We start from the raw sequence: 57,671 nt of genomic DNA on the forward strand, positions 1-57,671 counted from the left end.
CAAGTACAGCAAGCTGTTTTCTTCTAAGTACCATGGTTGTTTCTCCGGTTTTTATATTTTATTGAGGTGCAGGAATTACAACGTCATTGTTGTGAAACTTTTTTGAAAATACAGACCGTCAGCCTTTTGCTACCGTGAAACATTTTATTCACAAATAAAGTGAATATACGGTAGCACAGACGACTAATCAATTATCTTCAAAGCCTTTAATCATTCCTGTTAACTTCACACCAATTAACTTTTAGTTTTAAACTTCCAGCGTTTATAACCCTATAAATATAAGGCCTGTAGGGCAATACAGCATGTAATCCTTAAATACACTCACCTTCTAGGGAAAACATAAATCACGCATAAAACCAACATGCTTTACATTTGATTTACATCCTATATTTAAATGCTACCGGTGGCAACCGTTTTTACTAAATTATCATTTTTTGTTTAGTTAATACCGTACAGCCCTTTAGAACCGAGGAGCACAAGTCATTTAGCTAGAAAAGTAGTCAGAAAACAGACTTTCTATTTAATTTCATGTAGTTAGTTTAATTTTAACAATAAAACCACTGCGTAAACAGACTGTTAATATTGTGGCACTTTTTCGTTGACACGATAACAAATGCACCTCATTATGCTACCGGTAGCATTTATAGTTTTAACATTGTTTTAAGGTCATATTATGATTAAACGTATTGCCAAAGTGGTTTCAATGGCCACTGTATTACTTGTCTCCCCACTTGTTGGTGCGCAGCCTTCAGTATTGGATAACACTAAACCATGGTCGGAACGAATGATTGAATCTGAAATGGTGCGTTTTCCAGAAGCGTGGCAAATTGATTGGGATGAATCGGCGCAGTGGGATTATGTCCACGGCCTCAACCTTTTGGCAGTGTCGAAGGTATACCTGCATACGAAAAACCAACGCTATTTAGACTATATACTTGGCTACTACGACATGCTCGTGAATGACGATGGGACTATTAGTACTTACGATATTGATAAATATAATATTGATATGATAAACCCAGGAAAGGTATTGTTTTTTTTATACGAAGAAACGGGGCAAACTAAATATAAAAAAGCAGCTGATTTATTAAGAAAGCAACTTGATAGCCACCCAAGAACGAACGAAGGCGGTTTTTGGCACAAAAAACGTTATCCAGAGCAAATGTGGTTAGATGGGCTCTACATGGGCGCTCCTTTTTATGCTGAATATATCGTTCGATATGGTGACATGGCAGAACTAGACGATGTGTTTCTTCAGTTTGAACTTATAGAAGCTAACCTATACGACGAAAAAACTGGCTTACCTCGTCATGGTTGGGACGCATCGAAAGCCCAGAAGTGGGCAGATGAAACTACCGGTTTATCCGCACATCATTGGTCACGGGCGCTAGGTTGGTATGCCATGGCAATGGTTGACGTGTTAGAAATTGTGCCAGCAAAGCACCCTAAATCAGCATGGCTAAGAGCAAAATTCCAAACCTTCATTGATGCCACTCTAGCTTATCAAGACAATACGGGCACCTGGTATCAAGTTACCGATTTAGCAGAGCGAGAAGGGAATTATCTAGAAGCCTCTGGGACGTCGATGATCACCTACGCTATCGCAAAAGGTGTGGCGTTGAAACTGTTACCAGAGCATTACCGAGACCATGCGGAAAAAGGATTTGCAGGACTTATTGATCAGATGATTTCCGTAAACCCATCCGATAATGTCATCAGCTTAAACCAAGTTTGCGCAGTTGCAGGACTTGGCGGCAAACCTTATCGAGATGGCTCTTTTGATTATTACCTTAGTGAGCCTATTCGCGCTAATGATGCAAAAGGCGTAGGTCCGTTTATTCTGGCTGCGTTATACCTAGGCAAGTAATTCTAATCATTGAGTAGTGTTGCACCACGGAGTTTTTATGACATTAAATAAACACCGCCGTCATCTTTTAAAAGCAGGGCTGGCCGCTACGTTATCCCCTGTTATCCCATTTTCTGCAGGTTGCTCTATGTCAGCTACAAGTACGCCCTCAAGCACGACAAGAAGCCAAGCACAGTGGGATAAAGAGGCACAGTTAATCCGAGACCGTGTAGCCCGGCCCACCTTTGCCAATAATACCGTGTTCATTGAGCAGTTTGGCGCCTTACCCAATGCACTAGATAGCGATAGCCTGCCCGCGCTCAATGCGGCTATCGCACATCTCGTATCTATAGGGGGGGGTAAGGTCGTGGTGCCCAAAGGGGAGTTTTTTTGTAAAGGGCCCATTCACTTAAAATCTAATATTAATCTGCATATTGAAGAGGGAGCCACGCTTCACTTTTCTACTGATAGTCAACACTACAAGCCCTATGTACACACCCGCTGGGAAGGCATGGAATTAATGGGCTACTCTCCTTTGATTTATGCTTTCAAGCAGAAGAATATTGCCATTACGGGTCAAGGCACCTTAGATGGCGGGGCTTCTGCCGATAATTGGTGGCCTTGGAAAGGAAAGTGGAAAACTTCTGAATGGGGCGATCATGCCGTTGAGAATCAAAAGTATACCAGAGATACACTCCAAGTTATGGTTGAAGATGGCACGCCTGTTTCTGAGCGAGTATTTGAAGAAAACTATCTTCGCCCTCCTTTTATTCAACCTTACCTGTGTGAAAACGTACTCATTGAGGGAGTCACCATACTGCGCTCTCCCTTTTGGTTAGTTAATCCCGTGTTATGCAAAAATGTGACGGTAAGCAATATTCACTGCCACAGTTTTGGTCCTAATTCAGATGGGTGTGATCCAGAAAGCTGTACCGATGTTCTCATACAATCTTGTGTTTTTGACACTGGTGATGATTGTATTGCCATCAAATCGGGACGAAATGCAGACGGCCGACGGCTAAATCAACCGAGTGAAAACATCATTATAGAAGATTGCGAAATGAAAGCCGGTCACGGCGGGATAGTCATAGGGAGTGAAATCTCCGGCGGGGTTCGCAACCTTTATGCACAGCGCTGCGTGATGAGTAGCCCTAACTTAGACAGAGGTATACGAATTAAAACCAACAGTATACGAGGCGGTCATCTTAAAAATCTGAATTATCGGCATATCTCAATTGGTGATGTAAAAGACGCAATAGTAGTGAACTTCTTTTATGAAGAGGGAGATGCTGGAAATTTCCCACCGAAACTAGAGGGAATTACGGTAGAGCATATGACGGTAAAACGAGCAGACCGAGCCTTTATGCTAAGAGGCTATGATCATACCCCAATTACAGGGTTGTCCCTGCACGACATCTCTATTGCCTCTGTTGAAAAGCCATCTGTTATTGAGAATGTGGAGGCAATACAGACATCTAATATTGTCATTGCAGGAAAAAAAGTGGGATTGCGTGATGCTTAAACGGCTGCGCGTAATAATCGAAAGTAAACGTCAGGAGCGGATTCAGTTAGCATTTTATATAGCTAGCGCTTTCTCACAGAAGCGCTTGGCCCTGTTTTTTTTATGTTTTATGAGTTACGCAGAAGCGACGCAGCAACCCAAAGCAAATGCGCTTGTTAGCCAAGTCACACTGGATTCCCCTCTTCCACAATACACACGGGTGGCTGATGCAATTAACGCTATTCCTGCCCAGCATTCTGGGACGTGGGTCATTGAGGTCCAACCTGGCATTTACCAAGAGTCGATAATCATTCAAACGCCTAACGTTCACGTAAGAGGCGTAGATAAAAAGACGACTAAATTTGTCTTTTCTCGGTACGCTGGTCAGGTAATACACCCAGATACCGATGAGGTTTTTGGCACTGGAAGAACAGCCACCGTTGAGATAACCGCATCAAACGTTCATCTTTCAAACCTGAGCATATTGAATAGCTTTGATTATCCCGCCAATGAAATTCGCTCACAAGAGGATCCTAATCGCGTATCTGGGACCCAAGCGGTCGCGTTAAAAACAGCAGTAACAGCAGATAAAACGTTTTTAGATAATATCGAGCTTTGGGGCTACCAAGATACACTTTATCTCAAAGGAAATAGAGCCTACATAAAAGGTGGCTTAGTGGCAGGCCATATCGATTTTATCTTCGGTGGTGGCACCGCTTTTTTCGACAGCGTAGATATAGTCTCACGAAAACGAAATACAGGTAACGGCATTACAGGGTATATAACGGCGCCAAGCACTCTCAACACACGACCATTTGGTTTTGTATTTTCTAATTGCAACTTAGCCCGTGAAGCCGGTGTTCCGAACCAATCTGTTGCCCTTGGCCGCCCTTGGCACCCCACGACGACTTTCTCTGATGGAAGGTATGCATCGCCTTACGCTATAGGGCATTCTCTTTTTATCAATACCTATATGGACACCCACATTTCGCTGGAGGGTTGGACTAGCATGACGGGTAAAACTAAAAATGGGGGTATAAAATATTTTAATCCACTTACCGATGCTCGGTTTGCAGAATTTAAAAGCCATGGCCCTGGCGCATTTCAAAACGAGGCGCGCCCTACCCTGAGTGACGTGGAAATGCTTTTTTATAGTAAAGCATCAGTTTTACAAGGCTGGCATCCTATGTAAGCGCAGCATCTACTACTTGTGGCTAATTCAGCGAATCTTAAATTGCGTAAATGCTTGGTATCAATTATCTTTTAGATACTCCAAGAAAAACATTATCTCTATGTCCATTCGCATTCGGTACACCCTAGCGCTGCTTCTTATTGCCTGTCTTGTCACCGCATCTGTTTTCACAATGCGAGCATTGCTAAACGATCAGCGTCTTGATGCAGAAATTATTAATATCGCAGGGCAGCAACGAATGCTCTCCCAACGCATTGCCCTGCTAGTAGAGAAGATAAATGGATGTGGCGAAGACAGCGCTTCGGCTACTGCCATGCTTGAAACAGCTATTAGTACCTTTTCAAGCAATCATAGAAAACTTACTTCTTTACCTTCTTTACCAAGTTCAATATCTAATATGTATTTCGGTACTACCCAGCTTGATACCAAGGTTAACCAATACATCACTCAAGCAAGAGCACTTGTTAAGTCGTCTCAGTGCTCACCATCAGTTGGTATTCCTATAGAACAGGTTACGGGGCTTTTGAAGCAGCTTAATACTGTGGTTTATCTTTTTGAAAAAGAGGCGAAAAGTAATGTTGATGCGGTCTCGTCTCTTGAGTTCTATTTGTGGTTAGCCACATTGTTTCTGCTTGGGGTTGAAGCTTTTTTCATTTTCGCACCTATGGATAGAAAAATAAAAAGAACGATACAGCACCTTTATGAAGCATCGGATAAAGCCGAAGTAGAAGCGCAAAAAGCACACGAAGCCAATAGAGCTAAGTCTGAGTTTCTCTCAAGTATGAGTCACGAATTACGCACGCCAATGAATGGACTGTTCGGCATGATTGAGTTGGCGATGGACAACCCAAACAAGAGCGAAAACTATTTAAGAAAGGCCAAAGCCGCTGGACGACAATTGCTTACCCTTATCAATGACATTCTTGATTTATCAAAAATTGAAGCAGGAAAAATTGTAGTTGAAAAAAGCCCTGTCGACTTGCTTCAACTGCTTGATGAGGTCGTATCTATACAGCGTATATATTGCCAAAACAAAGGCTTAACTTTCCATTATAATAAACAGCAAACGCTGGCGCCGGTTATTCAAGGTGACATTACGCGAATCGCACAAATATTACACAACCTTTTGAGTAACGCCATTAAGTTTACCGAGTCGGGTAGCGTAACCTTGTCGGTCAGCCAAACTACTATGACAAATGGCAATACCTTATTGTTCTCGGTTAAAGATACCGGTATTGGTATTGATTCTAAAAAGTTATCTTCTGTCTTTCAAAAATTTGAGCAAGCAGACCAGTCAACCACCCGTCACTATGGCGGTACCGGACTGGGGCTGAGTATTGCTAAAGAATTAGCACAGTTAATGGACGGTGATATTTTAGCCACCTCAACGTTAGGGGTGGGCAGTGAATTTACGCTAACTCTTCCCGTTGTTGAAGAGTCTCTGCCAGCAATAGAGATTAAAACCGACGCTACATTACAATGCGCCATTGTAGATGACTTACTGACAAGCAGAGAATACCTAGAGCATGTGGTTGCCGCGATGTCACTTATTCCTACGTCTTACTCAAGCGCCAAGGACTTTCTAGAAGATACGCCCAACAAATACGATGTTATTATTCTCGATTTAGCGATGCCAGAGATGAGCGGCGTTGATTTATTGCGCGAATTGGTAAAATTAGATATTTCACCATTTCCAAAAATTATTTTGATTTCGGCTGAACTCGAACAGTTAGATTGTGAGCAAGCCATAAAAGACGTTATATGGCGGTCTCACGCTAAACCCATTATACGCAAAGATTTAGAGCTTGACTTACAAAGCCTTGTGTCAAGAGCGAGTAAACCAGAGGGCTTCCCTGTTAAGGCAACGCCTAGGTTGCGTATTCTGATTGCAGAAGATAATGATATTAACGCCGAAATTGTTAAGGCTATGCTTGAAGGCGAAGGCTATAAAATTATTCATGTAAAAGATGGAGAACAAGCCGTTGCTGCCTGTGCTAAGCACTTGTTCGATTTCATATTAATGGACTGCAACATGCCTGTAATGGATGGCATCATGGCCTCAAGTATCATTCGAAATGAGTTAAAGATACACACCCCTATTGCCGCTCTTACGGCTAACGCCTTCCCTGAAGACAAAGAAGAGTGTTTAAAGGCCGGTATGAATGACTTTCTTACCAAACCTTTAGATAAAGAGCTGCTACTTTCGAGCATTAAGCAGTTTACTCAAAAATGGTAACCAGCACCTAAACGAGAAATGGGCTCCCCTCTAAAATAAGCCCAGTTACTCGTAGCGTTTTTCTTCGCTAATATACCCTGGTGCAATAGCAAGATTATCGGTATTTTCCAGCGTTTCTTGATTTCGCAACCACAGTTGGTATTCACCCGTTCGCAGACTGGCATGTTTAGTACAATCTACATTCCACCGGCGAAGTAGATACCCTGCCATAGCGGCCCGTACTTCAAGCTGAAGTACTCCTTCTTCCATACCATAATCGAGCTCAATGGCAGTAGGATGGTTTATATTTTTCGGGTGCGGCACTACTTCTAAGGCTATTTTTCGCTGCCATGCCTCATCGGCCAGGCTCTGTTCGCTCAACGCAGGGTCGGCCTTTAGGGTAACTTTACTAATACGGGTTAGCACGAAATCCCTGAAGCTTCCGGTTTTTCTATCAAACGCACGCACGTGCCAACGCTGGCCATTATCTACAATGCTATGGGGCACCAATTCTCGCGCGCCCGAACCACTTGAAAGCGATGTATAAATAACACTCACCGCTTTGTTACTAACGATGGCTTGTACTAATTTTGCCACCACATAAATGTCAGGCACATTTAACGACGATGCACTTTCTACTGGAAAATGAATATCACCTATAGCATCGAAACCGTCTGATATATCGTTCGCCAACTTCACCAAGGTTCTACGAGGATCGTGCTCGAACAAAGGTACAAAAGTATCGGTTTGAAAGTAACGCTTATCTCTTGCGTCATAGGTAAGATTATTTGGCGCTAGCACTTTATACAAACTGAAATCGCGAGAGCCCGCAGACAAGCCCACTTCAAAGCGGCCAATAAGATCTTGGCGATAAATCGCCCCTTTAAACAACAAACAAAAATCGATATAAGCCAACCGCTGGCGCTGAGCAAAGCTGACAGTATCAAGACTTGCGTTTTCTGAAGGAGAAGCATCGTTAAGGCCGAATTTTCGCCCTTCATTACCTAGCATTTGGGTGGCAGACATAACATTTCCATATAACTGTATTTTTAACCAGTGTGGTTTATTTCAAGCTGGTTGTAAATAGAAATTTTATCGTATGCGCTGCTGGTAGCCTGAACGAGAAGCTTGAGATGATTTCGCGAGTTTAAAATATAAAAAACCCAGCAGATGCTGGGTTTTTATTAAAACGCTTTGTAAAAAGCCTTTTTCACTTTATCGCAAGGATATCTCGATTAGCGACGAGCCTTAACGCGCGATACCATCATACCGAAGCAAGCAAGTAGTGCTAAAACACCTGTGCTTGGCGCTGGTACTGAGGTCGCTTCAACAGAAAACTCTGTTGAAGCAGTTGATACCGGCGTTCCTACAAATGAACCAAACTCACTCACACTAGCTGTAAGCCCGAAAAGCGCATCTGAAACGCTGCTTAAAGCGGTAAATTCAAGCGAGAAAAGTTCGAAAGACGTTAGTCCTGCTTGAAGGGTAAAAACACTAGGGGTAAAGGCAGCCGATTGTATAGAGTATACGCCGAAGCCTACAGGCAAAAGAGCGCTTAAAGCCCCTGCCCCTAATTTATCACCAAACATAATTGAACCATCATTGTATGAAAGGCTTGTAGCATCTGCCATCAATGACATGACAAAACCACCAATAAATGGTTGTGCCAGATTACTACCTTGTAATTCGACGATATCAATCCAAACATTGGCGGTTATGGTATCACCCACGTTATACGATGCTTGATCAGTGCTGATGTTAATAATCGCTGCTTGAGCACTAAAACCAACTAGCGCAAATAAACCGATAATAAATTTTTTCATTTTTTAATTCCTACTTATTCTACTGCACAACCAGCGCGGGTACACATGGCCATCAAGGCATTAAGGTCAAAGAAGTTAACCATGCCATCGTTGTTAAAATCATTCGCCAAATCGCTCGCACCACCTGATAAGAACAAGCCATAGAACGCCATAATGTCGTTGTAATCTACGTCGTTGTCGCCATCAAAATCACCAGGTTGAACTGCATCTGGGAAGTTAAGTACTACCAAAACTGGGTCGTGGTCTGAAGAGCGGTATGCATCAGCGCCGTAATAATCAGTGATTTGCGCGTCAGTTTTGTACTCTTCGTTGTAGTCAAATACACGTGGCTCATCTGAGTTAATGTGCCACACCGTCGCATCAACTACATATTGAGTTAAGCTAGGGCTTGATAGTGCGTGATCTAGGTAACCTAGCTCACCATCAAAGGTATATGAGTATGCCGAGTCGCCACCAAAAGAGTTAACTAGGTTGGTATATCCTGCACTTTCAAGGGCCAAAATAGGCTCTTCTGCTGCATACGCGTTTAAGTCACCCATAATTAATAAGCGGTCAGATAAGGTATCGCTATTGTTTTCTACAATGGCAACCAAACCGTTTGCAGCATCGGTACGCAATGCGTTCCAACAGCCTTGACCATCACCTGAATCGGCGTTATCACCGGTAGCGCTAGAGCAGCTTCCTTTCGATTTAAAGTGGTTTACGGCAAGAGTGAATGCTTCACCGTTGGCGTTCACTGTAAATGATTGAAGAAGCGGCTGGCGGTTACCGAAGTCAAACGGTGATTCAGAAGACGTTACTGCATTACCAAATGGCGTTACTACCGCAGGCTTATAAATCATGCCTACGGCAATTTCGTCAGTACCTAATGCTTCACTAATTGACACATAGCTATAAACATCGCCGCCCATTTCAGCATTCACCGCAGCGGTTAGCGTTGCAATGGCAGAATCTTCACCGTGCCCGTCATTTTCAACTTCTACAAGTCCAACAACATCTGCATCCATTGCTGCTAATGCTGCTACAATTTTCGCTTCTTGGCGTACCAATTCGAACTCATTGGTGGCACCACGAGATGTTGGGAAGTCTGGTCCGTTGAAATAGTTAAGTACGTTAAAGCTTGCCACTTTTACATCGCCGGTTAAACCGATTAATGGGTAAGCTGTTCGTGCATTAGTGCGCACTAACTCTAGGTCGGTTACAGGCAATAATTGGTACTCGCCAAATGAGTAATGCATTACACCTGTTAGGTTTTCAACTGTATCGCCTAGGCGAAGTGGATTGGAGTGAGTTAACCCACCTACAGGGAATGGAATACCATCTAAGTTTTGGCTGTTAGATGCATCATCAACTAACAGTGTATTGAGGGCATTTTGTTCCGCTAACGCTATAGCTTCAGCTGTGCCCGCAGGATATTGGTTGGTAGGGATCATTACGCGTTCAGAACCCACGTTAAACTGACCATAACGACCAAGGTTGTACACATCATTCACTAACAAAGACTGTGTAAAGGTAATTTGCATCCCTTCATAGGCTTCAAGGTTAGTATCAGCATTAAATGGCATGCTAAGTTCGGTGTATAACACACTGCCGCCCGCACTTAGCACTTCGACGTCACCCGATAATACAAACTCAGTCAAGTCGTTATACTCAACCACATCACCTTGTATGCGCACTACATCACCTACCGCAGGGTAAGTTTCAAGCGAGGTTGCATACACAAACACACCTTCAGATGTTACATCGTTACCATCAGAATCAGCCGCTTCTTCCTGAACGAAGAAACCAGATAAGTCTTCAGCTACTTTGGTCACAACCGCTTCAATAATCACAGTTGTGTCAGCTAATGGTGAAGCATCACCTTCGCCCTGTAGTTCACTGATAAGAACCAATTCAACCGTTGGGTCTACTGGGTCTACTGGGTCTGTAGGGTCAGTTGGGTCGGTTGGGTCGGTTGGATCTGTAGGGTCTGTAGGATCTACAACACTGCCGTTGTGAGCACCAAAATAGTCATAGGTATTTTGGCTGTAGCTATCCCACTCACTGTCTGCATCGAAAGCTGCGTTACGTGTCGCATTACCTTCCGTAATTGAAGCTTTACGTACTAGGGTTACATCTTTACCCCAGTTAGTTTTTACCCCAAACGTACCCACAGCATCAATGGTTACATCGCCGTAACTCAGCTCAATGTAATCATCACCATTAAAGTTCATCACAAAGCTACTTATTGTTGAGCCAGCGGTCAGCGCGTCATCAGCACTAGCATGACTGAAGGTAGCTACTGCACCAGAGGCTAACATACCGGTGAGCTCTAATACCTTTTCATCATCTACACTGGTATCGCCGTTTGAAAGCAGTTTAAGCTTATAATTGCTTAAATCTACGGTCTCAGTAGAACCGTTGTAAATCTCAATAGCTTTATTGAAGCTGCTGCCTTCAATATATTCTGAAATAAATACTGCATGACCTGAGCCTGTACTTCCGTCGGTTGTATCACCGTCTGAGCCGCCTGTATCACCACCGTCTGAACCATCTGTGTCACCGCCATCTGAATCGCCAGCATCTGAGCCATCACAACTTTCATTGAAGATTAGTGAAGCAAGCTCAGGCTTATCAATAAACGGGTTACGGTTACCTTGGAATTCGAAAACCTTACTGTTTCGTTCTTCCTCGAATTCATCTACTGGATCGCTTTCATGCCACTGCAACAATACGCAAAGTTTACCGTGTGCGGCTTCATCTGTGCTGGTTAAACGGTCAACCAACACCAAATCATCTTCCGACTCGCTGGTATCGCTGCCATCGTAACGTACGTCCATATAGAACATAGCACGCGCTACATCACCCTTCACTGAATCACGAGGTTCAAAAGAGTCACTATCAATGCTGTTTTCTGGCGCTTCAGATAGTGCACCATCACTGAAATCAAAGTCTAAATTACCGCGAGAACCATTCACCGAAATATCGGTTGGTCGAAGATGATGAATATCGGTATAAGCAGCAAGACTATTACTAGAGAAACCATGGCTGTTAGCCCAAACGTGTTCTCTATTCCAGTTATCTTGGTTGCTACTTTGCGTACCGCTACCGTTACTAAATTTAGCTAACGATGTCCCCATGTAAAACAATACAACATTATCTGGGTTGGCAGGGTCTTGGTCAGTATCGGTAAGGGCTGTCCACGCTTCTGAATAAGAAAGCTGATGGTGGTCTAGCGAGATAATATTCTGTGCCAGCGCTTTGAGTGTTTCAGCGCTTTCATTGTTCGTTATTGCGGTATCAAGCTGTGCATAATAATCAGCTTCAACGTATTCGCTGGGTAATTTAACCGCCGTTAAGTCAGGGCAGTTGAAGCAAGTTTCAGTTAAAGTACGAAGTGTGTCCTCAGATACTTCACCATCATCGCCGCCTTCATCGCCACCACCGTCTTCGCCAGTTGAGCCTGATAAAACAACACTGTTTACCAGGTGAGATTCTGTCCCAGCATTGTTCTTCATTGCTAGTTTTATTTGAACCGTGCTTGCATCAGGAATAGCAGAATTAACGGTTACACTAGTGTAATCATCTATAAGGGTGTGAATATCTGATCCCAGCGCATTGGTGACTAAGACAAACTCTCCGCCATCAATTGAGTACATCACATCGACATAATCTAAGTCTTCTTGCGTACCACTTTCTGATACTTCGACATCAAGCTGCAAATCCGTTAAGCCGTTTACAACAATAACCTCAGACAACCATACGGTATCGCCATCTACGTCGCGAGCACTTAGCTGGCCATTATCGACTTTAAACCAATCTGATGTTGCAGATAAATCAGCATCTGAAACATCAATACTCCAGCGTGATACGCCATCCATATCGATAGTAACACTGTCGCCCCCAACGGCTCCCTTACCGTCTAATGCGGCTGCGTCGAAGTTCTCTTCCCAAATTACATCTGATAAAGCGTTAAAAGAAAGTGGCAGAGTTAACACACTACCTAATATTAATTTTACGCACAAAGCTGACTTACTCAGCTTCGCTCGCCCTTGTTTACCCAGTTCCGCCATGTTGTTATCGTCCACTTTTTTTAGGAACGTATAAAATTATATACTTGCGTATACACAGCAAGAACTTGTGCAAAATAATATCATTTTTTTATTTAGCAATGAAAATCATAAACTTACGCTGTTTAAATAAGTTTATTTTTTGTTTAACTCAAGTGTACTTTGGTACAGGTAAAACTAAGTGTGCAAATTTTGTGTAAAAAAAGGGGTTGTCACAAAAATGACGCTTAATCCGCTTCTTTATGACATTTTGAAGTATAAAATAAAAAAGAGGCTGCCGGATGGCAGCCTCTTGCGTCGAATTACAGTAATACTGTTGATTTGTAAAGATATTACTTAAATCTTATATTTACTCGCCGTATTTGGCTAAGAATTTATTAAAGTCTTCTTGGTATGTCGCTTTTAAACGCAAACACTGTTTCGATTCATCCAACATAATGTCGAAACTACGGGCCATGCCTTCATGCTTATCTTTGATTGGCTCGTAAAATGCTTTTGCCATGTCTAAGTTTTCAGCACTACAGGTAGTAGACACAAATTCAGGCATACGCGATACATGGTAATCTGGCATCTTCGCAATCAACGCATCTAGATTTGAGTTTAACCATTTATACAATACGGTTTTAAGCTCTAAGTTGCGCGAGACTCTTACCAACATATAAAGTGTATTCGCCGGAGTAATGTCGTCGGTTAATGCTAAATCTAGCATTTTGTTTACCGTGGCTTCATCGGTGTAGCGCATTGAATAAAGCAAGGTGCGTTTAACATTAGGAAGTTGTGCTTTTTTAAATGCAGCTACCAATGTTTCGTATAGCTCTTCTTCACTATGCTTCGTGGTTACTCCTATTGCGGTACCGGCAATGCCTGCTGGAACGGCACTGCTATCTTTAATGTACTGCTTAGCAATCGATTCACTTTGCTTAATCAAGGTTTCGTTGTTTGCTCTATTTCCAAGCAGGCTGTAAAGCTGGTTACGTAGGCTAATAACGCTTTCCGATTCATCGCTAGTTTGCTGAAGCGTAAGTTCGTTTAGCAAAGGCAAGTACTCTTGATTCAACAATGCAGCATAATTTGCTTTATTGTCGTCGTTAACTAAGTAATCAAACTCAGCCAAAACACCTACCGCAGCACGTTTAACAACAGGGTCGTTATCTTTCGCCAAGGCATTTAATACTGGCATTATGCTATCAATGTTAACTTTACCCGCGTTAAGCAATGCTTGCATATTATAAAGCACGTTTTTCTTTTCGCGGTTGTTAAGTACATCCAAATCGCCAAGCAAGTTATCAAGTTGCTTACTTGTAATTGCCCAGCGGAAATAGCCTGTGGCGTTATCGTTAGGGAAAACCCAGTCAGCTTCAGCAAGTTGAGGCAATTGAGTTTTGGCTTTATCAATAAACACCACTTCCTGCTTTATTGCACCGTTTACTTTATAAGTAAGTTTAAGCGGCACGGCCCAAGTTTGTGCATCTACGGTTGCGCCCGCGTAATGGAAACGTTCCTGCGTAATAGTACCTTTATCGTCTATAGAGATAAGTGGGTAAGCAGGTTGTTCTAAGTAAGCTTTCATCATGGCGCTTAGATTAATGTCTGATACACCATCAAGCGCAGCCCACAAATCATCAGCAACCGTATTGCCCCACGCATGGGTGTTCATATAGTTACGCACACCTTCACGAAACTTTTCAGTACCAATTAACGACTCTATCATCTGCAAAATAGACTCGCCTTTTGAGTAGTTCAGCCCCAAGCCATCCATAACATCGGGTTGAATACGCACTACTTTTTTAACCGGTTTAACCGTAGGGCTAGCGTCGGCACCAAACGCAGACTCTTGCACAATACGATCGGCAAAATTAAGCTCTGGATAGAGTTCCATCATGGTGTAGCTTGCCGCCCACGAGGCAAATGCTTCGTTTAACCATAAATCATCCCACCATGCCATGGTCACTAAGTTACCAAACCATTGGTGTGCCAGTTCATGTGCAATAACGTTAAGCGGCCCTTTGCGTTCGGTTAAACCCGGCTCGTCTGCTAGCAATAACAAACTGTCGCGGTAAGTAATTAGCCCTACGTTTTCCATCGCACCATGAGTGAAGTTAGGTACAGCGACAAAATCGAGCTTTTTGTAAGGGTATTTAATATCGAAAAAGTCTTCTAGCGTGGCTAAAATTTCAGGGGTGTGCTTCACCACAAACTTAGTTTTGTCTGCATAGCCTTTAGGTACATAGATTTTACCTGGTACCGACAAACCTTTTAGTTCAACACTATCAAACGGCCCTACGGTATAAGCAATTAAGTAGGTTGGCATAGGTTTGGTTTTTTCAAACTTAACGGTTTGCATGCCTTCGCTTACATCATGACTTTCAACCGGCGTATTCGAGACCACCACTTGTTTTTCGGGCGCCGTAATGGTCATTTGGTAAGGTATTTTAAATGCAGGTTCGTCGAAACTAGGAAATGCTTTACGTGCATGCATATCTTCAAACTGCGTAAAGATGTAATTTGTTTCTTCAAAACGAGACAAATACATGCCATCAGATGACGTATTCACCTTGCCTTCGAAGTCGATGACTAGGGTGTATTTGCCCGGCGCAATGTCAGCATCAGCCATGCCCCAATTAATATTGTAATCACCTTGTTCAACATTAAGTGCTATTACGCGCTCATTTTGACGAAGTTCGGCATGAGTAACGGTAAGGTCTTGCTGATAAAAGCCCACTTTTTTCGTGACTGAATTAACCGTAATGTTAATGCGGGTAGAACCAGAGTAGTTTGGTGCATCAGGATCTAGGGTTAAATGAATGTCTTGAAAGGTTGGCGTAATGGAAGATGGTAAACGGTATTCCACATCTTTTGCTAACACTTGAGTCGTTAGCAGCGCCAAAACACAACTAAACAACGTTATGATTCGTCTCATATCTTATAATTCCATGTAGAGAGGGGGCCTCTTAAAGAGAGTATTCCCTTTGAAAGAGAGTATTACCCGTAAAAAGGAGCATTGCCCTAAGTATAATCGCGAAGGAGCATAATCAGCTTTAGCGCGTCACGCAACGTAGGCAGTCGCAAATGATATTTGAAATTGTTACGAAAAATGTCCAGCGCAACAGATAGTTCGTTCAACTTATTAAATTCCTCTTACACTTTATATCCCCCGTTTTCTTATGTCTGAATCACAACTTGTCCCCTATTTGAGCAGTTACCTTCAACAAAAAACATAAACTGTATTCACGGTTTTACCGATTATTAAGCCACTCAATCGCTGCTAGTCTTTCATTGGCAAGTTAAACACAACTAAAAAATGAATTAACAAACGAATGCGACCAGAGGAATATGAACATGGCTTATAACGGCTACACCACTTTTACCGCAAAGCAAGACGGTGCAATACTCACCATAACTTTCGATTTCGGCCCTGTTAATGTACAAGGTCAAGAGATGTTAGAAGACTTAATGGGTCTTGCCATGCGCCTTGAGCGCGACCGCACCGTTAAGGTGGTGGTATTTCAATCAGCTAACCCTGAAATTTGGGTATGTCACTATGACACCAACCTGCTAAAAGACATGTCTACCGAAGCGGTAGCACGTGGCGATGTAAAATTGCTCGACCTTCAAGTGGTATTAGAACGTATTAGCAAACTACCTCAAGCCACGATCGCTAAACTTGAAGGCTTTGCCCGAGGTGGCGGTCATGAATTTGCACTGGCCTGCGATATGCGATTCGCCGCGCGCGGTAAATACAAGTTTATGCAAATGGAAGTCGGCATGGGCATATTGCCTTGCGGCGGTGGCGCGTCTCGTATGGCTCGTCAAACCGGTCTAGGCCGTGCCCTTGAAATCATTCTAAGTGCTCGCGATTTCAGCGCCGACGAAGCCGAAGCTTACGGCACCATCAATAAAGCGCTGGAGCCTGACGAAATTGGTCCTTATGTCGATGCCCTTGCTAAACGCATTGCCCTGTTTCCTGCAGAATCGATTAATGCCTGTAAACAAGCGGTATACGAATCTATCGACAAGCCCATAGATGAAGCGTTACGTGCAGAAGCTTACTGGTTATATCAAGCCACCAGTAAAACCCCCGCAGTTAAACGTTTTAACGAAGCAGACATTAAAGGCATGGAATACGACATGGAAAATCAACGCAATTGGAATGATCTAGTCGTCGCCGTACAAGATATTAAATAACACTATCCAATTAAATTGACGCATCGAAAAATTTTAGGAGCACATTATGTTAGGTGAAGTTCACTCATTGCAATCTGACTTTCCAGAATACAAAGATACCATTGAGAAACTGGTAGAAAGTGACAGTACGTTTGCCAGCGAAAACAAACAGTACAACGCTTTAGATGAAGAAATTCGCAAACTTGAGCTAAAGGGCGCCCCAACCACCGACGAAACATTGCATCAAATGAAGCATGATCGTGCCGTGTTAAAAGATACGCTGTACGAAAAATTACAGGCCGCGATATAATTTTCTACCGTTAAAGGAGTTAATATCGCCTCCTTTAGATAGTGGTGAAGCGTTAACCTCTCGAACGCTTCACCACTACTTCATATGTACTTTCCCACCAATAATTTTAAACGCAGGCGCGCCTCTTATTGTGGCTTCCCGAGCAAAGGGTTGCTCGCACCCAGGGCATATACAGGGTGTAGTGGTATAATCTTCAACAATACGCTCTTTAAAGCACTTAACCAGTGCGCCTTTGCCGCCTTTTCGGTATTTGAAAATGGGCGTTTTGCATTTCGCACACGTTATTTGTACCGTTCGAACTGGCCCTTTCTTGTTCGGTTTTGCCATACCCCAACTTTATTAATCAATTTGCTTACCACAAAGATGAATCTAAACATTTGTAGATGTAACAAGAAACCTTTCTACATCCGTTAATCTTAGATAATACACCAACATACCAATCACGTTTGTTCAGTCTTAGCCTGCCATAAATGGAAGTTCGCGAAAACTTCACCTATTATGATAATAAGCAACCTATGCTTATACTTGTCTTCAGTCATTTATATGAAGTATTCAGTTTAGCGATAGTTAACATGGACTTGCCGTACCTTTAGCTTGATTCTTTACTTATTTTGTCGATTAAGGAAGAGGCACACTAACGTTCAGTACAGAAGGTTTAAGATTTTTCGTAAACTTTCACTGATAATACCTAGAACTTATACTATTCTGAGTTCGAAGAATGAATTCATATTATCGCACCTAGCAGGATACATGCTGGATTCGACGACACAGATGCAGCGGCACTATCGACTAACGCCTTACGATAGAGCAAATGCCTCCTGCAATAGCAGTATCTTTAGATTTAGTATTTTAAGGAATAATGAAAATGAAAGCGAAAGCGGTCCTATTACTTAGTTTAATGTTTGCACTTCCTGTAAGTGCAGCAAACGTAATTATCGTTAGTGCAAAAAATGGGTCGGGTATCGATGCCGAAGCAGTCAAAAGAATCTACCTTGGTAAAATGAAAGCATTTCCTGACGGTAGCAAAGCACTTCCTTTAACATTTGAACAAGGTAATGATATTCGTGGTGCCTTTAACACGGGCGTTTTAGGTAAATCTGAGAGCCAATATTCTGCGTTTTGGTCTAAATTAGTTTTTACTGGCCAAGGAACACCGCCAGAAGAGGTATCTACACAAGAAGAAATGCTGCAACTTGTTGCTGATAATCCCAATACTATTGGCTTTGTGGATGAAAGTTTAGCGAACGACTCTGTCACGGTAGTCGGTAGCTTCTAACCAAAAAACTAACGCAACAAGAGCGCTTTTAATGATGACATTGAAAGCGCTTTTTTATTCCCAAATAAGTAAAACGTCCTTCCTACGCTTCACTTATTCCGCTAGCATTTATCGCCAACCCTTTGTTCTTTGGGCTAGCGCAAGAGTCTCTTTGCGTTACGGAACAGGAAATCATTATTTTTTGCGAGTGCCTGTCTTTATCATCTATCAAATCAAGAAGAAGTTGGGCAGCTTCTTTTCCAATAATGTAGGGTTCTTGTTTTACTACCGTAACAGGGACTTTAAAAAACTCTGTCATGGGAATATCATCAAAACCTAACAAAGAAACATCGTCAGGAACACTCACTCCCTCTTGGTTTAAATGCGCTAAAAGCTCAGTCGTGATGGCAAGATGCTGAGTAAAAAACGCGGTAGGCGCAGCATCTGATTGAAGAATTGCCTTTGGCGAGTTTTCAAACCCTGTTTCTCGTTGCCAATACTGCACTAACTCTTCGTTAAATTGAATACCATGCTTTTTAAGCGCATCGGTATAACCTAAATAGCGCTCATTCCTCGATTTAACGTTCTGGAATTCCTGCGTCACAAAGCAAATTCGCTCATGCCCCAATTTGATTAAATAGTCTGTGGCATCAAAAGCGGCTTTGCGGTAATCAGATAAAACAAGGTTCTTCTCGCTGCCGTCATGCTCTAATTGCACGTGGACTATCGGCAGCCCCTTATGAATATACTCTTCAATAAGGCCATTGTTTTTACCCGATGACGCTATGATTATCCCGTCTACTTGCAACTGAAATAATGCCTCTAGCGACTTAGCTTCAACCTCGGGATCAAAGTCAGTGTTGTAAATAAGCGCGTTGTAATTTGCTTTTTTACAGAAGTCGTCCACACCGCGAATGGTCCGGCTGGTATCAAAACCGGTAATATCCCGAACGATAACCCCTATTGTCTTGGTTTTAGTGGTTTTTAAACCTTGAGCAAAGCGGTTAGGCGTGTAGTTTAATTCTTTAATAGCAGCCCGAACCCGAAGCTCGGTTTCTTTCGACATATAGTCGAACCGCCCATTAATGTACTGAGATACCGTACTGTTCGACACTTTGGCTAGGCGCGCCACATCCGCCAATTTCACTTTTTGCATAGCTTTTTTTAAAGGAGCCTGAGGTTCATTAAACCATTGTTAACAACTTGTTGACATTATGCATTTGTATGCTAGGTTTAGTCAACTAAAACGTTTTACTAAAACGTTTTATGTTTTCATCCTAAGCAGAGGGAAGACTGGTGAAGATTGAAGAAATTAAAGTATTTGTGTGCAGTCCGGGACGTAATTTCGTTACCGTGAAAGTCATTACAGATAGCGGAATTTACGGTATTGGCGATGCTACGTTAAATGGTAGAGAAATGGCGGTGGTCACATGCCTTGAAGAGCATATTGCACCTTGTCTGATTGGCCGCGACGCCCACGACATTGAAGACATTTGGCAATACCTTTACAAAGGGGTGTATTGGCGTAAAGGCCCCGTAAATATGGCCGCCATTGCGGCCATTGATATGGCATTGTGGGACATAAAAGGTAAAGCTGCCAATATGCCAGTTTATCAATTGCTGGGCGGGAAAAGCCGTACGACAGTCACTTTGTATGCACATGCGAGTGGCGACACTATTGAAGACACCATTGATAAAGCGCAAGCCCATATTGATGCTGGGTTTAAAGCCGTGCGTTTGCAAACTGCCATCCCCGGATTAGGGGTTACTTATGGTGTTCTTGGCGATAAAAAAGACTACTTTGAATTACAAGGCAACCGCCCTCTCCCCCCTGAAGAACCTTGGTCTACTCTAAAATACTTTAATATGGTGGAAGACCTTTTCAAGCTAGCCCGCGATCGCTTAGGCAACGACGTTCATTTACTTCATGATGTGCATAGCCGCCTAACCCCTATTGAATCTGCCCGATTGGGCAAATTATTAGAACCTTACAACCTGTTATTTCTTGAAGATGCTTCCGTAGCTGAAAATCAAGAGAACTATAAGGTGATCAGGCATCACACCACTACCCCATTAGCCATTGGCGAAACCTTCAACACCATTTGGGAATGCAAAAACCTCATTCAAGAGCAACTCATAGATTATATCCGTGCAGCAGCTACTCATGCGGGCGGTATAACCGGCCTTCGCCGCATTGCCGATTTTGCCAATATTTATAATGTAAAAACCGCGCCTCATGGAGCACCTGACTTATCTCCAGTTTGCTTTGCTGCACATATGCATTTAAATATTTGGGCACCAAACTTTGGTATTCAGGAGTTCGTTGGTTTTGGTAATGAACAACTTAACGAAATCTTCCCCCATCGCTATGAAGTTAAAGACGGTACGGTTGCCGTTTTAGACGCACCCGGCTTAGGCGTAGATTTCGATGAATCAGCATCGCAAAAATACCCTTACAAACGCTCTTACTTACCGGTAAGCCGATTAGAAGACGGCACCCTGTGGAACTGGTGAAGCTATTTTGCGCTGTAACAACAAATTCGATAAAGGAAAGAACATGAGTAACCCTATCAAGGTATTAATTCAAGGCACTGGATTTGCAGGCCAAGGGCATGCAGAAGCCTTTAGATATGCTGGTGCAGACGTTGTTGGCATAGTGGGCAGAACTCCAAGCGTTGTGGAAAGTGTAGCCAAAGAACTTTCAATCCCCTATTTCAGTACCGACTGGCAACAAGCGCTTAAAGACTGCAAGCCAGACATCGTCTCTATTGCCACACCCGGCGGCGCCCACGAAACGCCCATAATTCAAGCTATTGAATTTGGCTGTCATGTATTTAGTGACAAACCACTTTCTACCACTGGTAATTCTGCTAAGAAACTGTATGAATTGGCCAAAGAAAAAGGGGTGAAAACCGCTTTTGCTTCAAGCTTTCGCTACATGCCTCATGTTATTCACGCCAAACGTTTAGTGGAAAAAGGGATGATTGGTGAGCCACTAGAAGTAGAGTGCATTTCACACTTTAACTTAGAGCGTGACATTCCTTTTGGCTGGTCTCACCGCAAAGAGGACGGTGGCGGGCGCTTAAACAACAACTTTACCCATAAGCTTTCAATTGTCACCTCAATTGTGGGTGAAGAAATCTTATCTATGATGGGGGAAGTACGAGATGATTTGGGTAAAGCCCCTATTGTTGAAGGCGTACACAATTTCAAAAAGCGACGCGACTTTATACCAAGTGATATCAACGACCCAACCCTCAAATGGGGTGAATCGAATGTAGAATGGTCATATACCGTACTTGCACAGCTAAAAAGTGAACTTGCAGCAAAGCCTGTCTCAGTATTGTTTAAACATGGCGGTTTACAACCCCGTTTTACCGACGACCATATCGTTGTTTATGGCAGCAAGAGTGCCATCTTTATAAAAGGTCATTATGCCAGCGGCCCCCTTTATTACTATGACGAAAACAACCAGTGGACAGAATTGCCGTTACCGCAAGACATCATAGACAACACTCCCGAAGGCGAAGGTGACACCGAACGTAATTGGCGCTATTTAATTCGCGAATTAGTGAACGATGTGAAAGGTGAAACGGTTTCACCATATCAAACCTTTAAAGAAGGTGCGCAATACCAGCAACTCATCGATCTTATTCGTCGAAATGACAATTGGGTAGACGTTAGCCAACTGTAATAAAAGGTCGTCCCATGATATATGAATATCTCGTTATTGCAGGGTACTTCTTACTGATCCTCGGTATTGGTTTTGCATTTAAATCGATGGCGAAAAATTCCACCAGCGACTACTTTCGTGGTGGCGGTCGAATGCTATGGTGGATGGTTGGCTCAACCGCTTTTATGGCACAATTTTCTGCATGGACATTCACAGGCGCAGCGGGGAAAGCCTTTAGCGACGGCTTTGCCATAAGCCTAGTATTCTTCGCCAATACTTTTGCGTATTTTTGTGGCTGGCTTTACTTTTCAGCCCGCTTTAGACAAATGCGTGTCGACACTCCCACTGAAGGCATTAAGCGCCGTTTCGGAAGCCAGAACGAGCAATTTTTCTCTTGGGCACTGATTATCTTTAGCATGATAAACGCTGGCGTGTGGTTAAACGCCCTTGGTGTTTTCTCTAGTGCCGTATTTAATGCCGACATCAGTTTAACCATTATTGCTACCGGTCTTACCGTGCTGTTTGTGTCGGTATTGTCTGGCGCTTGGGGCGTGGTAGCGTCTGATTTTGTACAAACCCTTATTGTGGCAATCATCTCGATAGCCTGCGCTATTGTAGCGCTGGTAAAAGTAGGTGGACCCGTTGCCTTGGTAACCGATTTCCCTGTCGATTTTGTTATGGGGCCAGACATGAACTACGGCCTACTACTTGTTGGCACTTTTGTTTTCTTTTTGGCAAAGCAACTTATCACTATTATGAATCTAAACGACTCGTTTCGGTTTTTAAACGCAAAGGACACCGTAAACGCACGTAAAGCCGCATTGCTTGCCATGATATTGATGGGCGTTGGCAGTATTATTTGGTTTATTCCCCCTTGGGCATCGGCCATTTTGTATCCTGATGCCGCAACCGCCTACCCCGAGTTAGGCAATAAAGCAGGTGATGCGGTATATCTTGTGTTTACGCGTAATGCCATGCCCCTTGGCACTGTTGGGCTGTTGCTGGCGGGGTTATTCGCGGCTTCTATGTCGTCAATGGATTCAGCGCTTAATAAAAACGCGGGTATTTTTGTACGAAGCTTATACCAACCTTTATTACTGAAAAAACAGAAACAAGTGTCAGATAAACATCTGTTGAATGTTAGCCGTTTAGTCAGTTTTATTAGCGGTATTATGGTTATCGCCGTTGCACTGTTCTTCAAGTCATTAAAAGAGCTAAGTTTGTTTGAGTTAATGATGAACGTGTCTACCATGATTCAAGTTCCGCTACTCATTCCCTTAATATTTGGCCTGTTTATTAAAAAAACGCCCCAGTGGGCACCTTGGTTAACCGTCGCTATAGGCCTAACGGTGTCCTGGTTAATGATGAATGTATTCACTCCTGAGTTTTTTGCCAACTGGATTGGACTAGAACAAGCACTTACCCGCCGTGAATCAATCGATCTTAATCTCATGCTAATTATCATTGCCCACTTGGTTATTACCGCTGGCTTTTTCTGTGCAACTTCCTTTTTTTATAACCCCGAAAAAGACGCGCATAAAGCAGAAACCGAGCGATTCTTTGATGATGTAGAAACCCCAGTGATTGCAGATTTTGAGCAAGACGATTACGACCGCCAGCAACGTAATAAACTCGGAGTTATGGTTATTATCATGAGCGTAGGCATGCTAGTTATGATGCTTATCCCAAATCCTTTGTGGGGACGGCTTATGTTTTTAGGCTGTGCAGTCATTATGCTAATTATAGGCTTACTGCTTAAACACAGTGCTAGAAAAGAGATTACTACGGCCACCTCATCATTGAGTAAAAAACCATGCTTAGAATAAAGCTATTTAACGCGTTTATAAGCAAGTTTTTTGCTTGTGTATCAAATCTACAAATACTGGCGCACTGGTTAGGTATGGGTTTACTTTCACTTATGCTTTTCGGTTGCTCAATGAGTAATGAGAATTACAGAGTACGCTTAACTGAGGGTATAGATGAGTCGGCTGGGCCTGTACCTGCTTATATAATTTCAACCCCGTCGGCCACTTACTATCTAGAAAAACACGGTGGTGGGTTATCTAGCATGCTTGATAAAGACGGGGTAGATTGGATTGGTTTTAACAACATTAAGGGTTCAGGCCACAAAGGTGAATACCGCGGCTTCCCCAATGCCATCCATAAACAAGACGGCAGTTATTTTCATGCTATGAATGCAGGCACTGACACTGCCAGAGGTGAAGTGCTTATCGAGCTTGAGAACCATGTACGTATAGCATTTACCTCAGAAAACGGAAAATGGGTAGGCCAATGGGATTTTTACCCTACCCATTGTAATTTCACAATGACAACGGTAAGCCCTGGCTATCATTATTGGGTGCAATATGAAGGGGTGCCTGGCGGTAGCATGGATGACACCGACTTTTGGTATAATTCTGCTACTGACATACGCCACCCTATCAATGATTCATTCAACGGCGATTTACCTAGCCCTGAATGGTATGCCTTTGGCGATGAATCATCTCCCCGAATGATTTTCTTGCTAAATCATGACGATGATACTCACCCCGACAACTACGTAAGCCGTCCTTACATGACTGTGCTCGGTTTTGGCCGCCATGAGAAAAACAAGTTTTTGAATACACCTAAAACATTTTCCATAGGCTTTGTGGAATCGGTAGAGTATGAAAAGGTGTCAAAAGAGGTGGCTACTGTATTGAAGCAAATATATTGAACTAGCCCAGTGGCAGAGTAAAAAATTACCAGAGTAGCGAATTGATAGCGTAGCAGGGTGAGCAAGCAAGGAGTGCTTTAACACCATCAATAGCACATTCTCACTTTGCACATAAGTATCGGGAAGCGGCACAAGGTATTAATACAAGCGCTGGAATTAACCAACTCTAGCGAGAAAGTGAGCTATTATAAATACATCTCCCAATAATTAAGTCACTAGAAAGAGCTTAAAATTCCTAACTTTGCTTTAACCATCGATAAAGACGCGTTTAATCAAATACGTCGTCGTAGACTCATGCAAATTTGTGGAGTATCAGCCCTCGGGCTGGTGGCTTCTCTTTCTGTGGCGCGCAATGTTACCTTTATAATTATTGCTGCCGGCCTTACCTGCTTAATTGCCGCGTTTGTGTTCGCATATAAACATAAAGTACTTGCCTCGGCGTCTACCCTGCTGGTGTCATTATCTTCCATGTTGTTCGCGCTAGCAGCAACCGGTGCAGGGTTATTCGACTTAGCTATTTTGGGCTACCCTACCCTAATAATTTTCGCCGCTATTTTAGGCGGTGTGGGCTTATTCTTAACGTTGCTTTTTTTCGTGACCTTGCAATGTGTTGTTATTGTTGGGTTGTCATTACAGGGCATTATCACTCCCCATATCCCTTCACTTAGTTGGGAACATTTAATCTTTACACTAGTGATATTCATCGTCACAGGCTTTAGTGTTTACATTTTAGTTCGTGACATCAAAGATTTGATGACATCGCTTCAGGGCGAAAATATAAAAGTGGCGCAAAGTCGCACGCAAATTCAGCATTTGGCGCACCATGACAGCCTAACCAATTTGCCTAATCGGCTGTATGGTGAAACCCTGTTTAATTTATCGCTAAGCGAGTGTGAAGAACATGGGCAGTCATTAGCATTACTATTTATTGATTTAGATAATTTTAAGCCAATTAACGATGCGTTGGGCCATGCAGCGGGCGATCAATTGCTTAAATTACTTACCCAACAGCTCACAGAAATCTTGTCGCCAAAACAGTATCTCATCCGCTTCGGTGGTGATGAATTTCTGGTTATTGCCCCTATCAACCCTGAAAGTGATGCGTTGACGCCCCTCGCTGATTCTCTGATTGGGCAGTGCGCGTCTGTTTTCGATATATTTCAAAATCAAGTAAGGGTTTCAGCCTCTTTAGGGACAGCCAGCGCACCAAAAGACGGCACTGATTTTAAGCAGCTATGCAGAAAAGCCGATATCGCTATGTATAAAGCGAAACAAGATGGCCGCAATACCTATCACCATTACGACGAGAGTTTAGACAAAGCCAGCGAAAACAAGTTTAAAATGCTACAACTGTTACGCCCGGCACTAAGTGAACAACAATTCGAGCTGCACTACCAGCCTATTGTAGACTTAAAGAGTGGCAACATTAACACCCTAGAAGCATTACTACGCTGGCCTCAACCTGATGGGAGTATGATCCCGCCAGACTTATTCATCCCTTTGGCAGAAAGTAGTGGCTTAATTAATGAGTTAGGTAGCTGGGTAGTACGTCAAGCCACCCAATTTTGTGCCCAATTACGCCAGCAGGGACAAGCTGATATACGCATGGCAGTAAATTTATCGGTGATGCAGTTTAAAGATGGTCAGCTTCAACGCACCATAGAAAGTGCATTGTACGAAGCGGGCTTACCGCCAGACGCATTGGAACTAGAGTTAACCGAGTCGTTGTTGATTGATGAAACCGAGCAAATACAAAAGCAACTCGCTTCGCTGAGCAAGCTTGGCATTACCATTGCCATTGACGACTTTGGTACGGGTTATTCTAACTTAGGCTATCTTCGAAACTTTAACGCTTCAAAGCTTAAAATAGATAGATCTTTTATAAGCCCTTTATGTTTCTCGGAGCACGATGAGTCTTTGGTAGGCGCCATCATAAACATGGCAGCTAGCTTAGGCTTGAAGACGGTGGCTGAGGGAATTGAAGATGAAGAGACCTTGCAAAAGCTACTTTTACTTGGCTGCGACATTGGGCAAGGCTATTTCTGGTCAAAACCCTTGCCCGAAAACGCGTTAATGGAATTTTTGAAAAGCCGTAACACTTAACACGGCAGCTTTTATTTACCCATCTTTATCCGACCCTTGTTTACTGAACTGAAATTTCTGAGCTGGGTTTTCTAAGCTGAGTTATCTGAGCTGGGCCCCCTGAGCTGGGCCTTCTCAAACTGATTATTCAATTGATGTTTTCAGTCCTTTGCTGAAACAGCAACTTTCGTTATTTAAGTAGCTGCTTGATCCAATTAACAGATAAATCCAGCACTTCTTCTTTTTTGCTTCTATCAGGCTCATATACGTTGAAGATATGATCGGCGTCACCTATATAATAGGCATCTTCACGCACCGCATTACTCGCCTCAAAAATAACGTTTTCATGGGCAGGCAAGTAGTCGTTAGAGCCTCGTATTGCTAGCACTTCTCCTTCAAAATCACCTAAATTGCGAATAGGATTGTAGCCTAACATTCCCACTAGGTGTTTTCGGGTAAGGGTCAAATCAACCCAGCTTTTTAACGTGCTTTGCCCTTGTTCTAACGCCTGTCGAACTTCTTTAAAGTTTTGACTATTCGTCACTATTTCATTTGGGTTTAGGGCTGTAGACCATAACACCATGCCATCAAAGGTTTTAGGGTGCGTACTGACCAACTCCATAGCCGTCGCGCCCCCTAAACTAAACCCTACAACCACCAATGGCGTGTTAGGATACTGCGCTTGCAAGTAATCTAGCCCGGCCTGCGCATCTTCTACCCGGCTTTTAAAGGTACTCGATAGCGTATAATTACTTGCTTCACGTTCCGCTTCCCCTCGAACATCAAACCTGACAGAAGCAATACAATGCGCGCTTAACTGGTGCGATAAATCTTTATATAAGTCGCCCACTTCATCTTTTTGCCCTGCCCAACCGTGTATTAGCAGTACCGCGCCTTTTATTTCAAGGTTGGCATCATTGTTAGCGGTGCAACTAGACTTTTCCAGTACCCCTTTGGCTCCCGAGCTCAAGCTTATGTTTTGGCTTAAGTTTACACTCTGGCTTGAGGCTGCAGAATTGCTTAAACTTTGATTATGTTCAGCTTCATCTGATTTTGCATCAGCCGCTGTGCTTAACAGCAATGCACTTGATAAGGCCGTTATTGCTAGCACCAAACTTACTGGCACTGAACGTAATAGCCTTGTAGTGAACGGCCTTGTACTAAATAGCCCTTTAATAAATAGCCCTTTAATAAATGCCCCTCTAGTAAATAGAGCAGCCCCAAGGCTCAAACTTTCATTACGCTTACTGCTTACACAATGTGGTTTAACACTTGAATATCGAGCCATTGTCATCCCTATTACTGCTATTTATTCTTCGGCTTAGCGCTAGTGCTAAGTGCTTGGATTTATGCCTAGCGCTAGCTCTGTTGCCCAGCTTTATTGATTAGTCTTATTGTTCAGACTCAAAGCCGGTTAGTACAAATTTTTGTACTCGTCGGCCTGTACTGACTTCTGAGGTGTACAGGTTACCCTCGCTATCAGCTACCACACTATGAAGCCAAGTAAACTGCCCCGGATAGCGACCAGGTCGACCAAAACTACCCAGCACTTGATAGTTCTCATGTAATAAAATCCAAATGCGACCATTCATCATATCGGCCACGTACATGTATTTATTGTCGGGCGAAAACGCGATATCAGAGGCTGTACCTAAGCCGCCGGTTTCGCCCGCCACTATCACGTCTTGCATAAAATTAACCGTGCCGCTTTCATCAGCTTTGAATACTTGAATCCGATTATTCCGTCTATCGCACACATAAATTCTGCCGTCACTTGCTTGAGTAACACAATGTACAATGTCACCAAAGTTTTGTGCTTTTGTGCTGGTAGCACTGGCATTCGCCGTGGCTTGAGAAACATCGAACGCACCTTCTCGCGTGCCGCCGCCAGGTGCTGTACCGTACGCGCCCCATAATTGGTCAAACTCGTTGGCCTCTGTGTTAAAAGCTGTCACCCGTTTATTAATATACCCGTCGGCAATAAAGACTTTATTAGTGTGAGTGTTATGAAAAATATCGGCAGGGTTACCTAGCGTTGATTTACTTAGGTTACCATCTGTTTTACCGCGAGTACCAAACTGGCGAATAAACTCCCCTTTTTCCGTGAAGTTAAGCACCACATGGTCACCATCACCATTTCCGCCCAACCATACCGTATTTTCATCATCAACGTATAATCCATGAACCGTTGCGGGCCACTGGTTTTCACCGTTTATTGAAGGTGATATTTCAGGCCCGCCCCACGCATTCAGTAAGTCGCCTTGTGGTGAAAATTGTAAAACGTGAGGGGCAGCTTCACAGCAAAGCCCCATATTGTTGGTAAGCCCGACATCAAGCTTACTTAGTGAGTTTGGTCGGTGTAGTAACCACAGGTTATCGTTTTTATCTACCGATAACCCTGGCACCTGACCAATAATTAATGTTTTCGGCATTTTAGGCCAGCTTGCATCTACACTAAATTGAGGAACTGGATGGCTAACATCTGCTTCAGGATAGCGCTCAACGTTAACCAAGCTGGGGGATAGAAGCTCTTGACCATTCGCCGAGGCTTGGTTTTTAACGTTGGCTTGCCGCTCGACATCAGCGGCACTCACCGTGAAAGAAACCACTACGCTGCTAATGCACAAGCCAGCTAGCTGCATAAAAGATTTAGCGGATGGTAAAGAGATACAAAGCATTGCGTTAACCCTTAAATGTATTGAACGAGTAATATTGAATTTGGTGTAATTGATAAACTTTGTCTTGCTAACGTCTTAGCACACGCGTTTTGGTACAAGCTGTTTTATACAGGTCGTTTACTATAATCGGCTTGGTAACAACCGTTTAAATCATAAGCCAACTGATGAATAAACACACTAACTAGTACGGTCATGTTCGCTGAAGTGTCGTTAATTTCCGGCCAGTGATAGCAATTTTTTAGCGGCATCCCACTGCGCTGGTGTATTCACGTTGGTTAGCCGCGCGTCGTTTTCAGGCGAGACTTCAATTGCATCAAAATTTGTACACATGGTATTGACTGAACGTTGCGGTACTTGCCCTTTAACAACATCTTCAAGGTACTGTCGAACCTCTGTCGTTAACGGCAAAAACAAGGGTAGATAGTGATGGGAAAAATAAACAGGCCGTTTTGCACTGGTGCCTTTGTCGATAAGCTGCTCTAAATCTTCTGTTCGCAACAGGGGCAAATCGACGGGCGTGATAATTAGTGCATCCGCGTTGCTTTGAATAGCAATAGAATATATTCCGCCCAAAGGCCCAATATTGGCCACTACATCATCCACCACTTTATAATTATCGTCATATTTATTAGCATAATTAATAGAATAACTATCAGCGTCACTAGGCTGAACACTAACAGTGGTGGCTTCATTTCGGCTAATCAATAGACGTTTAATAGGTAATGAAGAAACTAAGTCAGTTGTGTAAGTAAGCATATCGCGCTCATCACGTTTCAAAAGTGCCTTGTCTTCCCCCATTCGGCTTGAAAGCCCACCTGCTAGTACTACGCCATCGATGACCATATCGTCTCCCTTTCCCCTATACTACCTTTAACACAACTCCAGCCGACCTTATCACGCAATTAGCATGCGGATAATCATAAATTTCAGTCAATTGAAATTAGTCTAGGCTCAATGTAGTTAGCGATTTACGGTAATTGAAAGAGGATATCTATTACGCACAATCCGATTGTTTAAGCCAATGGAAGCGCTTAATGGCTAGAAACACTTTTAACTCGTGCTATTTTTGATTGGCTATGGCCTCAAAACGCGCATCTATTTGACCGCGCTCGCCAGATTGTTCAATAAACGCTAATGCCGCATTAAATTCATCGATGTGCGCTTGGGCATTTTCAAGCTCTTTAGAAACAATATAGTAAAGCGGAATAGTGGCTACAGGAATATCGATAATGCTGACACTGTCAAATACTTCAAGGAGTTTTGAGTTATGATCTCTTTGCAAGTAACCATTGGTAAAGCCTATATCGCCCCACCCTTTTGATACTTGAACAATACAGCCTCTTGCATCAACCGCTCGTTGAACAGAAAGCTTATATGCGTTGATAAACTCTGACTGTTCGATGCTTAAGCTATAGCCATATGGCAAACAAAGGCGAGCCCCTGTCACATCAGCCAGTGTATTAACTTTCATCTCTTTTGATGTGTAAATACGTACGGGAATTGTATTAATGCGTTTCGAGTAAATAAAAGACTTGGCTCGTTCGTCGGTATGAACATAAGGGAATGTTCCTTGGTACTTGCCCTCAAGCGCCCATTTGAAACCACGTTGCCATGGTAAAATGTCGATATAAACGGGTGTATTCATGTGCTTGAAAACAGCTTTTACCAAAGAAACAGACCAGCCACCATCCTGCACATTTTTATCAACATAAGGGAAGTAGCTTGAACCAGTAGTTAATAGCGTATCGCTATCAAGCAGTGGCGGCTTTGGGTTTTGCTCGGCCACACTAAAGTAAGACGAAAACCCCAAACACAGCAAGATAAGCTTTACTACAACGCACTTTTTCATGTACTACTTCCGGCCGTTTTGGTTATTTCATCGCTATTTAGTGTTAAATAACCATTACTTATAATTTAAATTAACTATAAAGAAAAAATAACGAGATAAAAGTAAAAACCGAGCAATGCTGCACAAAGCAGACCTGTGTTTAAGTCTACCGCAGCATTACATAATAATGATGACAAGAAGCAAGTAACTAAGACTTACCTGCTGCTTTCTCTCCCCAAATCTCCTCTAAGCGCTGATCGCGGCCACAATTCCAGCGATAAAGCTTGTAACGCACAGGGCTTTTTTTATAGAAATCTTGATGACCTATCTCATCGCCTTTAATAGGATAAAATGTGGATGAATCCAAAATAGGGGTAACCACGGTTTGATTTGGAAATTGCGCTTTTACCGCATTTTTAGTGTCCTGCGCAATGGCACGTTCTTCATCATTAGCGACAAACACGGCACTTAAATAACTGGGGCCTTTATCACAAAACTGCCCTCTTGCATCAAAGGGGTCGATATTCACCCAGTAATGGTCGAGTATTTCTCGATACGACACTTTGCTTTCATCAAAAGTTATCTTCACAGCTTCATAATGCCCCTTATGGTTCCCATTATAAGTAGGATTGGGCACTGTTCCTCCGGTAAAACCCGAGACCACATCGGTTACGCCCTCTAATTTTTCAAAATCAGATTCCATACACCAGAAACATCCACCAGCCAGAACAGTCTCGTCAGCAGTGGCAATTGGGGCAGCGATAAACGTGCTTAACAATAATGCGGGCAAAATAGATTTCATTATTAACCTTAAAATTAACTATCGAAGACAAAAACATACGGCTCACTAATACAGAACGGATTAAGTCCTAGAAACTTTCATTTTCAGTGACATTACAATTACGGGTAAAATTTTCATTTAGTCCTGTAACCTTCGCATGCCGTAACGAAATTAAACTCATGACACTAGCTGCGTTAACTCTCATCACTTCAACGCTATCGCCCGCATGGCCTTGGTTTGCAGAAAATCAGTGACATCGGCAGAGCACTTGCATCGTTAAGCTTTTAAAATTCAAACCATGTAACCGGTTTGGTCAAAACGTAAGGAAATAGCAAATGAGCATAGTTAAATCAGGCAGTGCGGCATACAAACCTTTAGGAAAGCAAGGCAAAGGCAGTATTTCTACCGAAACAGGCGCATTGTCTAATCAGCCCTACGGATTTAATACACGCTTTGAAGATAGCAAAGGCACCAATCCCGAAGAACTAATAGGGGCGGCGCACGCAAGTTGCTTCACCATGGCCTTATCTTTTGCGTTATCAGGCGCAGGCTATGATGACGGAGAGCTAAACACTACCGCTAAAATCAGTTTAGATAAGACAGACGATGGTTATGAAATTAGTCAGTCAGCGTTAAGCCTTGAAGCTAGCGTTGAGGGAATTACCGAAGACGAATTCGCTAAAATTGCTCAGGAAGCAAAAGATAATTGCCCCGTTTCGCAGCTTTTAGATACGAAAATCACCCTTGAGTACACGTTGAAGTAGTAATCTTTTTCATAACGCCATTAGGCAGTAGCGATAGGGCTTAGGGCTTAGCGCTTAGCTCTTAATCCAGGCTACTGTATCAATATAGCGGATAAACCAGCAGGCAATCGAAGCCTACTGATGCTTTTATTCATGGCTATTTTTTCGCCAGCCCTTTATCCATTACTTCTCCATTCCTCAATTCTTTATCCGCCAGTCTTTTACCTGTGACTTTACTCTGCCGCTGCCGCCAGAGCCTGTAAATCTTGAGTTAAACTAGTTTCTGCACGTTCTACCACTCGTCCTATTTCTTCACCATCACGCATTAATATGAAAGTAGGCGTATATTTAAGCGCATGCTTTTCTGCTATGCCCTCTGGATCGCTCTTTTTCCTGTCAACCGCGAATAAAGTAAATTGAGGGACATTTAACCCACTAGCATCTAGTGTTTTCAATAGTCGGGGGACTTCCCTTTCACTGTCATGGCACCATGCGCCAAATAGTATGAGTAGCGTATCGTCTTCCAAAGCAGATACGGCTTCAATTTCAGCGTCGCTAGGTTGATACGACTTATATTCGTCCATAAACGCTGGATGCTGTGCAAGCAATGCTTCACCGCTAATTTCCCCGACGACATCCGGAATGTTATCTGCACTCAACACATTAGCTGAGGCTAATACTATTAGTGCAGTTAACACTGGTTTCAACAATGGCTTTAACACATTAGATACGAATTTATATGTAAACACCTTCTTTCTCCTTAAAAGCGTATAGCCATATTCAATAGTGCATTGAAGTAAAACGCAAGTTCGCTATTCTACGCTTAACCCTTTTTAGGTTTGTTGGCCTGGACAGTTGCGAATAACTCAAACACACAAAAAAAGCGGCATTTCTGCCGCTTTAATTATCAATTTTGCTAAATACTAACATTGATCTTCAAGACTGGTTACTTACCAATCACGCCGCAAGCCACTCGCTCGCCGCCACCGCCAAGTTTAGCTGGGGAATCTGAATAGTTATCGCCACCTGCATGAATCATAATGGCGCGCCCTTCAATGTCTTCAAGCTCCAATTCAGGTGCGAATACAGGTTGAGTGGCATTGCCACTTTCATCAACATACAGGGTTGGCAAATCACCCTCATGACCTTCTTCAGACCAAGGTACGCTGTGACTGCCCGTATTTTCAGGGTCGAAGTGCCCACCTGCGGCACCGCCTAACACTTTTTTACCATCTTTCATTGCTGCTGAGCAGTCGCCATTTTCATGTACATGAAAGCCGTGAATCCCTGGGGTTAGCCCTGATAGTTTCGGTGTGAAAACCACACCGTCGTCATCGTAGCTGCTTACCATCACGCTTCCGATAGCTTCGCCTGTTTTCAGATTATTCATCATAATCTTTTTCCCTTCATCCTCGTGATGACCGGCGAAACAACTTGCGCTCAAGGCTAGTGAGACTGCACCCACCATGGCGGTTAATGTCAGCTTTTTCATAGCGTTCTCCTTCTCTGCTTAAAATTCGCAATAATGAAGCCCGTGCGATTATTAAACGAGCTTGCATTACAACTTACCTTAAAGAAGAGCATAATTTGCACCACAAGTGGTTAATGCGCTGTAACCCCATGAAAAATAGACATTAAGAAGATTTTGCTGATATCGACATTCTAGGCGCTTTTGAATAGATGTAACGATTTAACTCGTCATGTGTAATGTTTACGCAAACAAGCACTTATAAAATAAAGCTTACATCAATACTGCTACCGTCTGTTTCTCGTTGCAACGGGAATAGCAACGCTTTATTCTCAAAGTACGAAAGTGATTTAGTGCATCAGTATGCATTGGATTAATAGTAACGATTAACGTGGTACGCTACTTTGTTAACTAAATCTTTTAAACTTTGTTTCACTTTATCAGTGTTGCCATTGTTTTTTTGTGTCCCCGCTTCGGCTACCTCTAGCTGGCACACGCTTCATCAGCCCACGTTTTACACGCCTGTAGCCAAGACTTCATTGATTGACGGCCCAATACTATCTGTATTGGAAACTAACGACGGATTTAAATGGATTGTTGATTCCAAAGGGTTATGGCGATGGGATTCCCAGTCTTTAAAATCGGTGTCATTTGAAAATAAGCAAAGCGATACGCCTTCGCCGCAAATTCAAGCCACCTTTGTTACCAAAAGCGGTGAAGTATGGGTAGGTACTCAACAAGGCCTTTACCGTTTAAATCAAGAAAAACTACAACTCAATGCATATGAGGAAAGTTTACTTTCGGATGTATCGATACTTAACCTCAACATAACCTCTATTGCCAACAATAAGATTTTCACGTTTGCATCAGATAGATCGTTGTTTATTTTCAATGATAAAACGAAAAAACTATCGGGATTCGAACTACCAGATAGAGCGAGGATCCATGCACTTCATGTAGATAGCAAGCACCAATTATGGGTAGGGTCTGGACAAGGGCTGTTTCAGTTTCCGCTCGTTGATATCGTAAGTAGCGGCGTTGAACATTCTCCACTACGAGTAGAAGTGGGTAGTTATAAAAAACCTCGTATCAGTAGTATTCTTTCGACCGCTTCAGGCTACCTCGTTGTGGGCACCGCCGACAAAGGTTTGTTTGTTCAAAATGAGGATGCACCATTTCGCCAATTAGCGATGGGGACCTCGACATTGCCTTGGCTTTTCACTATGAGCGAAATAAAACCTGATTTGCTGCTGCTTGGCACCTTTGGGCAAGGGTTGATAGAGGTGAATATTAATACTCATGAAACCCGCCAGTTTTCGCACAACCCACTTCAACCATCTTCGCTTGCTGACGACAATATTTGGTCTACCTTTGCCGATAGCAAAGGATTAGTGTGGATTGGCGCTGGGCACACGCTAAATATTTTCGATGCGAATAACCAATCGATAATTAATATATTCGGTGGTGCAAATATTGATAAAAGCTTGAGTTACCGAAAAGTACACGCGGTACAGTCCCACCATGGCGAACTGTTCGTAGGCTCTGGTAATGCCGGCATCGAAATCCTGTCACCAGTAAATGGCAAAATAGAACAGCTCTGGGAAACATCAGAAAACCCCGTTGAAACCTTGCATGTAGCTAAAAATGGTGACGTATATGCGTCAAGCAACTTTGCATCAGTGGAACTTGACTCTGCCACTAAGCAAGCCCTACCGTTAGCAGTATCAACACGTCATCCTTCAACATTTACCACTGCCTTTTTATCGACAGAGACGAGTTTATGGCTAGGCGGCACAGACGGTTTATGGGTGCAGCACAACGCTATAGAAAAACAAATCGAATTTGCTGACAGTATCGCAGAGCGGCGTATTGCGTCGTTAGCAATTGATGAAAATCGCTTATGGATTGGTACATGGCAAGGATTGGTCAAAGGTGACATTCAAATAGGTGAAACTATCGACTTGGCTACAAATTACATTGCTCACCCCATATTAAAACAACAATATATATCTAGCTTATTCGTTGACGATAATGGTTACCTTTGGGTCGGTACAGGCTCTGCAGGTTTATTTGTTAAACCTACATACGCAGACTGGACTCAAATTGAGAGCATTAGTGGTTTGCCAGGCAATAATATTGCTGCTATCGCAGGAGAAAGTGAAGATCATATTTGGGTGAGTACTACCCAAGGCATTGCCGCAATAAACCGCCATTCATTTGCTGTTAGCTGGGCAGTCGCTGCACCAAGCGTGGTGAATGCCCCTTATGCACCTTCAGCAGCTACAATAACAAATGAGAATGACATTGTTTTTGGCGGCATTAACGGCTTAACCATTATTGATAGTGATAACTTCACATTTTCGAAGCCGCCTGTACCAGTCGTGCTCACGGATATTACTTTGGTTCACCATGACGATACAATCGAATCGCTGGGGCAAGCCGCGACTGATTTAACCTTTCCTCCACTGACAAAACGAATAACCTTCGAATTTGCGGCACTTGATTATCTTACCCCTGAACATACTCACTATCGTTATCGTGTAATAGGGTTAGATGGAAACTGGATTCAGGCAAATGCTGAGCAACGTTTAGCGGTCATTACGATGCCGCAACCTGGCGACTATACTCTGCAAATTGAGTATTCTTACGATGGGGTAACGTGGGAAAAGAATGCATTGCATCGTAAGTTACTTGTTATGCCAGCGTGGTATCAAACCGCGCTAGCAAAATTTGTCGCTATCTTATGTTTATGTGTCGCTGTGTATATAGGTCACTTACTAGGGGTAAAGCATCACAGACACCGTCAAGCATTTCTAAAAAAGCTCGTGAATGCGAGAACTACTGAATTATCGATAGCTAATAAGCAACTCAGTGAACAGGCCGCAGCGCTTAAAGAGGCCAGTTTGACTGACCCGCTAACTGGGTTACACAACAGGCGCTATCTAACACAACATATTGAGCGCGATATTGCCCTAGTGCAGCGTTATTACGCCAACTGCGATCAAAGGTACACCGAGCCTAAAAACCATTACGACATACTGTTTTTCGTTATCGATTTAGACCACTTTAAAAATATCAACGACACTTATGGTCATCAGGCAGGTGACAAGGTTTTAGTTGAAACCCAAAAGCGCTTAAAGCGTATATTCCGTGAGACTGATTATCTCATTCGCTGGGGCGGTGAGGAATTTTTAGTCGTCGTCCACAACACACCTAGAGAAGAAGCGTGTGTGTTGGCAGAGCGAGCGGTAGATATAGTGGGTTCGATTGAATTTCAACTTTCAGAAGAAACACGTAAGCATGTCACCTGTTCAATTGGCTATGCTGCTTATCCACTTTCTCAGCAGCATTACGATATTTTTGATTGGCAAACCACAATAGGGCTTGCTGATACCGCGCTTTATGGCGCGAAAAATAACTGTCGTAATACCTGGATGGGCTTAACATCGATTCCACCAAGCACTGACCGTAAGGCGCTAGAAAAAGTTGCCAAGGTTCCTTCATCTATTTTTACATACGCCCAAGTTCAACAACCCAATAGCGCTAAGCTATAAAGAACATCAGGCGAGTTTAATGAACATAAAATAGTAATAACCAACGAAATAGCCCCCGCTCGTTGGACTTTCCAACTGCGGGGGCTTTTATTAAAAACACATGTCTATATTACGACTAGCTGTTTCTTTCTTGCTTGTCATCTCGGTCGCCGCGTTCACCACGCTTGCCACGCTTTTCTTTCATCGATTCGAACTTTTCTAGCTGCTCGTCAGTTAGAATTTCACTCACTTTCACACGTACATCGGCCATTTTAAGAAAACGTGCTTTCGCTTTTTCGGCTTTTAGGTTTGCAAGCTCGTTTAAGTCTTGCTCGTAATTAGCGTCTGACGGATCGAGCGCCTTAAATTTTGCTCTAAATGAGTCTTCGCTGCCTTTCTCTGGGCGATTTGCTTTGCGCTCAGCTTTAAGTTCGGCTTTCAACGCTTTTAGGGCGTCTTGCTGCTCGTCAGTTAAATCTAGCACTTTCGTCATTTTGTGAATGGGAAAGAAGTCAGGACCTTTACGGTCATCAGAATGTTTACCACCTGCATAAGCAGTAGTGGCGATACATGCACTCAATAAAACACCGGCAATTAATTTTTTCATCTTAATATTCCTACTTGTTTTGGTCATGATGCTGCATGACATGGGGGAAACGTTTTGTTTCATCAGTTTTGTTTCATCAACGGGGCTAAGTATGCATAAACGATTCGATAAGTAGGGTTAAGCTAGTGTAAAGTTCAGTAAAGTTGAAAAGTCCTCAAAATAAAACGGTTAATCTCTATTTTATGGAAAATGAAAAATACAAAATCTTACTGGTAGATGACGACGCAGAACTCTGCGCGCTACTGAGTGAATTCCTGCAGACCGACGGCTTTGCAGTTGAAACCTTAAATAGTGGCGATGCCGCCGTTGCCCGCTTATTACAAAGCGATGAATTCGATACGGTCGTTTTAGACATTATGATGCCCGGCATGTCGGGCCTTGATGTGCTGCGCAATGTGCGCGCAAAAAAACAGACTCCTATTCTTATGCTAACCGGTCGTGGTGACGACATAGACAGAATTCTTGGCTTAGAAATGGGTGCCGATGATTACCTAGCAAAGCCTTGTAACCCGCGGGAACTTGGCGCGCGTATTCGCGCCATTATTCGCCGCACCCAAAATGGCAATGCGCCAACCCAAGCGGTTGTGCATGCTGAACTCCACGGCATTGTGCTGGATAGCGGCGCTAGAACGGCGCTTGTTGGCAACTCCCCTTTGCCCCTAACGGGCGCAGAGTTCAACGCGTTAAGCTTATTAATGGAACGCGTAGGGCAAACCATCACAAAGCAAGAAATGACAGAAGAAGTACTTAACCGGCCACTTGAAGCCTACGACCGCGCCATGGATGTGCACGTAAGCCGAATACGTCAAAAGCTGAGTGCGGTGGGTATAAACGATGTGATTAAATCGGTTCGTGGTGTGGGCTATCAAATGCTTACTTCACCTGCACAAAACTAAGGCATAGCATGAAGCGTTCAGAGGTTTGGCATTCAATAAAGCATGCGTTTGGGTTCAAACGCCTGTTCTGGCGAATATTTCTTACTTTCTGGTTAGCTAGCTTATTAGTCATGACTGCCACAGGGTATGTGCTAGTCAGCAAATACACGTCTGATGAATACAACCAGCGATATTTTAATGGCGTAGTTAGCCAAGCCGAGCGCATTGTATGGCGTTACGAACAAGACCTTGCAAACGGTAATGTCCCTAAAGGGAAGATAAAAGATTGGATAAGTCATAATGTTAGACATCGTAGCGATCTTATTGCTATGCAAATATCGGATAACACGGGTAGAACCATTTACCACTATCGTATGAACAAGGTGCCCCAAAGGGATCGGACGGTAAAATTAGTGTATGGCCTATCTGCACTGCCCTATCGAGTAGAAACCCGACTGCCAGAAGCGCCTCGCATCTATAAACAAGTACTTTACCGGTTTCAATCTTTGCAGTTCGTTTTTATCTTTATTGCCTCAGCCATTGTTAGTGCACTGTTAAGTTGGGGCATTGTACGCCCTATTAACTACCTAGGCGCGTTTAGTCGCCGTTATGCCAACCAACAAGAAGTTGCTACGCCACCTAAAGCCATTATGGCTCGTGGTGATGAACTAGGCGATTTAGCCGCTGATATTAGCTTTATGGTCAACAAAACCCATCAAGCAGCTACTAATCAGCAACAACTGTTGCATGATGTATCCCATGAACTTCGCGCACCACTGGCTCGTTTGCAAGCATCGGCAGCCATTATTGAGCAGCACACGCCTGATAGTCGCCATGTAAAACAAATTCATAATGATTGCGTTCGTATGGATGCACTTATTCAACAAATATTGGATTATTCAAAGTTAGAAAAAGGTAACCCTACCCCAGAAGTTTGCGATATCAACGCCTTATGCGAACGTATCGCCGACGATATGGCTGTGCACTACCCGGGCATTCCACTAAATCTTAACTGCGAGCCCAATGTTATCATTACAGGTTATGCAGAAGCTCTTCATCAGGCACTGGAAAATATCATCGGTAATGCCTGTAAATATTCATCTCGCGGTGAATTGGTTGAGATGAGCACGGAGAAACGGAATAACACTGCTGTAATCACCGTGCGCGACCATGGGCCTGGCGTTGATAGTGACGAAATCGAAAAGTTGCTTCAACCTTTCTACCGTGCAGGTAACCAAATGCACACCTCAGGGTTCGGGTTAGGGCTCAGTATTGCGAAAAAAGCCATTGAAAAACATGGTGGAAGATTACAAATGACTAGCCCTGCTGATGGCGGTTTAAGCGTGCAGATAGTACTACCGTTAAATCAATAACCCTGCGTGAATTAACCGCTAACCATTTTATATTAATCGTCGATACCAGCCTGAAAGTTAGGCATATAACCTGCTTAGTTATATTGATTAAGTAACTTGCTCATCGTGTTTCCCAATGCAAATAGCCTGCGTTGGATGCTTGAAATACAAGTACGAAAACACTGAGTAAATAATACGTTTCTAGTTAACAGCGTGTTTTATTACAGGTAGGATGATGATGAACAAAACAAGGATTGCGTTAATTGGCGGCGGCCCCAGCGCCCTTTCTATTCTTAAAAAAGCGTTAAGCTTTTTTAGCAAGCAGCTTGCTGATGGTGAGAGCTTTGATGTCGAGAACTCTGATGCCAATAACTCTGATGGCAGAGTATCTCCTCACTTAATCTTCGATATCTTTGAGCGCAACACCGCGCTAGGTAAAGGCATGCCCTATAGTAAAGATGGGGCGTCGTGGGAACATATTACCAATATTTCATCCGATGAACTGGCACCGTTTGATGAAACCTTACTTGAATGGTTGCGCCAGCAAAGCCCCGAGTACCTCGCAAAATATCACATTTGTAAAGCGAATCTTCATGAAAAACACGTGGTACCACGGCTGCTATTTGGTGAATATCTACAGGCACAGTTTTCCGCACTAATTGGCAAATGCCGTACAGCAGGGATAATGGTTAACGTGCACCTACAGTGCAACGTTTTGGACATTAAACCCAGCACTGAGGATGAGAACAGCCCTGAGCGCATAAATAGCCTTGAGCCTCAAGACGGCGATAACCATTCAGGCATCAACATTTTGACTAACAGTGGATGGGTGACAGGGTTTGATAACGTGGTGGTGTGCACTGGCCACGTTTGGCCCAAGACTCACGAAGGTAAAGTAAAAGGGTATTTCGACTCTCCCTACCCGCCCACCAAGTTGCAGCGAAAATACAACCATACCATAGCGATTAAAGGCAGTTCCCTCACCGCTATTGATGCAATTCGAACGCTAAGCGAGGCTAATGGCGAGTTTTATCAAACTGATAACCAATTGCAGTATCGTTTATTCGACGACGTTCCGAATTTTAAAATAGTCATGCATTCGTTAGAGGGCTTATTACCCAATATCCGCTTTCACTTGGACGATCCGCTGGTATCTGATGAAGGCATGTTAAGCGAACAAGAAATTGTTCAACATAGGGCCGATAATGACGGTTTCTTAAGTTTAGATTTTATCTTTGAGCACAATTTCAAAAGAACTTTGAAAAAACTAGACGCAGATTTTTATCAAAAAATAGCGAACAAAAATATAGAAGCGTTTTGCCAATGGATGCTTGAGTCGCGTAAAGCGTATGCCCCCTTCACCTTGTTTAAAATTGAGTATCTGCAAGCTGAACAGTCGATTAAACAAGAAAGTACATTGCAATGGAAAGAAGCCATCGCGCTGCTGAGCTTCACCATTAACCACCCAGCTAAATACTTTAGTGCAGAAGATACCCTACGATTACGCAACCATCTTTTACCGATTATTGGCCTTATGATTGCGAACATTCCACAGTCATCCGCGGCACAATTGCTTGCCCTACACGATAGTGGCGTACTCGATATTATTGCGGTAGATAGCAGCAGCCACCTTGAAATTGAAGACGACTGTGATTTTCATTTTTCTTATACGGACAGCGATAACAAGCCGGTCGTAAACACATATAAAACCTTTATCGATTGCACGGGACAGAAGTCGCTGCCAATAGACGCATTTCCCTTTAAATCTATGTTTAAAGATGCCGAGCCATTAGTGGCTAAGGTACGGTTTAAAGATAAACATCAAGGTAAACAACATTTAAAAGAAAACCCCAAAAGCGTGTGCATAGGTTCTGACGATGAATACTATTTAGAAACAGGTGGTTTTGCTATTAACGATGACTTTCAACCAATGTTAGCTAACGGTAGTCTGAATGAGCGCTACTTTGTTATGGCGGTACCGTATATTAGTGGGTTCAACCCAGACTATTCAGGTTTCGATTTTTGCGACCAAGTCGCCGAGTTAATAGTAAATAAACTCAAGTGAGTCAATAAAACTGTGCACTACCAATGCTAGAGTGGCGTATCATTTGGGTGTGAGAAATCTATTTTTAAGTGATTACCGTATTGGTCTTAGACGCACTATTAGAACGTGCTTTAAAAGGATATAAAAATGAAAAAAATAATAGCCGTGTTAGTCGCGGTAGCTGGACTAGGCGCATGTACCGACAATGAGGTTGGAGATGTGTCGTTGGGTGTATTCACCACAAAAGATATTAAATTAGATGCCATGCAAGACCCTATCGTGACAGGCGTAACTTGCCACATCTCTAGCATTGAAGCGAACTTAGATGTGTCTGATCCTTCCGATAGCTCTATAGCCTGTCGTCAAACCGGTGAAATTACTGCGCAGATGCTGCGAGATATCGACAAGTCAGATTCAGGCGACATTATTTTTAGAAAATCGAAAAGCATTTTCTTTAAGAACATGAAAGTGAGACGCATATTCGACGCTAAGTCACAAACCCTGATGTATCTTTCGTATTCCACAAAAGAAACATCGGGAAGTTATAAACATAGCCTATCGACAGTGCCTTTATGGGGAACAGCGGCTTACGGTGTGATTGTTTCCGAAGACTGACATCCGAAGACTAGCTTCCGAAGATTAACTTTCGAGAATTAACCGCCGAAGGCTAGCTAGGACTTAGTTTAGTTTTAATCTAGGATTGAAACCCGTGGTACGTGACGAACTCTTCATTGTCGGCACGTACCGACCTTACCTCGTTAGCAGCAAAGTTTTCATCGGGGTACCCTAATGCGATACAAATCATAATAGCTTCAGAGTCAGGAATTTGTGCATGCTTGTGTACAACATCTGACTGCATAATACCTTGGCCGTTAATCACGCAACCAAGACCTAAATCCCATGCCGCTAATACAATGCCATAAGCCAAAGAACCTAACCCAAATTGCGTGATGCCCGCTGGCTCTAGAGCTTTATCATAGGTCAGTACTAGCGATACCGGCGCATCGAACTGCCTAAAACCACGCATCATCCAATCCATGCGTTTTTCTTTATCTTCTCTGGCTATACCCATTACATCAAATAACTGCATTGCAACATCACGCTGGCGTTGTTTATGTACGCCGTCATAATCTTCCTTGTAAGGAAAGTCTCTTACGTAAGGCGTTCCCGCTAACGTTCTCTGGGTATTACCTTCGCGAATTTTATCAAGCACATCACCCGATACCGCATGAATTTTCCACGTTTGGGTGTTGTAAGATGAAGGGGCCCACTTTGCTGCGTTAATAATGGCATCCACAGTTTCTTTAGTGACAGCTTGTTTTGTAAAACCACGTACGCTTTTACGTGATGCAGCAAATTCAGCAAAGTTCATACTTACTACCTATCTTAGTCATTACTCTCAATTGTTAAAATAGAGTAAACACAGCCAGATAGGTATGCAATAAGCACCAACCAAATAATGGATTGTTTGTTTTTATAGATATGTATTCGGGGTAACGTCTGGGGTACTGATAATGACGTTAACAACACCCCAAGAGTAGTTTTACTGGTATGGACTAACCATCAGAAGTGATAGTCTCAATTATCTCGTCTAGAACGGCTTCCGCTCTGCTGGTTTCGACTTGGCACGTACCAGCGTTTAAATGACCGCCACCGCCGTACTTAAGGCATAGTTCACCTACGTTGGTGTTTGAAGTACGATTAGTGATTGATTTGCCAATAGCGAACACAACATTTTGCTTCTTAAGGCCCCACATTTTGTGAATGGAGATATTGCAATCGGAGTACATGGCATAAATCACAAAACGATTAGTCGCGTAAATGGTTTCTTCTTCTGTTAAATCAAGCACCACAAGGTTCTTATGAACGGTTGCACATTTAGCCAATTGCACTTTCGCTAACTCATTGTGCTCGTGATACAAAGCAACACGCTCGGCAACATCTTCCATTTCCAGAATTTCTTCAATACTTTTATCTTTACAAGCATCAATTAATTTCATCATTAACTGATAATTAGAAATTTTAAAATCACGGAAGCGACCTAAACCAGTACGGGCATCCATGATGAAGTTCATCAATACCCAATCGGTTGGCTCTAGTATTTCTTCTTCAGAGAATTGTGCTGCATCACCCTTATCTACGGCATCCATCATATCAAGGGAGATATCAGGAAATTTTTCTGCACCGCCATAATAGTCGTATACCACACGCGCAGCAGAAGGTGCCTCAGGATCGATTACATGATTTTTAATATCACTCGCGTTTCGAACTGTTTCACTCAGATGGTGATCGAATGCGATATGACAACCCGCCACATAAGGAAGGTTAGTAGTTATATCATTTTCGGTAATATCTATTTTGCCATCCTGCATATCTTTAGGATGTACAAATAAAATATCATCGATGAGATCTAAGTCTTTCAAAAGAACGGCACAAACTAATCCATCAAAGTCGCTTCGAGTAACTAGTCTAAATTTATTATCGGGCATGTGGTTTCCATCTCTCCATTAGGCTGCTGCTTTTAGTGTAACAGCTAAAATGAAGTTTAGCGTAATACCATAACAGTACAATTCTCCCTTTGTAGAAGCGCTTTAAATCGAACCTAAAATGCATTAGCATTACCCACCTACATTGCGTTAATTGTTGAAAGCTTTTGCTAACTAGTAGCGTTAATTAGCAGTTGTTTGATTAAACAAACGCTCCCTGGATCAGCAGACAGGGCATAACTGAGCTGGCATCTTTAATTTAATTATTTTATGGAGCCAAGTTATGCCTGAATTATCGCCCTTAGATAAACCTCAAGTTAAGTCTAGATCTAAAAGCCTTTGGATTAAAAACCCGCAAGCCGTTTTTACGGGAAATGATCTCGATGCCGCCGGTGGCATTGTGGTGCAAGGCAGCAAAATAGTAGAGCTTGTGAGTGCTGGTCAAACTCCTATAACCCCTATTGATGAAACAGAAGATGCATCTCAGTTAGTTATGCTTCCTGGGCTTATTAATACTCACCATCATTTTTACCAAACACTTACCCGTGCTTGGGCGCCTGTGGTTAATCAGCCGCTATTTCCATGGCTTAAAACCTTATATCCAGTATGGGCAAAGCTTACCCCTAATGCATTGTCGCTAGCCTGCGATGTGGCGTTAGCTGAACTGTTACTGTCTGGATGCACCACCACTACCGATCATCATTATTTATTCCCTACCGGCATGGAAGATGCCATAGACGTGCAAGTAGATTCGGTAAAACGTATGGGTATGCGCGCCCTACTTACGCGAGGTTCAATGAGCTTGGGTGAAGATGAGGGCGGGCTACCTCCACGCCACACCGTTCAAAGTGGTGATGCAATACTAAAAGACAGCCAACGGCTAATAGATACCTACCACGAACGTGGTGACGGCGCGTGGATGCAAATAGCCTTGGCACCCTGCTCTCCTTTCTCGGTTACCCGAGAAATAATGGCCGACAGCGCGCAACTGGCAAAAGACGAAGACGTGCGTTTGCATACCCATTTAGCCGAAACTCTCGATGAAGAAGACTTCTGTTTGAAAATGTTTGGCATGCGCACCGTCGATTATTTAGAAAGTGTGGGCTGGCTAAGCGATAGAACCTGGTTGGCACATGGTATTCACTTTAACGAAGATGAAATTCGCCGCTTGGGCGCAGCGGGCACAGGCATTACCCATTGCCCTGTTTCTAATATGCGCTTAGCCTCTGGCATGTGCCCTACCCTCGAACTGATTGAAGCGGGTTCACCTATTGGATTAGGTGTCGATGGTTCAGCTTCAAACGATGCATCGAACATGATGTATGAAGCCCGCCAAGCACTTTACTTACAGCGCTTAAAGTATGGTGCAGCGAAAATCACCCCAGAGCTTATTTTGGGCTGGGCGACTAAGGGTTCTGCATCGCTTATTGGGCGAAGTGACATTGGCGAAATTGCTGTAGGGAAACAAGCCGACCTTGCCTTTTTCAAACTGGATGAGCTGCGCTTTAGTGGCAGTCACGACCCTATTTCTGCGCTGCTATTATGCGGTGCGGATAAAGCCGAACAGGTTATGATTGGTGGAAAATGGCGGGTAAAAGAAGGGCAAATTATTGGGTTAGATACCCAAACGCTCATGGCGCGCCACCGTGCAGTGGCGGCGCAACTCGTGAGTTAACTTAACTGGAAAAAAGTAACACAACAACTAGCCTGCTTGGCTAAGTATATCTTTATACTTAGCCAAATAAGCATCTACATCTACATTTGAACAAACCGACTGTGCTGGATAATCGGCCCACTCATCGATAGGAAAGCGCTTTTCTACAGTTTTTTGCATAGTATGGCCAATAGCAGGGCCTTCTGTGACAACACGAATTGGGCCATCTACAGTTTCAAATAGTTGCGGTGCTATCACCTGCATAATTGCTGATGAGTCGTGCACGTATATACCATCAACTTGGTCGGTCTGTTGATGGAAGTTCGCGTAAAAGCGGGTAATATCATAAATGAACGGCCCATATATAGGCGAACATTCAGCAAGGCTTGCCAAATAATCGTTACTCATTATCACCTTTTTAGTAACGTCTAGCCCCACTACAGTTACGGGCCAGTCAGCGGTAAGCACTTCGTCGGCGGCATGAGGGTCGCCAATAATATTCGCTTCGGCAAAGGGGGTAACGTTGCCTGTATTACCATGATAACCAAACGCGCCGCCCATGATCACCACACGTTTTACTAACTTGATAATTTCAGGGCATTTACGAAGCGCCAGTGCTAAATTCGTCATACGGCCAACAGCCACCAATGTAATCTCACCTGGGCTGGCTTTCACTTTTTCAATAATATAATCGTGAGCGGCAAGCGACACTTCACTTGGTAAGTCGGTTTCGTCTACCTCAATGTTGCCCAACCCGTTATCGCCATGAACAAAATCGGCTGGCTCGTCTACCGGAATGACGAGCGGCTCTTTTGCGCCCCGGGCAACATCGGCGCTTAAATTGAAGCGTTTTTTAAGATACAAAGCATTACGCGTGGCGGTGTCGATATTCGCATTACCAAAGCCGGTGGTAATGGCCACCAAATTAATATCAGCACTTGCTTGTGCAAACAAAATCGCCATCGCATCATCAATACCTGGGTCGGTATCAAAAATAATCTTTTCCATTTTTTATTCCTTAAGCGTGGGCGCGCAGCTCACGTTTCTCCAACAATAAACAAAGACCGAATACAAGCGCCACAAAGGTATAGCCTACCCATGTCATGATAATTGCGCTTTGAATGCCAAATAACTGCACTACCCAACCAGATAACATGGGCGCAATTGTGCTGCCTACGTTGCCACTGAATAATAAAAAAGTGACAAGCACCGCGGGCGCTGATACAAGCTGCTGGGAGCCAACAGATATTGCAATTTTATAAATACAGGTAGTGATAAAACCAAATAGATAACTGGTGAACAAAAACCACTCGACAGAAGATGCCAGCACAAATGTTAAGGTAATCAGGCTCGCCAAAACCGAAACCATCATCAATAACATGCGCTGAGGAACTTTGTTAACAAAAATAGCCGCGGTAATTAAACCAAATATAGACATGCCCCAATAATTTCCCACTGCTTGCGCCGAAACTTTTTCGCTTACCCCAAATGCATGTTGTAAGTAATTAGGTGACCAAGTTAAAAAAGTGGTTTGGGCAATTAAATAAGCACATACGCCCAACGCGATCAAACACACCCTAGGGGTTAATACGCTTTTAAATTGTGAGAATGCAGAGGCAGCATTGGTATCGTCCGCCTCTGTGGCAGGAAAGCGAACAAAAAATAACATTGCCCACAGAGCAAGTGCCAGCGCACCTACAGCCCCATAGCTATAAACCCAATCAAGTTGCACAGCAATAATCGCTGCCGCTAAAGAAGGGAAGATAAATCCTGCGGCGCTGAACGCGCAGTCGGTGGCTAAAAATGCCGACGCTCTTTTTGCTTCATGATAAATTTTCGATAAAATGACCGCCCCACCAGCAAGGCCGCAACCACAGCCAACTCCAAGACCCCAAAGCAATACGGCAAGGGGCCAATACGAAGTAGGCGCTACTACAACCAATACCAGCATGATCAACAAAAATAGCGTGTAGTTTGCAATCAGTACTTGCTTCAGTGAATGGCGAGCATACAAAAATAATGATGCGAATGTACCACACAGCGCGCCGCCAGTAAGCCATGAGAACACACTAACGGTGGCTGCTGGTGTGGCATTTAGCGAAGACGATACTGCATTCAAAATAATGCCAATTTGGGTAAGTAAACCCGACATTATCATGTAGCTAATGAACGCTATTGCGGTAAGGAAAACTCGATTCAATTCTAAAGCCTAGGTGTTAGTAGTACTCTTTTATACCTAGTTAAAACCGAAACAACAATGCCACCCACAAAAATATTGACCATTTAGTCAAAAAACAGCTTTATAGTGATACTACCTGACCTTGTTTCGCTAATATAAAGTTAAAGCCTAATGCGTTATCACTTTCTAATTCTTGCGTAATTACAGCGCGCGGTTCAGCCCCACTTTTTAAACTGTATTTAATATGGCTGATGATAATTTTCATGTTGGTAAGCTGCGCTTTATCTTCTACTAACCCGTGAAACTTGGTGAGTTCTTGCATCAACCATTTAGGTGTAAGGTGGCCGAATAACAGGTTATCTGGGCGTGAGTTATCGAACGACACTTCAATAGAAATACCGCGAAGGGTTTTATGCTGCATTTGCTGCGCGAGATAACGCCATACTGTATCTAGCTTTCCTTGCTTTTCTACTTCATCGGGCCCGGTATCACCAAAATACACAAACATATCGTTATTATGCTCAATCACAAATGCAGTGGACTCTAATGGATGGCTTAAGCTGAAGGGCGTTACCGTTAGTGCGGTATCTTTAATTTCTACCGTTTCTTGAGGCGCTAGGTCGATAACGTCGTACTTATTTAACATTGGCGCTATGCCACGGTTGGTGAAATTAGCCCATGCCTGCCAGTTAAAATAAGTATCGCTCATGGTTTGGTTTACAGACGAAAGCGCATAAATAGGCTTGCTACTGTCATCAGGGGAGGCAATCAATAATCCGGCAACGTGGTCGAGATGACCATGGCTAAGCAAGTAAGCTTTAACGTGATGATGCAGAATATTACCGTTTGGGTTTAACGCAGAATCTGGTGTGGTAGTTAAGCTATCAAACGCATTGTTTTGAAGCGCCACGTTAATACCATTCACTAATGACCCCGCGTCTAAACCAATGAAGTTTTCATCGTTTACACTGCGTAGTAAAAACGAACTTAAATTACCGTCTTCAATACCGCCCGTATCGCCTAAGGTAATAAGTTCGAACACCGGTGACATACTGCTATTCGTTTGTGTTTGAATGTCTTGTTGAGCTTGGGTGTGATTGGCTTGGGTGTGATGAGCCTGGCTTTGATTAAACTGACAGGCGCTCATTATCAAAATAAGCAGTAACGTACTTATGTATTTCACGTAATTTTCCAAATAAATTGTTTACCGTTAGCGAGTGGGCTATTTTAACATCGAGTTATTAAAGTGGGTTATCGCGCCCTTCTCACTACAAGGTTGAAAAGAAAGCTTGGCTTTCACTGACTATGCGCGCCGTTTCAACAGGGTCCGGCTTAGTAGTCCAGTCGTTCAGCTTGAAAGTCCCGCCTAAAATCATATAGTCGTTTCTAGAGAACATATACAGAACATCTGAACCGCCACCTACCGTTAAATAGTCGACGGCGGGGTCTGGCGGTAACAATACCAGCTGCCCTTTGGCGGGCATAATACCTTCATCGTTAAATAATGCTCTTGAGCCCAACCCTGTGCAATTAAAAACAATAGGCTCGGCAAGTGAATGTATGTCGTCTTTATCTTTAAAGTCACGAATTATAAACTCACCACCCGATAATCGAATATCGGTCACTAAGCGCCTTAAAAAGGTAGTGGTTTCTACCAACATAGTGGCAGATGATGTGCAGTAATCGGTTGGAAATGGGTGCTGCGCTGGCCCATACACGTGTGTGTAAGGGTAGTATTGCCTAAACGGTCCTTCACCATCTGGCTCTGTGTCTCCGGCGGTATATAATTCTTTCCATTGAATGCCGTAATCCTTGCCCACCATTTTCGCAAAAGTGCTGTGTGCGATTTTTGCTGCTTGCTGTAATTGGGTTTTAAACGTGCTGCTAGATACCAAGGGGTCGTGCACACTGTATGGCCCCCATTCTCCGCCCGCCACTTGCGACGTTGTAAAGCGCGGCATCGCTTTGGTGTACAAGGTCACTTTCCAACCCGCTTCTTGCAACAAACGGGCTGTGGTTAACCCCATTACTCCACAACCGATAATAGCCGCTTCTTTAGTTTCAGAATTAGCAACTTCATTCACTGCCAGTGCCGAAGAGCCCCAAGATAGGGAAATACCACCGCCTCCATGCCCGTAATTGTGCACCAAGGTTTTATTCCCGAATGCTTCACTTCGCACCACAAAACCTTCAGGCCTATAAGGTCGATGCCCCACAATTTCAGTCACGATATTATTGGCAGAAATTTTAGGTGCCACCATGGGCTTGCGGGAAAATGGGCGCTGAAACCCTTTGTTCGTTGTGGTTTTAGTTGGTGATGCAGTGCACGCGGCAAGTGATGCTGCTAATGTACCCGCGCCAATACCTTGCATAAACGCTCGGCGTTTTAGTGGTTTGTTCACCATGCCCATTCCTCAATTTGTTTTGTTCTGTTTTGTTCTGTTGTGTTCTGTTTTGTTTGATTTTTTCTCAGGCTTCAATGCGAGACACTAGGTCTATAGTGCAAAGTAAAATGGAAGAAAGCAAAACACTTGCCAAGGGCATTGATTTACAGTGAAAAATAAAATAAAGGAAAAAGAAATAGAGAAAAGTGAAATAGGAATCGATGAAATCAAAAACGATGAAGCAATATCGCTAAAACACGGGTTATCTCGAAGCGATAACCCGTGAACAAGCGTAAGTAGAGAATTAGTGATTAAGAACGGGCTGCTCTTCTTCAAGGTGCGTACTAAGAAACTCAATGAGTGCGTTGTAATATACCGCCGCATCATCAGGATCTGAAAAGCCGTGTCCCACGTCGTCCATCACCATCCACTTATGTTTTATACCATGGTCTTTCAATGCAAAATGCAAACGATAAGAATGCTCGATATCGACATTATTATCATCTGTGCCATGGGCAATAAAGACAGGCTTTGTGATACCTTTAAATTGATATAAAGGAGAGTATTTAAATAGCTCATCTTGCTGAGTTTTAGGGTCGCCCATTATCTCTGTCAGTGCTCGCATCATGCCATCCCTTTGGGCATCGCTTCGTTGGAACCGTAAAGCAAGATCGGTAACACCAGCAAAAGACGCTGCACACTTATAAAGCTGAGGGGAGCGAATAACACTGTACAAGGCTGAATAACCGCCGTAACTGCCTCCCACAATACACACTTGGTTCGCATTTACCTCGTAGTTATCTTTAGTGAAGGAGAGCGCTTGCTCAATATCATCTTCAATAAGCCGCCCCCACTGCTGAAGCCCCTGTTGTTTAAATGCCTTCCCATAACCAGCAGAGCCTCTGTAGTTAACTTGCAGTGTGGCAAAGCCTGCATCAACTAATACTTGTATATTGCCCGAATAATGACGGGAGTCACTTACGCCGATAGGGCCGCCATGAGGAATAACCACCAATGGAGGATTTTGGGTACTTGGCAGGGTTAAGAACGCTTCTAGCGTTACCCCATCTTCCGCTTCTAAGCGCAGTAGCTTTGTTTTACTAAGCGACTTATTGGAAAGCCAAGGATACAAATCAATAAGGTGACTGAAACTGTCAGTAGTTCGATTGTAATAGTAAGTTTGGCCCGGGTTCGCGCTGTCATCAGCCACGAAAATAATATTATTCCCCGACTTATCCATATCTACTGCATAAACCCCTTCGATTTTCGTTGATTTACTGAGCCTAGTGGTTAGCGCGTTGTAGTCGTCAGAAAAATAGACCTGCTTCGCCATGCCTTTTTCAATAAAAGACACACCGATGATATCTTTCGTTTCAGGATGCCTAATGGCAGCAGTTAAATCGTAAAATGGGTGCTCAAAAACAACCTCAGCAAATTGTTGAGATTCAATATCGAAGGTACGTAAATTGATTTTGTCGCTATTGTGATTGGTGAGCAAAAGTAGTTTTTCAGCATTACCGCCAACGACTTTAAGAACATCACCTTTTTTACTTTCCCACACAGACTTGTAACGGTATTTCTTGGGCTTGCTTCCTGTTCTTGCAAACAGCTCAGTGACGTCATCAACGGTTCTTGTGCCAGCTAATCGCCAACCTTTACTGTCAAAGACCCAATTGTGAAGTTTCGGCCCTGTTTTATTAAGTCGTAGTTTTCTACGAAAATTTGACTCAGAAATCTTTTCAGTAAGATCTAGCTTAAACAAGTCTATGTAATAATCGTAATCATCAGAGTGTTCATAACGAGCAAAAATAGCTTTGTTTGTCTGATTAGGCAATGTATCGACCCAATAACCATTTTGCGAAATATAGGAAAGTCTAAAAGCGGGGTTAGGCTGTTGACTTCTGTCTGCGAACTCAACAAGAACATAGCGATGGAAGCGGCCGTTAGAATGTTGCTTAAGTGAAAGAAAGCTATCTGAAAGCCACTTTAATTCATAAATTTTATTATGATGGGTTTCCCAACTCATTATCTTGTTTTTATGTTGAACTTGAAGTTGCTGACGCTCGAACGTTATTGGATCGTCCATAGTGCCCCTTTTCAAGTCGTAGATAATAAGGTCGTAGGTAGCTTCTTTAGGTTCAATAAATGCTACCGCTGTGCCTGAAGGGTTTATTGAAAATAATTTGTACTTAGACGCTTTGAAAAAGTCGCTTATGTTTTCACCATCGGCTTCTTTATCTTCAGCCTGAACTGGTTCGCACAGTAATACTAAGCTTGAAAGTAATGCCAAGAATATCAATTTAAAATGTGACATATTTTACTCCCCCCCTTTTAATGCGTGGGTGAGATAAAAGTCGATATAGTGATCGTTCGGATAAATACCGTTTACTACATCGAATTTGCCAATGTAACCTGGGTGATCTTGCTCAAGAATTTTGAGAATAATCGACGCTCTGTTTAGCTGTCTCACCTGAAGTCGGCTGCCCAGCTTTTCAATCATTAGTAGGCCAGTGTAGTTCAACACACCAGGCTTTACGGAAAAGGTTAAATTATCGTCAGATAAATCGTAATAAACCTTTAGTAAATTACCATTCTTTAAAGAACCGGTACGCTCGTATACTTCTGTCCACGAATAGGTACCTGCTGGCATTTTTATAACTTCGATATGTTGGGAGTAGTTTAATGGACCAAACGTATGTTTGTTTCCGAAGCTATTGCCTTTTAAAACAATGCTTTCTGAGTAGCCTTTAGAATACAGTGCAATGGCAACGTATCCTTCATCAGGCCCAAGGGGTTCTATTTCTGAAAATGCCTCAGCAGAAAATAAGGCAAGTATCGCTAGTAAAATAGCTTTCACGCAGTTCATTCCTTTGATTTTTTCTAGTTATTTTTGCCTGACACTTTACTTAACTGGTGAATAATTTCAACGGTGTTTTATACAATATAAAAAATCGGCTCTGTTCGTGCCTGGGCACTGAAGCTTCGTCTATACTATTATCACTAGAGGTGTCTAATGTTGACTTACTCATTTTTGCTTAATTAAAAATACGATTGAGTTTTGTCAGCTAAACGCGCGGTTTAAACAACCATTCATATTTATTAACTCATTATGAAATATACAAAAAATAAGGTTGAACACAGCTTTTTTGATTGTTATTTCAGGTGTAAGAGGCAGCTATGGCCCCCCCGGTAACAACGCCCAAAACTATTCGCAAAATTTTAATTCAATCTATCAGTTTAATGGTGGCTATAACTGGGCTAGTTATCTCTAGTTATTTATGGTTTTCAATCAATTCAGACATTAAGCAACAAGCTATAGAAGAGCGACAAGAGTTAAAACATGAATTGTTAGGCCTGCTAGATATCACCGATAGCTTAATGAAGCAGCAAGTGGATGCTGCGCTAAATGTATTGATCGCCAATACACAGCGCCTAGGAGAACCAAGAATTGTCACGAACTCAGCTTCCACTCCCTCGTTGTATTTTGGTGACATTCTAATTAATGATTCAAATGCGCTGGTGGATGAAGTTACTAGGCAAGTTAATGGTACTGCTACCGTTTTCGTTCGTGAAGGCGATGATTATAAGAGAATAGCCACCAATGTGACCAAGCCTAATGGCCAGCGGGCAACAGGTACACTGTTGTCTAAAGGCGGTTTGGCGATGAAAGCCATCAACAATAAGCAAACCTTTGTTGGCCAGGTTGATATATTAGGTAAACCATACATTACTGCATATCGCCCTATCATAAGTAACGCAAACGAGGTAATTGGTATTCTCTATGTAGGCTATAGCGCAGATATTAGTACCCTTACCAAAGCCATTAATAATGCCAGTGTGCTATCTGAAGGTTATGTTGTACTTAAAGATGATAAAGGCAGAATTCGCGCTCACAGCGACAATATCAGCGAACAAGAAATTAGCGCAAATGCTAATGAAAGTGCGCGTTGGGACATTCAGTCTTATCCGTTCGAAGCGTGGCGCTACAGCCTATCAATTGGCTATTCTAAAGATGAAGTAGCTACTCGCGTTATGTCGAGATTAGGTATTTTATTGGTTTCACTTTTTGTAGCCTCTGCGCTACTGATTGCTATTTTGGTGTGGCTGATTAACCGTACTGTTTCAACGCCACTTAATGCGTTAACCAGACGTATAAGCGACTTAACTGGCGATGATGGCGACTTAACGCAACGTTTTGCAACGGGCCACACTGAGGAAATTAACGATATCAGTAACAGCTTTAACCAGTTGTTAGACAAACTGCAGACCACAATCTCTGAAACGAGAAAATCCACTCAGCAAATTTCGTCGAGTTGCTTACAACTTTCTGATATTTCCCGTCGCTCAAATCAAGCAGTATCTAAACAAGTGATGGAAACTGAACAGGTGGCTGCGGCTATCGCGGAGCTAAACGCCACTGCACAGTCTGTCGCGCAAAGCGCTACTACCGCCGAGACCCTTTCGGTAGAAATAACGGGGGTTGCTGGCTCTACCCGAGACTTAGTGGTAAATACATCAAATTTAGCGAAAGAACAACGTGCTGCATTAGTTGAAACGGCTCAATATTCTGACAACCTTACCCAACTTTCTAGCAATATTGGCAGTGTACTTTCTGTTATTGAAGCCATTGCAGATCAAACCAACTTACTGGCTCTAAACGCGGCCATTGAGTCGGCAAGGGCTGGTGAACATGGACGGGGGTTTGCGGTGGTCTCTGACGAAGTTAGACAACTGGCCGTGAGAACTCAAGAATCGATAAAAGAAATCCAGAGCAATATTTCCAAAGTGCAAAATGCGGTGGTTTCAGTTAATACCTCAATTACTGAGTGCTCCACATTATCAGAAGATGTAGAGGCCCAATGTGAACGTATCGCAAACGAAATCACGAATCTAAACGACAGAATTGACAGCATTCGCAACACGAATATTGAAATGGCAAGTGTAGCAGAAGAGCAAAGCCAGGTAACCGAACAACTGAGTGTAAATATTGAGACCATACGCGAGTCTGCACAAGACAGTGCTCGTTATGTAGAAGAAACATCGAAATCGGCACAAACTACGTCTGACACTGCAGTTTCAATAGACAAAGCACTTAGTCACTACAAAGTATAATAGGAAAACCGGTGCCAACGGAAATCCCCGCACCCAATTTAAAGACCCTTTTATTATTTCATTAAACTGAAGCAAGCCCAGGCTACCGCTGGCTATTACTTAAATAGTGTCACTTTTTACAACGCCCTTAGCTAAAACGAGAAGGCACCAATATTGAGATACTTTGCATTTTCATTTTTATTAATAACGCTTTCAGCAAATAGCTATGTTTTTGATCCCAAGCAAGCACGTCAATCGCACAAGGTTATAGTGGAATGCAAAGACATCGCGTGGTCAGACGTTCAAACCCTTGTAGAACCCTATTTATCCGACGATCTTAACGCTGCCCTTGTTATGCAGGGGCAAAGTGCTAATTACAAAGTGTCGTTAGCTGCCGAACAAGTTATTGGTGAACCGGTTCCCGACATAACTAAAACTCTACTGGAATCTATCATAGCCGCAGATTGTTAATGTGATAAGCCTCGTGATAACTAAAAAAGTAAGTAAGATTCCCTACCCCGCTTCAGAATTTATTCTTTATCTGCGTAATCAATTCTAAACTCTTTTACACAATGTGCCGTAGCAATATTGAGCCCTAAATCAAAATCAAGGTCAGCGACCATGATTGCAACGGAAACTGGCTTTATTTAAAGCCCTGAAGGATATTTACAATGGCTAAAAGACCCCAATTAACAACATCAGCTGGCGCCCCAGTGGTAAGTAACGAAACAACCAAAACCGCAGGAGAGCGCGGCCCAGCTCTTCTTCAAGATTATCAGTTGCTAGAAAAACTAGCCCATCAAAACCGAGAACGTATTCCAGAGCGTGTTGTTCACGCTAAAGGCTGGGGAGCACAAGGTACTTTCACGGTTACCCACGATATCACCGACTATTCTTGCGCCGATATTTTTTCACAAGTAGGCAAGCAAACTGAAGTGCTAAGCCGATGGTCAACCGTAGCAGGTGAGTCTGGTGCGGCTGATACCGAACGCGATGTGCGTGGGTTCAGTCTGAAGTTTTATACCGAGCAAGGCAACTGGGATATGGTAGGTAATAATACCCCAGTGTTCTTCGTTCGCGATGGCTATAAATTTCCTGACTTTATTCGTACTCAAAAACGTCACCCGAAAACTAACCTTCGT

The 57,671-nt window shown here is 43.1% G+C and carries 45 protein-coding genes (2 of these 45 cut by a window edge); 22 read left to right on the forward strand and 23 right to left on the reverse strand.

The window, feature by feature from the left end; translation table 11 throughout:
* Positions 1 to 34, reverse strand: partial view of a TonB-dependent receptor gene (locus tag AVL57_RS11800; RefSeq protein ID WP_057791140.1) — the 5' portion only. 2,663 nt of this gene lie to the left of the window's left edge; the window shows 34 of its 2,697 coding nt (coding positions 1-34); the start codon lies at positions 32 to 34; its stop codon lies off the left edge, out of view.
* 669 nt (positions 35 to 703) lie between these two features.
* Between AVL57_RS11800 and AVL57_RS11805 the strand changes: the two genes are divergently transcribed.
* The 4 genes from AVL57_RS11805 (at position 704) to AVL57_RS11820 (ending at position 6,775) form a co-directional block, all read left to right on the forward strand.
* Positions 704 to 1,867 (forward strand): glycoside hydrolase family 88/105 protein, encoded by a 1,164-nt coding sequence (locus AVL57_RS11805; protein WP_376738721.1) that lies wholly within the window; start codon positions 704 to 706, stop codon positions 1,865 to 1,867.
* A gap of 37 nt (positions 1,868 to 1,904) precedes the next feature.
* Positions 1,905 to 3,368 carry a glycoside hydrolase family 28 protein gene (locus AVL57_RS11810; protein WP_057791136.1) on the forward strand — a complete coding sequence of 488 codons (1,464 nt, stop codon included), beginning with the start codon at positions 1,905 to 1,907 and terminating at the stop codon, positions 3,366 to 3,368.
* Positions 3,369 to 3,477: 109 nt separating this feature from the next.
* Positions 3,478 to 4,539, forward strand: coding sequence for a pectinesterase family protein (locus tag AVL57_RS11815; RefSeq protein ID WP_063457286.1), 1,062 nt, complete (start codon positions 3,478 to 3,480; stop codon positions 4,537 to 4,539).
* 100 nt (positions 4,540 to 4,639) lie between these two features.
* Entirely contained in the window at positions 4,640 to 6,775 is a 2,136-nt protein-coding gene (locus AVL57_RS11820; protein WP_057791132.1) for a response regulator, read from the forward strand.
* 45 nt (positions 6,776 to 6,820) lie between these two features.
* Here the strand turns inward: AVL57_RS11820 and AVL57_RS11825 are convergent, their stop codons facing one another.
* From AVL57_RS11825 to AVL57_RS11840, 4 genes are all read right to left on the reverse strand, one after another.
* On the reverse strand, positions 6,821 to 7,780 hold the full coding sequence (locus tag AVL57_RS11825; RefSeq protein WP_232363273.1) for a WYL domain-containing transcriptional regulator: 960 nt from the start codon (positions 7,778 to 7,780) through the stop codon (positions 6,821 to 6,823).
* Positions 7,781 to 7,989: 209 nt separating this feature from the next.
* Positions 7,990 to 8,577: a hypothetical protein gene (locus AVL57_RS11830; RefSeq protein WP_057791129.1), complete on the reverse strand. Its 588-nt coding sequence runs from the start codon at positions 8,575 to 8,577 to the stop codon at positions 7,990 to 7,992.
* Between the two features lie 14 nt (positions 8,578 to 8,591).
* Complete coding sequence (locus AVL57_RS11835; protein WP_057791127.1) at positions 8,592 to 12,629, reverse strand: ExeM/NucH family extracellular endonuclease; 4,038 nt, start codon at positions 12,627 to 12,629, stop codon at positions 8,592 to 8,594.
* A 346-nt stretch (positions 12,630 to 12,975) separates the two neighbouring features.
* The gene (locus AVL57_RS11840) at positions 12,976 to 15,546 is read right to left on the reverse strand and encodes a M1 family metallopeptidase (RefSeq protein ID WP_057791125.1); all 2,571 of its coding nucleotides are present in this window, start codon (positions 15,544 to 15,546) and stop codon (positions 12,976 to 12,978) included.
* A 419-nt stretch (positions 15,547 to 15,965) separates the two neighbouring features.
* Between AVL57_RS11840 and AVL57_RS11845 the strand changes: the two genes are divergently transcribed.
* Both AVL57_RS11845 and AVL57_RS11850 read left to right on the forward strand, forming a co-directional pair.
* Positions 15,966 to 16,811: an enoyl-CoA hydratase/isomerase family protein gene (locus tag AVL57_RS11845; RefSeq protein WP_057791123.1), complete on the forward strand. Its 846-nt coding sequence runs from the start codon at positions 15,966 to 15,968 to the stop codon at positions 16,809 to 16,811.
* Positions 16,812 to 16,857: 46 nt separating this feature from the next.
* Entirely contained in the window at positions 16,858 to 17,100 is a 243-nt protein-coding gene (locus AVL57_RS11850) for an HP1242/YdcH family protein (protein WP_057791121.1), read from the forward strand.
* 75 nt (positions 17,101 to 17,175) lie between these two features.
* Here AVL57_RS11850 and AVL57_RS11855 read toward each other — a convergent pair whose 3' ends face one another.
* Positions 17,176 to 17,427 (reverse strand): hypothetical protein, encoded by a 252-nt coding sequence (locus AVL57_RS11855; protein WP_057791118.1) that lies wholly within the window; start codon positions 17,425 to 17,427, stop codon positions 17,176 to 17,178.
* Between the two features lie 538 nt (positions 17,428 to 17,965).
* Between AVL57_RS11855 and AVL57_RS11860 the strand changes: the two genes are divergently transcribed.
* Positions 17,966 to 18,376: a type 2 periplasmic-binding domain-containing protein gene (locus AVL57_RS11860; protein ID WP_057791117.1), complete on the forward strand. Its 411-nt coding sequence runs from the start codon at positions 17,966 to 17,968 to the stop codon at positions 18,374 to 18,376.
* A gap of 82 nt (positions 18,377 to 18,458) precedes the next feature.
* Here the strand turns inward: AVL57_RS11860 and AVL57_RS11865 are convergent, their stop codons facing one another.
* On the reverse strand, positions 18,459 to 19,511 hold the full coding sequence (locus AVL57_RS11865) for a LacI family DNA-binding transcriptional regulator (RefSeq protein ID WP_057791114.1): 1,053 nt from the start codon (positions 19,509 to 19,511) through the stop codon (positions 18,459 to 18,461).
* Between the two features lie 140 nt (positions 19,512 to 19,651).
* Here AVL57_RS11865 and manD point away from each other — a divergent pair, with 140 nt between their 5' ends.
* The 5 genes from manD to AVL57_RS11890 all read left to right on the forward strand — a co-directional run bounded on the left by manD (position 19,652) and on the right by AVL57_RS11890 (position 26,847).
* Positions 19,652 to 20,869, forward strand: a complete 1,218-nt coding sequence (gene manD, locus AVL57_RS11870) for a D-mannonate dehydratase ManD (protein ID WP_057791112.1) — start codon at positions 19,652 to 19,654, stop codon at positions 20,867 to 20,869.
* 43 nt (positions 20,870 to 20,912) lie between these two features.
* Positions 20,913 to 22,049: a Gfo/Idh/MocA family protein gene (locus tag AVL57_RS11875; RefSeq protein WP_057791110.1), complete on the forward strand. Its 1,137-nt coding sequence runs from the start codon at positions 20,913 to 20,915 to the stop codon at positions 22,047 to 22,049.
* A gap of 14 nt (positions 22,050 to 22,063) precedes the next feature.
* Positions 22,064 to 23,854, forward strand: a complete 1,791-nt coding sequence (locus tag AVL57_RS11880; protein WP_057791108.1) for a sodium:solute symporter family transporter — start codon at positions 22,064 to 22,066, stop codon at positions 23,852 to 23,854.
* A gap of 110 nt (positions 23,855 to 23,964) precedes the next feature.
* Positions 23,965 to 24,744 (forward strand): hypothetical protein, encoded by a 780-nt coding sequence (locus AVL57_RS11885; RefSeq protein ID WP_312038618.1) that lies wholly within the window; start codon positions 23,965 to 23,967, stop codon positions 24,742 to 24,744.
* A 294-nt stretch (positions 24,745 to 25,038) separates the two neighbouring features.
* Positions 25,039 to 26,847 (forward strand): putative bifunctional diguanylate cyclase/phosphodiesterase, encoded by a 1,809-nt coding sequence (locus AVL57_RS11890; protein ID WP_232363272.1) that lies wholly within the window; start codon positions 25,039 to 25,041, stop codon positions 26,845 to 26,847.
* A gap of 169 nt (positions 26,848 to 27,016) precedes the next feature.
* Here the strand turns inward: AVL57_RS11890 and AVL57_RS11895 are convergent, their stop codons facing one another.
* The 5 genes from AVL57_RS11895 to msrA all read right to left on the reverse strand — a co-directional run bounded on the left by AVL57_RS11895 (position 27,017) and on the right by msrA (position 32,134).
* Positions 27,017 to 28,114: an alpha/beta hydrolase gene (locus tag AVL57_RS11895; protein WP_057791104.1), complete on the reverse strand. Its 1,098-nt coding sequence runs from the start codon at positions 28,112 to 28,114 to the stop codon at positions 27,017 to 27,019.
* Between the two features lie 103 nt (positions 28,115 to 28,217).
* Positions 28,218 to 29,504, reverse strand: coding sequence for a beta-propeller fold lactonase family protein (locus AVL57_RS11900; protein ID WP_057791102.1), 1,287 nt, complete (start codon positions 29,502 to 29,504; stop codon positions 28,218 to 28,220).
* Between the two features lie 210 nt (positions 29,505 to 29,714).
* Positions 29,715 to 30,347, reverse strand: a complete 633-nt coding sequence (mobA, locus tag AVL57_RS11905) for a molybdenum cofactor guanylyltransferase (RefSeq protein ID WP_057791100.1) — start codon at positions 30,345 to 30,347, stop codon at positions 29,715 to 29,717.
* A 217-nt stretch (positions 30,348 to 30,564) separates the two neighbouring features.
* Positions 30,565 to 31,353 (reverse strand): substrate-binding periplasmic protein, encoded by a 789-nt coding sequence (locus tag AVL57_RS11910; protein WP_057791098.1) that lies wholly within the window; start codon positions 31,351 to 31,353, stop codon positions 30,565 to 30,567.
* Between the two features lie 187 nt (positions 31,354 to 31,540).
* Positions 31,541 to 32,134, reverse strand: a complete 594-nt coding sequence (gene msrA, locus AVL57_RS11915) for a peptide-methionine (S)-S-oxide reductase MsrA (protein WP_057791096.1) — start codon at positions 32,132 to 32,134, stop codon at positions 31,541 to 31,543.
* A gap of 314 nt (positions 32,135 to 32,448) precedes the next feature.
* On the opposite strand from msrA, the gene AVL57_RS11920 reads away from it, so the two are divergent.
* Positions 32,449 to 32,877: an OsmC family protein gene (locus AVL57_RS11920; RefSeq protein ID WP_057791094.1), complete on the forward strand. Its 429-nt coding sequence runs from the start codon at positions 32,449 to 32,451 to the stop codon at positions 32,875 to 32,877.
* 212 nt (positions 32,878 to 33,089) lie between these two features.
* Here AVL57_RS11920 and AVL57_RS11925 read toward each other — a convergent pair whose 3' ends face one another.
* Positions 33,090 to 33,605 carry a thioredoxin family protein gene (locus AVL57_RS11925; protein ID WP_231701207.1) on the reverse strand — a complete coding sequence of 172 codons (516 nt, stop codon included), beginning with the start codon at positions 33,603 to 33,605 and terminating at the stop codon, positions 33,090 to 33,092.
* A gap of 197 nt (positions 33,606 to 33,802) precedes the next feature.
* Positions 33,803 to 34,348 (reverse strand): superoxide dismutase family protein, encoded by a 546-nt coding sequence (gene sodC / locus AVL57_RS11930; protein WP_057791092.1) that lies wholly within the window; start codon positions 34,346 to 34,348, stop codon positions 33,803 to 33,805.
* Positions 34,349 to 34,776: 428 nt separating this feature from the next.
* Here sodC and AVL57_RS11935 point away from each other — a divergent pair, with 428 nt between their 5' ends.
* Positions 34,777 to 37,878, forward strand: a complete 3,102-nt coding sequence (locus tag AVL57_RS11935) for a ligand-binding sensor domain-containing diguanylate cyclase (protein ID WP_138118191.1) — start codon at positions 34,777 to 34,779, stop codon at positions 37,876 to 37,878.
* Positions 37,879 to 37,993: 115 nt separating this feature from the next.
* On the opposite strand, the gene AVL57_RS11940 is transcribed toward AVL57_RS11935, so the two are convergent.
* Positions 37,994 to 38,464, reverse strand: a complete 471-nt coding sequence (locus AVL57_RS11940) for a Spy/CpxP family protein refolding chaperone (protein WP_057791089.1) — start codon at positions 38,462 to 38,464, stop codon at positions 37,994 to 37,996.
* Positions 38,465 to 38,646: 182 nt separating this feature from the next.
* Between AVL57_RS11940 and AVL57_RS11945 the strand changes: the two genes are divergently transcribed.
* The 4 genes from AVL57_RS11945 to AVL57_RS11960 all read left to right on the forward strand — a co-directional run bounded on the left by AVL57_RS11945 (position 38,647) and on the right by AVL57_RS11960 (position 43,350).
* Positions 38,647 to 39,360, forward strand: coding sequence for a response regulator transcription factor (locus AVL57_RS11945; RefSeq protein ID WP_057791086.1), 714 nt, complete (start codon positions 38,647 to 38,649; stop codon positions 39,358 to 39,360).
* 8 nt (positions 39,361 to 39,368) lie between these two features.
* Positions 39,369 to 40,712, forward strand: coding sequence for a sensor histidine kinase (locus AVL57_RS11950; protein WP_057791084.1), 1,344 nt, complete (start codon positions 39,369 to 39,371; stop codon positions 40,710 to 40,712).
* Positions 40,713 to 40,929: 217 nt separating this feature from the next.
* Positions 40,930 to 42,756 carry an FAD/NAD(P)-binding protein gene (locus tag AVL57_RS11955; protein WP_057796058.1) on the forward strand — a complete coding sequence of 609 codons (1,827 nt, stop codon included), beginning with the start codon at positions 40,930 to 40,932 and terminating at the stop codon, positions 42,754 to 42,756.
* Between the two features lie 126 nt (positions 42,757 to 42,882).
* A complete protein-coding gene (locus AVL57_RS11960; protein ID WP_057791082.1) occupies positions 42,883 to 43,350 on the forward strand; it encodes a CreA family protein in 468 nt (155 codons plus the stop codon).
* Between the two features lie 79 nt (positions 43,351 to 43,429).
* Here the strand turns inward: AVL57_RS11960 and AVL57_RS11965 are convergent, their stop codons facing one another.
* Both AVL57_RS11965 and AVL57_RS11970 read right to left on the reverse strand, forming a co-directional pair.
* Entirely contained in the window at positions 43,430 to 44,107 is a 678-nt protein-coding gene (locus tag AVL57_RS11965; RefSeq protein WP_057791080.1) for a nitroreductase, read from the reverse strand.
* A gap of 184 nt (positions 44,108 to 44,291) precedes the next feature.
* Positions 44,292 to 45,224: a DHH family phosphoesterase gene (locus tag AVL57_RS11970; RefSeq protein WP_057791078.1), complete on the reverse strand. Its 933-nt coding sequence runs from the start codon at positions 45,222 to 45,224 to the stop codon at positions 44,292 to 44,294.
* Between the two features lie 280 nt (positions 45,225 to 45,504).
* Here AVL57_RS11970 and AVL57_RS11975 point away from each other — a divergent pair, with 280 nt between their 5' ends.
* Entirely contained in the window at positions 45,505 to 46,896 is a 1,392-nt protein-coding gene (locus tag AVL57_RS11975) for an 8-oxoguanine deaminase (RefSeq protein ID WP_057791075.1), read from the forward strand.
* Between the two features lie 27 nt (positions 46,897 to 46,923).
* Here AVL57_RS11975 and AVL57_RS11980 read toward each other — a convergent pair whose 3' ends face one another.
* The 6 genes from AVL57_RS11980 to AVL57_RS12005 form a co-directional block, all read right to left on the reverse strand.
* Positions 46,924 to 47,883, reverse strand: a complete 960-nt coding sequence (locus AVL57_RS11980) for a nucleoside hydrolase (RefSeq protein WP_057791073.1) — start codon at positions 47,881 to 47,883, stop codon at positions 46,924 to 46,926.
* 10 nt (positions 47,884 to 47,893) lie between these two features.
* Positions 47,894 to 49,075: an MFS transporter TsgA gene (gene tsgA / locus AVL57_RS11985; protein ID WP_197427677.1), complete on the reverse strand. Its 1,182-nt coding sequence runs from the start codon at positions 49,073 to 49,075 to the stop codon at positions 47,894 to 47,896.
* 100 nt (positions 49,076 to 49,175) lie between these two features.
* Positions 49,176 to 50,237 carry an MBL fold metallo-hydrolase gene (locus AVL57_RS11990; RefSeq protein WP_057791070.1) on the reverse strand — a complete coding sequence of 354 codons (1,062 nt, stop codon included), beginning with the start codon at positions 50,235 to 50,237 and terminating at the stop codon, positions 49,176 to 49,178.
* A gap of 85 nt (positions 50,238 to 50,322) precedes the next feature.
* A complete protein-coding gene (locus tag AVL57_RS11995) occupies positions 50,323 to 51,459 on the reverse strand; it encodes an FAD-dependent oxidoreductase (protein WP_057791068.1) in 1,137 nt (378 codons plus the stop codon).
* 283 nt (positions 51,460 to 51,742) lie between these two features.
* Positions 51,743 to 53,752 (reverse strand): alpha/beta hydrolase family protein, encoded by a 2,010-nt coding sequence (locus AVL57_RS12000; protein WP_057791066.1) that lies wholly within the window; start codon positions 53,750 to 53,752, stop codon positions 51,743 to 51,745.
* A 3-nt stretch (positions 53,753 to 53,755) separates the two neighbouring features.
* Positions 53,756 to 54,295 carry a hypothetical protein gene (locus AVL57_RS12005; RefSeq protein ID WP_057791064.1) on the reverse strand — a complete coding sequence of 180 codons (540 nt, stop codon included), beginning with the start codon at positions 54,293 to 54,295 and terminating at the stop codon, positions 53,756 to 53,758.
* Positions 54,296 to 54,615: 320 nt separating this feature from the next.
* Between AVL57_RS12005 and AVL57_RS12010 the strand changes: the two genes are divergently transcribed.
* The 3 genes from AVL57_RS12010 to AVL57_RS12020 all read left to right on the forward strand — a co-directional run.
* Positions 54,616 to 56,550 (forward strand): methyl-accepting chemotaxis protein, encoded by a 1,935-nt coding sequence (locus AVL57_RS12010; RefSeq protein WP_057791062.1) that lies wholly within the window; start codon positions 54,616 to 54,618, stop codon positions 56,548 to 56,550.
* Positions 56,551 to 56,703: 153 nt separating this feature from the next.
* A complete protein-coding gene (locus AVL57_RS12015; RefSeq protein ID WP_057791060.1) occupies positions 56,704 to 57,000 on the forward strand; it encodes a hypothetical protein in 297 nt (98 codons plus the stop codon).
* A gap of 200 nt (positions 57,001 to 57,200) precedes the next feature.
* Positions 57,201 to 57,671: the start of a catalase gene (locus AVL57_RS12020; protein WP_057791058.1), read on the forward strand. It continues 1,032 nt past the right edge of the window; 471 of the gene's 1,503 nt are visible here — the first part of the coding sequence; the start codon lies at positions 57,201 to 57,203; its stop codon lies beyond the right edge, outside the window.

It is taken from the genome of Alteromonas stellipolaris (assembly GCF_001562115.1).
In the GTDB taxonomy this organism is placed as follows: domain Bacteria; phylum Pseudomonadota; class Gammaproteobacteria; order Enterobacterales; family Alteromonadaceae; genus Alteromonas; species Alteromonas stellipolaris.

Coding starts and splice junctions, on each gene's coding strand:
- AVL57_RS11805 (WP_376738721.1), top strand. CDS start 704: ATGGCCACTGTATTACTTGTCTCCCCACTTGTTGGTGCGCAGCCTTCA.
- AVL57_RS11810 (WP_057791136.1), top strand. CDS start 1,905: ATGACATTAAATAAACACCGCCGTCATCTTTTAAAAGCAGGGCTGGCC.
- AVL57_RS11815 (WP_063457286.1), top strand. CDS start 3,478: ATGAGTTACGCAGAAGCGACGCAGCAACCCAAAGCAAATGCGCTTGTT.
- AVL57_RS11820 (WP_057791132.1), top strand. CDS start 4,640: ATGTCCATTCGCATTCGGTACACCCTAGCGCTGCTTCTTATTGCCTGT.
- AVL57_RS11825 (WP_232363273.1), bottom strand. CDS start 7,780: ATGTCTGCCACCCAAATGCTAGGTAATGAAGGGCGAAAATTCGGCCTT.
- AVL57_RS11830 (WP_057791129.1), bottom strand. CDS start 8,577: ATGAAAAAATTTATTATCGGTTTATTTGCGCTAGTTGGTTTTAGTGCT.
- AVL57_RS11835 (WP_057791127.1), bottom strand. CDS start 12,629: ATGGCGGAACTGGGTAAACAAGGGCGAGCGAAGCTGAGTAAGTCAGCT.
- AVL57_RS11840 (WP_057791125.1), bottom strand. CDS start 15,546: ATGAGACGAATCATAACGTTGTTTAGTTGTGTTTTGGCGCTGCTAACG.
- AVL57_RS11845 (WP_057791123.1), top strand. CDS start 15,966: ATGGCTTATAACGGCTACACCACTTTTACCGCAAAGCAAGACGGTGCA.
- AVL57_RS11850 (WP_057791121.1), top strand. CDS start 16,858: ATGTTAGGTGAAGTTCACTCATTGCAATCTGACTTTCCAGAATACAAA.
- AVL57_RS11855 (WP_057791118.1), bottom strand. CDS start 17,427: ATGGCAAAACCGAACAAGAAAGGGCCAGTTCGAACGGTACAAATAACG.
- AVL57_RS11860 (WP_057791117.1), top strand. CDS start 17,966: ATGAAAGCGAAAGCGGTCCTATTACTTAGTTTAATGTTTGCACTTCCT.
- AVL57_RS11865 (WP_057791114.1), bottom strand. CDS start 19,511: ATGCAAAAAGTGAAATTGGCGGATGTGGCGCGCCTAGCCAAAGTGTCG.
- AVL57_RS11875 (WP_057791110.1), top strand. CDS start 20,913: ATGAGTAACCCTATCAAGGTATTAATTCAAGGCACTGGATTTGCAGGC.
- AVL57_RS11880 (WP_057791108.1), top strand. CDS start 22,064: ATGATATATGAATATCTCGTTATTGCAGGGTACTTCTTACTGATCCTC.
- AVL57_RS11885 (WP_312038618.1), top strand. CDS start 23,965: ATGAGTAATGAGAATTACAGAGTACGCTTAACTGAGGGTATAGATGAG.
- AVL57_RS11890 (WP_232363272.1), top strand. CDS start 25,039: ATGCAAATTTGTGGAGTATCAGCCCTCGGGCTGGTGGCTTCTCTTTCT.
- AVL57_RS11895 (WP_057791104.1), bottom strand. CDS start 28,114: ATGGCTCGATATTCAAGTGTTAAACCACATTGTGTAAGCAGTAAGCGT.
- AVL57_RS11900 (WP_057791102.1), bottom strand. CDS start 29,504: ATGCTTTGTATCTCTTTACCATCCGCTAAATCTTTTATGCAGCTAGCT.
- mobA (WP_057791100.1), bottom strand. CDS start 30,347: ATGGTCATCGATGGCGTAGTACTAGCAGGTGGGCTTTCAAGCCGAATG.
- AVL57_RS11910 (WP_057791098.1), bottom strand. CDS start 31,353: ATGAAAAAGTGCGTTGTAGTAAAGCTTATCTTGCTGTGTTTGGGGTTT.
- msrA (WP_057791096.1), bottom strand. CDS start 32,134: ATGAAATCTATTTTGCCCGCATTATTGTTAAGCACGTTTATCGCTGCC.
- AVL57_RS11920 (WP_057791094.1), top strand. CDS start 32,449: ATGAGCATAGTTAAATCAGGCAGTGCGGCATACAAACCTTTAGGAAAG.
- sodC (WP_057791092.1), bottom strand. CDS start 34,348: ATGAAAAAGCTGACATTAACCGCCATGGTGGGTGCAGTCTCACTAGCC.
- AVL57_RS11940 (WP_057791089.1), bottom strand. CDS start 38,464: ATGAAAAAATTAATTGCCGGTGTTTTATTGAGTGCATGTATCGCCACT.
- AVL57_RS11945 (WP_057791086.1), top strand. CDS start 38,647: ATGGAAAATGAAAAATACAAAATCTTACTGGTAGATGACGACGCAGAA.
- AVL57_RS11950 (WP_057791084.1), top strand. CDS start 39,369: ATGAAGCGTTCAGAGGTTTGGCATTCAATAAAGCATGCGTTTGGGTTC.
- AVL57_RS11955 (WP_057796058.1), top strand. CDS start 40,930: ATGAACAAAACAAGGATTGCGTTAATTGGCGGCGGCCCCAGCGCCCTT.
- AVL57_RS11960 (WP_057791082.1), top strand. CDS start 42,883: ATGAAAAAAATAATAGCCGTGTTAGTCGCGGTAGCTGGACTAGGCGCA.
- AVL57_RS11965 (WP_057791080.1), bottom strand. CDS start 44,107: ATGAACTTTGCTGAATTTGCTGCATCACGTAAAAGCGTACGTGGTTTT.
- AVL57_RS11970 (WP_057791078.1), bottom strand. CDS start 45,224: ATGCCCGATAATAAATTTAGACTAGTTACTCGAAGCGACTTTGATGGA.
- AVL57_RS11975 (WP_057791075.1), top strand. CDS start 45,505: ATGCCTGAATTATCGCCCTTAGATAAACCTCAAGTTAAGTCTAGATCT.
- AVL57_RS11980 (WP_057791073.1), bottom strand. CDS start 47,883: ATGGAAAAGATTATTTTTGATACCGACCCAGGTATTGATGATGCGATG.
- AVL57_RS11995 (WP_057791068.1), bottom strand. CDS start 51,459: ATGGTGAACAAACCACTAAAACGCCGAGCGTTTATGCAAGGTATTGGC.
- AVL57_RS12000 (WP_057791066.1), bottom strand. CDS start 53,752: ATGTCACATTTTAAATTGATATTCTTGGCATTACTTTCAAGCTTAGTA.
- AVL57_RS12010 (WP_057791062.1), top strand. CDS start 54,616: ATGGCCCCCCCGGTAACAACGCCCAAAACTATTCGCAAAATTTTAATT.